The 57,671-nt window shown below is 65.8% G+C and carries 53 protein-coding genes, 1 tRNA gene and 3 pseudogenes (2 of these 57 cut by a window edge); 35 read left to right on the top strand and 22 right to left on the bottom strand.

What is annotated here, in order from left to right; genetic code table 11:
• From rnr to N792_RS02980, 8 genes are all read left to right on the top strand, one after another.
• Positions 1-1,379, top strand: partial view of a ribonuclease R gene (rnr, locus tag N792_RS03010; RefSeq protein ID WP_036192605.1) — the 3' portion only. The gene continues 1,075 nt to the left of window position 1, outside the view; the window shows 1,379 of its 2,454 coding nt (coding positions 1,076-2,454); its start codon lies beyond the left edge, outside the window; the stop codon is at positions 1,377-1,379.
• Between the two features lie 196 nt (positions 1,380-1,575).
• Complete coding sequence (locus N792_RS03005; RefSeq protein ID WP_052103364.1) at positions 1,576-5,388, top strand: class I SAM-dependent DNA methyltransferase; 3,813 nt, start codon at positions 1,576-1,578, stop codon at positions 5,386-5,388.
• Positions 5,389-5,440: 52 nt separating this feature from the next.
• Positions 5,441-6,184, top strand: a complete 744-nt coding sequence (locus N792_RS03000; protein WP_036192604.1) for an abortive infection family protein — start codon at positions 5,441-5,443, stop codon at positions 6,182-6,184.
• 92 nt (positions 6,185-6,276) lie between these two features.
• Positions 6,277-7,116 (top strand): hypothetical protein, encoded by an 840-nt coding sequence (locus N792_RS13940; RefSeq protein WP_156969277.1) that lies wholly within the window; start codon positions 6,277-6,279, stop codon positions 7,114-7,116.
• A gap of 332 nt (positions 7,117-7,448) precedes the next feature.
• Positions 7,449-8,195: an alpha/beta hydrolase gene (locus tag N792_RS13935; RefSeq protein WP_191150506.1), complete on the top strand. Its 747-nt coding sequence runs from the start codon at positions 7,449-7,451 to the stop codon at positions 8,193-8,195.
• A gap of 65 nt (positions 8,196-8,260) precedes the next feature.
• Positions 8,261-8,869, top strand: a complete 609-nt coding sequence (locus N792_RS02990) for an HAD family hydrolase (protein WP_036192602.1) — start codon at positions 8,261-8,263, stop codon at positions 8,867-8,869.
• Between the two features lie 57 nt (positions 8,870-8,926).
• Positions 8,927-9,229, top strand: coding sequence for a hypothetical protein (locus N792_RS02985; RefSeq protein WP_036192601.1), 303 nt, complete (start codon positions 8,927-8,929; stop codon positions 9,227-9,229).
• A 97-nt stretch (positions 9,230-9,326) separates the two neighbouring features.
• Positions 9,327-9,704, top strand: a complete 378-nt coding sequence (locus N792_RS02980) for a PH domain-containing protein (protein ID WP_036192600.1) — start codon at positions 9,327-9,329, stop codon at positions 9,702-9,704.
• Positions 9,705-9,757: 53 nt separating this feature from the next.
• Here N792_RS02980 and N792_RS14305 read toward each other — a convergent pair whose 3' ends face one another.
• Positions 9,758-10,144, bottom strand: coding sequence for a restriction endonuclease (locus N792_RS14305; RefSeq protein WP_332248767.1), 387 nt, complete (start codon positions 10,142-10,144; stop codon positions 9,758-9,760).
• Positions 10,145-10,188: 44 nt separating this feature from the next.
• A pseudogene (locus N792_RS14300) lies at positions 10,189-10,263 on the bottom strand (hypothetical protein); the annotation flags it as partial.
• 446 nt (positions 10,264-10,709) lie between these two features.
• On the opposite strand from N792_RS14300, the gene N792_RS02970 reads away from it, so the two are divergent.
• The 9 genes from N792_RS02970 to sugE all read left to right on the top strand — a co-directional run bounded on the left by N792_RS02970 (position 10,710) and on the right by sugE (position 17,419).
• Positions 10,710-11,186 (top strand): hypothetical protein, encoded by a 477-nt coding sequence (locus tag N792_RS02970; protein ID WP_036192908.1) that lies wholly within the window; start codon positions 10,710-10,712, stop codon positions 11,184-11,186.
• Positions 11,187-11,350: 164 nt separating this feature from the next.
• Complete coding sequence (locus N792_RS13930; RefSeq protein ID WP_156969275.1) at positions 11,351-11,770, top strand: hypothetical protein; 420 nt, start codon at positions 11,351-11,353, stop codon at positions 11,768-11,770.
• Positions 11,771-11,793: 23 nt separating this feature from the next.
• A complete protein-coding gene (locus tag N792_RS02960; protein ID WP_036192598.1) occupies positions 11,794-12,513 on the top strand; it encodes a phospholipase D family protein in 720 nt (239 codons plus the stop codon).
• A 6-nt stretch (positions 12,514-12,519) separates the two neighbouring features.
• Entirely contained in the window at positions 12,520-13,398 is an 879-nt protein-coding gene (locus tag N792_RS13360) for a restriction endonuclease (protein ID WP_052103362.1), read from the top strand.
• A gap of 152 nt (positions 13,399-13,550) precedes the next feature.
• Entirely contained in the window at positions 13,551-14,174 is a 624-nt protein-coding gene (locus tag N792_RS02950; RefSeq protein WP_036192597.1) for a phosphatase PAP2 family protein, read from the top strand.
• A complete protein-coding gene (locus tag N792_RS02945) occupies positions 14,164-14,721 on the top strand; it encodes a hypothetical protein (protein ID WP_036192596.1) in 558 nt (185 codons plus the stop codon). Before N792_RS02950 ends, N792_RS02945 begins: the two co-directional genes overlap by 11 nt.
• A gap of 247 nt (positions 14,722-14,968) precedes the next feature.
• Positions 14,969-15,628: an azurin gene (azu, locus tag N792_RS13675; RefSeq protein WP_036192906.1), complete on the top strand. Its 660-nt coding sequence runs from the start codon at positions 14,969-14,971 to the stop codon at positions 15,626-15,628.
• 219 nt (positions 15,629-15,847) lie between these two features.
• Entirely contained in the window at positions 15,848-16,606 is a 759-nt protein-coding gene (rlmB, locus tag N792_RS02935) for a 23S rRNA (guanosine(2251)-2'-O)-methyltransferase RlmB (protein ID WP_036192595.1), read from the top strand.
• Positions 16,607-17,101: 495 nt separating this feature from the next.
• Positions 17,102-17,419, top strand: coding sequence for a quaternary ammonium compound efflux SMR transporter SugE (gene sugE, locus N792_RS02930; RefSeq protein ID WP_036192594.1), 318 nt, complete (start codon positions 17,102-17,104; stop codon positions 17,417-17,419).
• A gap of 43 nt (positions 17,420-17,462) precedes the next feature.
• Here the strand turns inward: sugE and rnt are convergent, their stop codons facing one another.
• The 15 genes from rnt to N792_RS02855 all read right to left on the bottom strand — a co-directional run bounded on the left by rnt (position 17,463) and on the right by N792_RS02855 (position 31,937).
• Entirely contained in the window at positions 17,463-18,089 is a 627-nt protein-coding gene (gene rnt / locus N792_RS02925; protein WP_425478842.1) for a ribonuclease T, read from the bottom strand.
• Between the two features lie 237 nt (positions 18,090-18,326).
• A complete protein-coding gene (locus N792_RS02920) occupies positions 18,327-19,277 on the bottom strand; it encodes an HvfC family RiPP maturation protein (protein ID WP_191150507.1) in 951 nt (316 codons plus the stop codon).
• A complete protein-coding gene (locus tag N792_RS02915; RefSeq protein WP_084105342.1) occupies positions 19,252-20,166 on the bottom strand; it encodes an HvfB family MNIO-type RiPP peptide maturase in 915 nt (304 codons plus the stop codon). The genes N792_RS02920 and N792_RS02915 overlap by 26 nt, the downstream gene beginning before the upstream one ends.
• Before the next feature lie 25 nt (positions 20,167-20,191).
• A complete protein-coding gene (locus N792_RS02910) occupies positions 20,192-20,677 on the bottom strand; it encodes an EF-hand domain-containing protein (protein ID WP_052103359.1) in 486 nt (161 codons plus the stop codon).
• Between the two features lie 139 nt (positions 20,678-20,816).
• The gene (gene phoU, locus N792_RS02905) at positions 20,817-21,551 is read right to left on the bottom strand and encodes a phosphate signaling complex protein PhoU (protein ID WP_036192592.1); all 735 of its coding nucleotides are present in this window, start codon (positions 21,549-21,551) and stop codon (positions 20,817-20,819) included.
• A 184-nt stretch (positions 21,552-21,735) separates the two neighbouring features.
• Positions 21,736-22,527 carry a phosphate ABC transporter ATP-binding protein PstB gene (gene pstB, locus N792_RS02900; RefSeq protein ID WP_052103356.1) on the bottom strand — a complete coding sequence of 264 codons (792 nt, stop codon included), beginning with the start codon at positions 22,525-22,527 and terminating at the stop codon, positions 21,736-21,738.
• Between the two features lie 349 nt (positions 22,528-22,876).
• Positions 22,877-23,773, bottom strand: a complete 897-nt coding sequence (gene pstA, locus N792_RS02895) for a phosphate ABC transporter permease PstA (protein WP_052103354.1) — start codon at positions 23,771-23,773, stop codon at positions 22,877-22,879.
• Positions 23,773-24,732: a phosphate ABC transporter permease subunit PstC gene (gene pstC / locus N792_RS02890; RefSeq protein ID WP_036192591.1), complete on the bottom strand. Its 960-nt coding sequence runs from the start codon at positions 24,730-24,732 to the stop codon at positions 23,773-23,775. The genes pstA and pstC overlap by 1 nt, the downstream gene beginning before the upstream one ends.
• Before the next feature lie 68 nt (positions 24,733-24,800).
• Positions 24,801-25,895 (bottom strand): phosphate ABC transporter substrate-binding protein PstS, encoded by a 1,095-nt coding sequence (gene pstS, locus N792_RS02885; RefSeq protein ID WP_036192590.1) that lies wholly within the window; start codon positions 25,893-25,895, stop codon positions 24,801-24,803.
• 184 nt (positions 25,896-26,079) lie between these two features.
• Entirely contained in the window at positions 26,080-27,354 is a 1,275-nt protein-coding gene (locus tag N792_RS02880; RefSeq protein ID WP_036192589.1) for a Yip1 family protein, read from the bottom strand.
• Between the two features lie 210 nt (positions 27,355-27,564).
• A complete protein-coding gene (gene pstS / locus N792_RS02875; protein WP_425478841.1) occupies positions 27,565-28,545 on the bottom strand; it encodes a phosphate ABC transporter substrate-binding protein PstS in 981 nt (326 codons plus the stop codon).
• 107 nt (positions 28,546-28,652) lie between these two features.
• The gene (locus N792_RS02870; protein WP_036192588.1) at positions 28,653-29,804 is read right to left on the bottom strand and encodes an OprO/OprP family phosphate-selective porin; all 1,152 of its coding nucleotides are present in this window, start codon (positions 29,802-29,804) and stop codon (positions 28,653-28,655) included.
• Between the two features lie 201 nt (positions 29,805-30,005).
• On the bottom strand, positions 30,006-30,692 hold the full coding sequence (gene nth / locus N792_RS02865; protein WP_255516764.1) for an endonuclease III: 687 nt from the start codon (positions 30,690-30,692) through the stop codon (positions 30,006-30,008).
• Positions 30,689-31,138, bottom strand: a complete 450-nt coding sequence (locus N792_RS13670) for a hypothetical protein (protein WP_232219992.1) — start codon at positions 31,136-31,138, stop codon at positions 30,689-30,691. Before N792_RS13670 ends, nth begins: the two co-directional genes overlap by 4 nt.
• A gap of 4 nt (positions 31,139-31,142) precedes the next feature.
• Positions 31,143-31,937, bottom strand: a complete 795-nt coding sequence (locus N792_RS02855) for an enoyl-CoA hydratase/isomerase family protein (protein ID WP_036192587.1) — start codon at positions 31,935-31,937, stop codon at positions 31,143-31,145.
• Positions 31,938-32,131: 194 nt separating this feature from the next.
• On the opposite strand from N792_RS02855, the gene N792_RS02850 reads away from it, so the two are divergent.
• From N792_RS02850 to N792_RS02840, 3 genes and pseudogenes are all read left to right on the top strand, one after another.
• The gene (locus N792_RS02850) at positions 32,132-32,821 is read left to right on the top strand and encodes an FKBP-type peptidyl-prolyl cis-trans isomerase N-terminal domain-containing protein (RefSeq protein WP_036192586.1); all 690 of its coding nucleotides are present in this window, start codon (positions 32,132-32,134) and stop codon (positions 32,819-32,821) included.
• Positions 32,822-33,080: 259 nt separating this feature from the next.
• Positions 33,081-33,901, top strand: a pseudogene (locus N792_RS02845) (CoA pyrophosphatase).
• 95 nt (positions 33,902-33,996) lie between these two features.
• Positions 33,997-34,860 carry a sulfurtransferase gene (locus N792_RS02840; protein WP_036192894.1) on the top strand — a complete coding sequence of 288 codons (864 nt, stop codon included), beginning with the start codon at positions 33,997-33,999 and terminating at the stop codon, positions 34,858-34,860.
• Between the two features lie 373 nt (positions 34,861-35,233).
• Here the strand turns inward: N792_RS02840 and N792_RS02835 are convergent, their stop codons facing one another.
• Entirely contained in the window at positions 35,234-36,037 is an 804-nt protein-coding gene (locus tag N792_RS02835; protein ID WP_224743921.1) for an enoyl-CoA hydratase/isomerase family protein, read from the bottom strand.
• On the bottom strand, positions 36,034-37,590 hold the full coding sequence (locus N792_RS02830) for a DUF4139 domain-containing protein (protein WP_191150508.1): 1,557 nt from the start codon (positions 37,588-37,590) through the stop codon (positions 36,034-36,036). Before N792_RS02830 ends, N792_RS02835 begins: the two co-directional genes overlap by 4 nt.
• Before the next feature lie 38 nt (positions 37,591-37,628).
• On the opposite strand from N792_RS02830, the gene N792_RS02825 reads away from it, so the two are divergent.
• Positions 37,629-38,075: a copper chaperone PCu(A)C gene (locus N792_RS02825; protein ID WP_036192583.1), complete on the top strand. Its 447-nt coding sequence runs from the start codon at positions 37,629-37,631 to the stop codon at positions 38,073-38,075.
• A gap of 25 nt (positions 38,076-38,100) precedes the next feature.
• Here the strand turns inward: N792_RS02825 and N792_RS02820 are convergent, their stop codons facing one another.
• Together N792_RS02820 and uvrA are read right to left on the bottom strand one after the other, a co-directional pair.
• Positions 38,101-38,550, bottom strand: a complete 450-nt coding sequence (locus tag N792_RS02820) for an acyl-CoA thioesterase (RefSeq protein ID WP_052103353.1) — start codon at positions 38,548-38,550, stop codon at positions 38,101-38,103.
• 313 nt (positions 38,551-38,863) lie between these two features.
• Positions 38,864-41,780, bottom strand: a pseudogene (uvrA, locus tag N792_RS02815) (excinuclease ABC subunit UvrA); the annotation flags it as partial.
• Between the two features lie 390 nt (positions 41,781-42,170).
• On the opposite strand from uvrA, the gene rplU reads away from it, so the two are divergent.
• From rplU to cgtA, 3 genes are all read left to right on the top strand, one after another.
• Positions 42,171-42,494, top strand: coding sequence for a 50S ribosomal protein L21 (gene rplU, locus N792_RS02810; protein WP_036192582.1), 324 nt, complete (start codon positions 42,171-42,173; stop codon positions 42,492-42,494).
• A 12-nt stretch (positions 42,495-42,506) separates the two neighbouring features.
• On the top strand, positions 42,507-42,764 hold the full coding sequence (gene rpmA / locus N792_RS02805; RefSeq protein ID WP_036192581.1) for a 50S ribosomal protein L27: 258 nt from the start codon (positions 42,507-42,509) through the stop codon (positions 42,762-42,764).
• 127 nt (positions 42,765-42,891) lie between these two features.
• A complete protein-coding gene (cgtA, locus tag N792_RS02800) occupies positions 42,892-44,025 on the top strand; it encodes an Obg family GTPase CgtA (protein WP_052103351.1) in 1,134 nt (377 codons plus the stop codon).
• A gap of 375 nt (positions 44,026-44,400) precedes the next feature.
• On the opposite strand, the gene rpsT is transcribed toward cgtA, so the two are convergent.
• Positions 44,401-44,670, bottom strand: coding sequence for a 30S ribosomal protein S20 (rpsT, locus tag N792_RS02795; RefSeq protein WP_036192580.1), 270 nt, complete (start codon positions 44,668-44,670; stop codon positions 44,401-44,403).
• A gap of 173 nt (positions 44,671-44,843) precedes the next feature.
• Between rpsT and murJ the strand changes: the two genes are divergently transcribed.
• From murJ to radA, 11 genes are all read left to right on the top strand, one after another.
• On the top strand, positions 44,844-46,430 hold the full coding sequence (murJ, locus tag N792_RS02790; RefSeq protein WP_224743922.1) for a murein biosynthesis integral membrane protein MurJ: 1,587 nt from the start codon (positions 44,844-44,846) through the stop codon (positions 46,428-46,430).
• A 231-nt stretch (positions 46,431-46,661) separates the two neighbouring features.
• Positions 46,662-47,627: a bifunctional riboflavin kinase/FAD synthetase gene (locus N792_RS02785; RefSeq protein ID WP_036192578.1), complete on the top strand. Its 966-nt coding sequence runs from the start codon at positions 46,662-46,664 to the stop codon at positions 47,625-47,627.
• 62 nt (positions 47,628-47,689) lie between these two features.
• Positions 47,690-50,503, top strand: coding sequence for an isoleucine--tRNA ligase (gene ileS / locus N792_RS02780; protein ID WP_052103446.1), 2,814 nt, complete (start codon positions 47,690-47,692; stop codon positions 50,501-50,503).
• Positions 50,503-51,000 carry a signal peptidase II gene (lspA, locus tag N792_RS02775; RefSeq protein WP_036192576.1) on the top strand — a complete coding sequence of 166 codons (498 nt, stop codon included), beginning with the start codon at positions 50,503-50,505 and terminating at the stop codon, positions 50,998-51,000. Before ileS ends, lspA begins: the two co-directional genes overlap by 1 nt.
• Before the next feature lie 27 nt (positions 51,001-51,027).
• Positions 51,028-51,978 carry a 4-hydroxy-3-methylbut-2-enyl diphosphate reductase gene (gene ispH, locus N792_RS02770; protein ID WP_036192575.1) on the top strand — a complete coding sequence of 317 codons (951 nt, stop codon included), beginning with the start codon at positions 51,028-51,030 and terminating at the stop codon, positions 51,976-51,978.
• Between the two features lie 36 nt (positions 51,979-52,014).
• A tRNA-Thr gene (locus N792_RS02765) sits at positions 52,015-52,090 on the top strand.
• 316 nt (positions 52,091-52,406) lie between these two features.
• Positions 52,407-53,693, top strand: coding sequence for a Vi polysaccharide biosynthesis UDP-N-acetylglucosamine C-6 dehydrogenase TviB (gene tviB, locus N792_RS02760; protein ID WP_036192574.1), 1,287 nt, complete (start codon positions 52,407-52,409; stop codon positions 53,691-53,693).
• A gap of 58 nt (positions 53,694-53,751) precedes the next feature.
• Positions 53,752-54,114 carry a helix-turn-helix transcriptional regulator gene (locus N792_RS02755; protein WP_052103349.1) on the top strand — a complete coding sequence of 121 codons (363 nt, stop codon included), beginning with the start codon at positions 53,752-53,754 and terminating at the stop codon, positions 54,112-54,114.
• Between the two features lie 50 nt (positions 54,115-54,164).
• Entirely contained in the window at positions 54,165-55,367 is a 1,203-nt protein-coding gene (locus tag N792_RS02750) for a type II toxin-antitoxin system HipA family toxin (protein WP_425478840.1), read from the top strand.
• A 249-nt stretch (positions 55,368-55,616) separates the two neighbouring features.
• On the top strand, positions 55,617-56,624 hold the full coding sequence (locus N792_RS02745; protein ID WP_036192572.1) for an NAD-dependent epimerase: 1,008 nt from the start codon (positions 55,617-55,619) through the stop codon (positions 56,622-56,624).
• A gap of 225 nt (positions 56,625-56,849) precedes the next feature.
• Positions 56,850-57,671: the 5' portion of a DNA repair protein RadA gene (radA, locus tag N792_RS02740; protein ID WP_036192571.1), read on the top strand. 597 nt of this gene lie beyond the right edge of the window; 822 of the gene's 1,419 nt are visible here — the first part of the coding sequence; its start codon is at positions 56,850-56,852; the stop codon falls past the right edge of the window.

Below are 57,671 nucleotides of genomic sequence, written 5' to 3'. Positions count from 1 at the left end.
CCAACCGCGACGGCTTCCGCCTGGTGGTTGCGATCGCCGACGTGTCGCACTACGTGCGCCCGGGCCAGTCGCTGGACGAGGAGGCGCAGAAGCGCGCGACCTCGGTGTATTTCCCCGGCTTTGTGGTGCCGATGCTGCCCGAGGTGCTGTCCAACGGCATCTGCTCGCTGAAGCCCAAGGTCGACCGCCTGTGCTTCGTCTGTGACATGCAGGTCGACCGCAGCGGCCAGGTCACCGGCTCGAAGTTCTACGAAGCGGTGATGAACTCGCACGCGCGCCTGACCTACAACCAGGTCTGGAACGCGATCGGCGACGGCATCGAGGACCACGCGCGCGAGGAGGCACTGGAGCAGGTCGGCTCCCTGCTGCCGAACCTGCAGCGCATGCACCAGCTGTACCAGGTGCTGGCCAAGGCACGCGCCAAGCGCGGCGCGATCGAGTTCGAGACCAGCGAAGTGCGCTTCGTGCTCGGCGAGCGCGGCGAGGTGGTGCAGGCCGGCATGCTGGTGCGCAACGATGCGCACAAGCTGATCGAGGAATGCATGATCGCCGCCAACGTGGAGGCGGCCAGGTTCCTGATCGAAGCTGAAGTGTCTGCGCCGTACCGCACCCACGACCGCCCGCCGGAACAGAAATACGAAGACCTGCTGGAGTTCCTGAAGGAGTTCCAGTTGCGCATGCCGCCGTGGTCGAAAGTGCAGCCGCGCGATTTCACCCAGCTGCTGCGCAACATCCGCGAACGCCCCGATGCCCCGCTGATCGAGTCGGTGTTGCTGCGCAGCCAGAGCCTGGCCGTGTACCAGCCCGAGAACATCGGCCACTTCGGCCTCGCGCTGGAGGCCTACGCGCACTTCACCTCACCGATCCGCCGCTATCCCGACCTGCTGGTGCACCGCGCGATCAAGCACGCGCTCAGCGGTGCCAAGCCGGAGAAGTTCCGCTATTCACCCAGCGACATGGCCCAGCTGTCGCTGCAGAGCTCGGAGCGCGGACGCCGCGCCGATGAGGCCTCGCGCGAGGTCGACGAACGCTACCGCGCCGCCTGGATGGAGCAGCACGTCGGCAGCCAGTTCGACGGCGTGGTCAGCGGCGTGACCAGTTTTGGCCTGTTCGTGGAACTCGACGACTCCAAGGTCAACGGTCTGATCCACGTCACCCAGCTGCCCAACGACTACTACCGCTTCGACCCGATCCGCAAGGCCCTCACCGGCGAACGCACCGGCCGTGAATTCCGCCTCGGCGACCGCGCCAGCATCATCGTGATGAAGGCCAGCCTGGAGGAGCGCAAGATTGACTTCCGCCTCGCGGGCGAGAACGGCGGCGTGAAACCGCCACCCCCGCGCGGCGAACCGGCCAAGCGCAAGAAGCAGAAATACTGATCGGACTGCCTCGTCTGCCCCATCGCGTATCCTGCCAACGGCATCACGAAACCGCAGGGTAGGGGACCCATACGTGGCAGACGACGCAGATAACCGCTCCACCCCTCCGCCGCCCGCGCGCGGCAATGCTCCCCTTCTCCCGCCCGCGGACGGGAACGCCTCCCTTCTCCCGCTCGCGGGAGAAGGTGCCCCGGCCTTGAACAAGAACGGGGCGGATGAGGGCGCTGTTGGCGACACCCTCGCCACCGACGCCTTCATCACCAAATGGCAAGGCATCACCGCCTCTGAGCTGTCCACCTCGCAATCCTTCCTGATCGACCTGTGCGCCCTGCTCGGCGTCGACATGCCGCACGCCACCGCCGAGCAGGACTACATGTTCGAGCGGCCGATCACCTTCGCCCACGGCGATGGCAGCACCAGCGCCGGGCGCATCGACCTGTACCGGCGCGGCGCGTTCGTGCTGGAGTCCAAGAAGCTCCGCCAGGGCGCGCACACCAGGGGCTTCGACGACGCCATGCTGCGCGCCCGCAGCCAGGCCGAGAACTACGCCCGCGCCTTGCCAGCCGCCGAGGGCCGGCCGCCGTTCGTGGTGGTGGTCGATGTTGGCCACCGCATCGAGCTGTACTCCGAGTTCAGCCGCTCCGGCGCCACCTACACCCCGTTCCCGGACCCGCGCAGCCACCGCATCGCGCTGGCCGACCTGCGCAAGCCCGAGGTCCGCGACCGCCTGCGCCGCCTCTGGACCGACCCGCTCGGCCTCGACCCCAGCCGCGAGTCCGCCCGCGTCACCCGCGAAATCGCCACCCGCCTGGCCCGGCTCGCCCGCAGCCTGGAGCAGGCCGGTCACGACGCCGAAGCCGTCGCCCAGTTCCTGATGCGCTGTCTGTTCACCATGTTTGCCGAGGACGTCAAGCTGCTGCCGCGCGACAGCTTCCGCGAGCTGCTGACCAAACACGCCGAGCAGCCCGACATCGCCATGCGCATGCTCGCCCAGCTCTGGCGCGACATGGACGAAGGGGGCTTCTCGGCGGTGCTGGCCGGCAACGTGCTGCGCTTCAACGGCAAGCTGTTCAAGCAGCCCGACACCCTGCCGCTGGACACCGCCCAGCTCACCCTGCTGATCGAGGCCGCCCGCGCCGACTGGAAACACGTCGAACCGGCCATCTTCGGCACCCTGCTGGAGCGCGCCCTCAGCCCCGGCGAGCGCCACAAGCTCGGCGCCCACTACACCCCGCGCGCCTACGTCGAGCGCCTCGTGCTGCCGACCGTGATCGAACCGCTGCGCAAGGAGTGGGGCGAAGCCCAGGCCGCCGCGATGACCCTCGCCGCCGAGGACAAGCCCGACGACGCAGTGAAGGAACTGCGCCGCTTCCACCACCGCCTGTGCACCGTGCGCGTGCTCGACCCCGCCTGCGGCAGCGGTAACTTCCTGTACGTCACCCTGGAGCACCTCAAGCGGCTGGAAGGCGAAGTGCTGCTGGCCCTGGACGAACTCGGCTACCGCCAGACCGGCCTCGCCCTGGGTGGCGAGCGCGCCGACGCCGCCGCCGGTGAAACCGTCGACCCGCACAACCTGCTCGGCATCGAGCTCAACCCCCGCGCCGCCGCCATCGCCGAAGTCGTGCTGTGGATCGGCTACCTGCAATGGCACTTCCGCACCCGCGGCGACGTCCACCCCCCGCAACCGGTGATCCGCGACTTCCGCAACATCGAGAACCGCGACGCCGTGCTCGCCTACGACCGCGTCGAGTTCGAGCTGGACGAACGCGGCATCCCCGTCACCCGCTGGGACGGCGAGACGATGAAGGTCTCCCCGGTGACCGGCGAGAAGGTGCCCGACGACACCGCCCGCAAGCCGGTGGAGCGCTACGTGAATCCGAGAAAGGCCGCGTGGCCGGACGCGGATTTCGTGGTGGGGAATCCGCCTTTCATCGGCAACAAACGCATGCGCACCGCGCTCGGCGACGGCTACGTCGAAGCACTGCGCGGCGTGTGGCCGGAGATGCCCGAGTCGGCCGATTTCGTCATGTACTGGTGGCACCACGCCGCCCAGCTCACCCGCCGCGGCGCGCTGGAACGGTTCGGCTTCATCACCACCAACTCGATCCGGCAGTCGTTCAACCGCCGCGTCATCGAAGCCGCGATGGCCGCACCCCGTGCCGCAGCCAAACCGTTATCCGTCCCCACACCGTCATCCGTTCCCACATCGTCATCCTTCCCCACACCGTCATCCGCCCCCGCTTCGTCATCCGCCCCCGCTTCGTCATCCCCGCGAAAGCGGGGATCCATGGACGTTGCTGTTGATCCGCCAAGCGCCGGCTCGCGCGGCACCAACGAACAGAAGGAACAACCCCTGTCGTTGGTGTTCGCGATCCCGGATCACCCGTGGGTGGACTCAACGGAAGGTGCAGCAGTTCGTATCGCAATGACGGTGGGGGCTACAGAAGAAATTTCCGGGAAGTTGCATGAGTCGGTGGATGAGGAGCCGATTACCGATGGCGAGATGGCGGTTCGCCTGAATGCAAGAAGAGGCACGGTAAATGCAGACCTCACGGTCGGAGTGAACGTGAACTCCGCTTCAAAGCTACTGGCGAACCGGGAGCTTGCATTCCGAGGCATCACCCTTGTCGGCGCTGGCTTTTTAATCGACCGTGCACATGCAGCGGAGCTCGGTGCCTTCGAACAGGGGTTAGCACACAGCTATATCCGCCCATTCTTTAACGGGCGTGACTTGATGCAGGGCTCTCGCGACGTGTTCGCACTGGACTTGTTTGGTCTCGAAGAGTGCGAAGCTCGTGATCAAGTCCCCGCCATCTATCAGCGACTGCTGGATCGCGTGAAACCTGAGAGAGAGCAGAACGCGCGTGGAGCATATCGAAAGCGTTGGTGGATTTTTGCTGAGCCCCGTTCTGAGTTTCGCATGGCGATGCGAGGTCTAAATAGATATATCGCGACACCAATGACGGCGAGGCATCGAATCTTTGCGTTTCTGGATGGTGCCGCACTGCCAGATCAAGGGCTTGTGCCAGTCGCCCATGATCACGCCAGCGTATTAGGGGTGCTCTCAAGTGCTTGTCACCTCGCGTGGGCGTTAGCGAGTGGCAGCCGTCTGGGCGTTGGAAATGATGCGCGGTACAACCAAAGCAGTTGCTTCGAGACTTTTCCCTTTCCCAACCTCCACACCGCCGACAAATTCGCCAGCCCCATCGGCGTCGCCCTCGTCGACGAAACCGGCCGGGCAGGGGAGACGCAGACCTACGGCGAATATCCCTCCGACCGCATCCGCCACCTCGCCGAACAACTCGACGCCCACCGCAAGCGCCAGCAGGCCGCCCATCCCGGCCTGACCCTGACCGGCATGTACAACGTCCTCGAAAAACTGCGCAGCGGCGACGTTCTGACCACCAAGGAACGCACCATCCACGAACAAGGCCTCGTCTCCGTCCTGCGCCAACTCCACGACGAACTCGACGAAGCCGTCCTGTACGCCTACGGCTGGGGCGACCTCCTGCCCCTGCTGCGCATCGGCCACGGCAACGACACCCCGAGCGAAGGCCAGACCCGCGACGACGCCAAGCGCGCCTTCGACGAAGCCATCCTCGAACGCCTCGTCGCCCTCAACGCCCAACGCGCCGCCGCCGAAGCCCGCGGCGAAATCCTCTGGCTCCGCCCCGAGTACCAGAACCCCGACCTCGCCCGCGAACGCGAACCCGAACAAACCAGCCTCGCCGCCGACACCACCAAACCCGGCGAACCCGACGACGACACCACCCCCACCGCCCCGCAGCCCCCCGCCACCAAACCCCAGCCCTGGCCCAAAGACACCGTCGACCAGGTCCGCGCCGTCGCCGACGTCCTCGCCACCAGCCCCGTCCCCCTCTCACTCGATGAGATCGCCGCAAGGTTTACTGCACGTGGCGCGTGGAAAAAGCGCCTGCCGATGTTGGTGGAAATGTTGGTGGCGTTGGGAAGGGCGCAGGAGAAGGAAGGGAAACTCAGTGCAGTTTGAGTTGTGCAATCAAACGGGGTTTTTTGATAACTAAAGTTAGGCGATTACGACAGTGAACGAGCTACTCGACCAAACAGAAGCGTTACAAAATCTGCTGATCTCGCAGGCAACCGGCGGGAGCGAGGATGATGCGGAGTATGTCCGTCTTCGCCAGATGATGCTTTCCAATGCGGCGTTAGAACCGTTGTTGCCGCGGTTCTTGCGTGCCTGCCGGAACCTTTCTCAGTTCTGGCAATTCATCAAGTTCAAGTACGGGACATATGCGGAGCGCCGTGACTACATCTGGGGCGAGTTTAACCCCATGTTGGAAGCAGTAGAGAGGGGTGCACTTGCGCCGTCCGACACAATCATTTCCCAGAAGCTCGAGAGATTCGATGCTGCCCACGTCCAAGCAGCTTGGTCAAAAGCTCTTGATAGGCGGTCGTCTGATCCCGAGGGAGCAATCACCTCGGCCCGCACTCTCATTGAGTCAGTCTGTAAGCACATATTGGATGGCGCCGAAGTTTCATACGACGACAGTGCGGATCTTCCAAAGCTATATAGACTAACGGCGGAAAGCCTCAACATAGCGCCGTCTCAACATACCGAGCAGGTGTTTAAGCAAATTCTTGGTGGCTGCACTGCGGTCGTCGAGGGGCTAGGGTCTCTGCGGAATCGGCTTAGTGACGCTCACGGTAAAGGAAAAATCGGCAAGAGGCCGGCCCCACGCCACGCCGAGCTTTCGGTCAATTTGTCGGGCGCTCTAGCAACATATTTGTTGGCGACCTGGGAGGCCCGCAGTGAGGCAGATGCCTGAGTTATCTCAAGTCGTGTTTTTGCCGGCTCCGCTAGGACGATCGGCTAAACTCTGACGTCATCCCGTGAAAAGTCGCTGACGAGGAATGCTGAATGAGTAAGAAGCCCAGCAGCCAAAAATCAAGACGAAAAAGGAAAACATCCACGCGTCCCCGAACTGAGGCTGCGTACTTTAGGACAGCTCCTGACACATCGCGGATCGAGCTTGCGATTGATGCCAAAACCGGGCGAGTCTCGCCCGGTATGGCTTGCGAAGCCGCATACACTTCAGTCACCTATGAACGTGAGAATGCCGCTAAAGGAGAGAAGACAGTGAACCGAGTTTTCTCGCGCGACGGCAATGTGGCGCTTGACGCGGATGCTGCTCTACGGGATTTCGAGGTATGTGTCGCCATTGACACAAACACTACAGTCGTCGATGGCAGGCGCCGGTCGGTTATCGGAGTGGTTGTCACAGATTGGCAGGTCTACGGAGTGCCTTATTGCATCGAAGTCGCAGATATCCCAGTGGGATGGGAGGAGCGTGTGGGTTGGACGCTGGCTTTGAACCACCTCTGTGCGGATAGTTTTCTAATGCGAGGGCAATCCACCGCTATTTTAGTAGATGCCCACTTGGGCCAGCTTGAAGCCATTAATCGAGGCAAGCAAGCGATAATCGAGGGGTGCATGTTGCCCGAAGGTTGGGTGATGAGTTATGCGAGCGCTGACGCAGGCGCGGACTTCGTAGCTAATCGGCTCCTTCGAATGGCAGATAAAACAGCGACTCAGACAATGGAATTTCTCCGCGCCGGTTCCGTATCGTTGCCCGACGGCCCAACCCTTGGCGCGCTTCACGGGACGAAGCGGGTCATTCATTCTCGGAACTCGTTCCAATCCTGGGAAGAACTTCACACGCTGTTTAATCGATCAGTCCACGCTGAGTCTGCGCGTTGAGTATTGGAGGTCGGCTTCTGCCACAATCTCCCTCGCTCCCGCCGCCCCATCGGCCAAACCTCACGCCACACGGAAGCAGCGGAGTATCCCTGCATCCGGCACCTGGCCGGCTGCATTCATGACATGGAGAAAGTCGAAATGAGCCAGAACCTGCTGTCCATTGCCCTGTCCGCCGAGGATATCGCCGGCACAACACGGTGACGCCTGAAACAGCTCGTCGCGCAGCGATCACCAGCTGACGCGGCCACCTATAGGTCTATTAATTCGTTCAAGCCGATCATGGTTCGGTTTAACTCAAGCGTCAGGATCCACATGGAGCATCAATGAGACTCGTGGCAATTGCAGCGTTGGCTATCCTGGCTGGTTGCACGACCGTCGCTGCGCACAATTCCATGTCCACAAAGTCGGCTGCGCTTTTTGATGCAAACCGCGATCGACAGATCCCACTTGAACTCTACTTTCCGGCACAGCAGCATCGCTGCACACGCGAAAGTCCGTGTTCTGTGGCTTTTCTAAGCCAAGGTTACGGGCTTCGCCACACCGACTATTCGTTTATCGCCAATGCACTGGCGGCATCCGGTTATCTGGTCGTGGCTATCCAGCATGATCTGCCGTCGGATCCTGCCATAAGCAAAACCGGCGACCTGGTCGCGAATCGCACCCCTATGTGGCGGCGCGGGATCGAAAATCTTCGTTTCGTGCGTGACAGCCTATCCCGCACCTACATCGGATTTGATTGGCCAGGCCTCGTACTCATCGGCCATTCCAATGGAGGAGACCTTTCGGCGCTTGCGGTGCAGGAATCGCCCGCCTTGGCGGCAACGTTGGTCACATTGGATAATCGCAGGTATCCGCTTCCGCGCACCCCTGCCGTCAAGGTTCTCTCTATTCGCGGCAGTGACTTCCCGGCAGATGCGGGCGTCCTGCCCACTGTCGAAGAAGCGGTTGCAGGCACGTGTATTGCCACAATCGCCGGCTCCCGTCACAACGATATGAACGACCATGGCCCCACTGATCTACAGTCCGAGATCAACACTCTTCTCTTGTCGTTTCTCGAAGATGGTCGGTGTGGGGCGTAATAGATCACTCACACCGACGCCGTTTCGCGAAACGAGCCAATTCTGGTGTTGTGACCCCAAAAACAATGTCTCTCGCACTCTTTGACTTCGATGGAACGATAACCACGCACGAGACGATGCCGGAGTTCCTGTGCCGGTCGATTTCGCGTCGCCGATTATTCATGGGGTGGCTGCTGTTGGCGCCACTGATGCTCGGATACAAGTGGCAGCTCATCGCCGGAACCCTTGTTCGCCGCGCCATTGTTCGCGTGGGATACAGCGGCGTCGCGGCTTCGGCAGTGGTGACTTCTGGCCGCGACTTCGCCGAGAGCTACCTGCCGAACGTTTTGCGGCCTGAGGCGATGCAGCGCATCGCCTGGCATGTGGTTCAGGGCCATAAGGTTGTCGTGGTTTCCGGTGGCCTCGACGTGTACTTGGCGCCCTGGTGCGAAGCACACGGCCTCGAGCTGCTCTGCTCATCTTTGCAGCGACGCAATGGCGTTCTTACCGGCTACTACGAGGGGCAGCAATGCGTTCTGGCGGAGAAGGCCCGCCGGGTGCGCGAGCGCTATGACTTGCAGGCGTTCACCGAGGTCTACGCTTACGGGGACACCTTTGAGGATCGGGACCTGCTTGGCATCGCCACCAGGAAGTACTATCAGTGGCAAGAAGTTGGTGCCGCAGGCGGCCGCTGACAAGTTATTCAATCCGACACCGCTTTGCGGCGCGGCTTAGCTCAGGTGTTAGACCGCATGGCTCCATTGCTTGCAATCGTCCAATTGCTATTGGTGCCCATACTTCTCGGAGTAGGGTTGGCCGTTCGTTTTGCCGGGAGCTCACGGCCGCTCAACGTCGTTAACTACGCGAATGTCAAAGATGCCGCAGCCTTGCATCGCTGGGCGGGGAACAGATTGCTTCTGCTTCCGGTCGGCTTCCTGATATCCGGCCTTGTCTCCCTGCGGGAACCAGGGCTATCCGCATTGCTCTTTGGAATCATGGTGGCTGCGATCCTGATCGTTGGTATATGGCTTACCTTGGGCGCAGAAAAGTTCTAAGCCTGCAAAGGCCGGGTGGGGCGCTCGGCCACCGGCGCAAAGTTCGCTGGCGTATAAACCACAGTTCGCGTTTGGCGACTGCACAACAGGGGAAATCATGGGGATTCTCGATGGCCTGCTCGGCAACGCATCCAAGATCGACAGTGCCGCGATCCAGCAGGAGTTCGCGCAGGTGCTCGCGCCAGGCGAGGTGGTGGAGCACGTCTACAAGCTCATCCGCGACTATTTTGTCTTCACCAACAAGCGGCTGGTCCTGGTGGACAAGCAGGGGCTGACCGGCAGCAAGGTCGAGTACCACTCGATCCCGTACAAAAGCATCACCCACTTCAGCGTCGAGACCGCAGGCAGCTTCGATCTGGATGCGGAGCTGAAGATCTGGATTTCCGGGATGGCAACGCCGGTGCAGAAAACCTTCAACAAGAAGCTGAGCATCTACGAGGTCCAGTCGGTGCTCGCGGGGTATGTGCTCGGTTGACGATGGGACGCGGTCACCAGGCACCACAGGCGGGACAGCTGCTTAAGTAGCAATTACGCCGGTCGCGTGCCTTTGCAGCGTGGATAGGCCGGACAGCCCCAGAACGCCATGCCGGTCTGGCGGTTGTGCCGCTGGAGCATCGACTCGCCACAGTTCGGGCAGGCGGGGATGGTGGGCGCTGCGGGTTGCAGGGCTGGTTCGACGCGCTGATTCCGTGCAGTTGTTGGCGCCGCAGGCACGGACTGCACCTCACGCACCAATTCCAGCAGCCGTTCGCCGGTAACCAGTTCAATCGGCTTGCCACGCGCGAAGTCGGCGGCGTCCGGCGTGAAGTCGCCGATGCAGACGATATGCACCGCATCGGCGCGGTGGTGGTCGACCAGTCCCCACATCTCGCGCACGGTGGAAGCGCGCACCGCCGCGATCGCCACTGCTTGCATTGCACCAGTTCCTTGCGCCCGGCCTTGCTGACGACCAGGTCAATGCCGCCGTCCTTGCCGCCCAGTCCGGTTTCCTCGACGAAGTAGCCACGGCGGCGGAATGACTCGCCCACCAGCATCTCGAACTCGCGCCAACTCATCCGCGCGAGGCTGTCGAGGCCGGTCTGCGTTTCCAGCAGTCGCTTGCGCTTGTGGCTGTTGAGGAAGGACACCGCGGCTGCGAGCCAGCACCCTCCCAGGAACACCCACGCCAGCGGTGCCAACAACCCGCCTCCAACGCTGCGGACGAACACAAACGCGATGATCCCCAGCGTCACGCCGACATACCACGGCAGTGATGCGATCTCATCGAGCGGACTGGACTTTCGGCGCGCCATTCGACTTCCCCATGATGCAGCTACAGACGATACCTGCGTTGGCGCCGGCAAGCGCCTGACGATTCCTTCTGCCACAATCCCCCTCGCTCCGGCCGCCCCATCGGCCAACCTCACGCCACACGGAAGCGGCGGAGCAGCGCAGCGTCCGGCACCACGCCGGTCGCATTCATGACATGGAGAAAGTCGAAATGAGCCAAAACCTGCTGTCCATTGCCCTGTCCGACGAGGACATCGCCGCCATCAACATGGCGCTGGGCGACATCGAATCCCGCTTGGTCCAGCTCGTCGCGCTGGACAACGACGCGCGCCGGGGACTGACCAAGATGGGTGACAAGTCCGAGGCGTTCGTGCGGCAGACGTTGATGGTGCTGGAGCAAAACCCCGACATCGTGCCCGCTGCGATCAATCTGTCCGAGGCGCAGGCGGACCTGCGGGCGATGGATCAGCTGCGTCCGGTCGCCGCGCGCCTGCAACGGTTGTCCGAGCGGGTGTCCGATTCGCGCATGGCGCTGGGCAGCGACGCGATGAACACCGCGCTGCAGGGTTACGGGCTGCTCAAGCTGGCCGGCCGCAACAAGGGTCTGCAGGCCCTGAGCCAGGCCTTGTCCGCGCGTTTCAGCCGCAACTCACGAAGCCCCGAGCCGGAACCCGCGCTCGCCGAGTAAATGGCTCCACGCTCGGTCCGAAAAGCCCCGGTCTCCGGGGCTTTTTGCTTGAAGCGCCGGGCAAAATTCCCGGGCGCTGGTGAAATTATCAGCACCAGCGGAGCGTGGGAGTGCCCCGGCGCGCACAAGCAACTGCAGCCGCCGAGCGCCGAGCCCCGCCGTCGATGCAGGACGCTCGACACCTGAAGCAACGCAGGTCTGTCTTCGAGAACCGCGCCCGTACTGCCGTGATCCGAAGTGGAGAGCATCGATGCGGCGCGGTCGCGTGGCTCCGCAAAGACATCCGTGGTCTACTCGCCCTGGGGATTTTTGGACTTTTAAAGGGGATTGAGATGGGCGGAATGATGACCGGAGGCCTGGGCCTCGTTATTGCGCTGTTCGTGCTGGTTCTTGCGGTGTTGTGGTTCCTGCTGCCGTTCGCGATTTTCGGCACCAAGGACAAGCTGGCCGAGATCATCGCGGAATCGAAGAAGACCAACGCCGAGCTTGCCCGCATCGCGGCGGAACTGGCTGCGAACCGGACAGCAATGGCGACGCGGCTGCCGGGCTCCGGTATTTCCTCCGACCGCGCGGGCGAGGTGTGATCTGTCTCTGACAGGCAAACGTCATGGCAAAGTTTCTAAACACCAGCGCAACCAACTACTTCCTCGAAGAGCTCATCAAGGACGCCAAGGACCGGCTGATCCTCATCAGTCCGTATCTCAAGCTCAATGACCGCATCAAGGAGCTGCTGGCCGACAAGAACCGGCTGAAGATCGACGTGCGCATGGTCTACGGCAAAAGCGAGCTGCAGCCGCTGGAGATCAGCTGGCTGCGCGAGCAGACCTACATCCGCACCAGCTTCTGCAAGAACCTCCACGCCAAGTGCTACCTCAATGAGGAGCTGTGCATCATCACCAGCCTCAACCTCTACGAGTTCAGCCAGGTCAACAACAACGAGATGGGCATCCTGATCCGCCGCTCGGAGGATGCTGAGCTTTATCGCGAGGCGTATGAGGAAGCGCAGCGCATCATCCGCATCAGCGATGAGGTGCGTATCTCGATGGAGCGGGTGGCCACGCCGCCCGAGGAAAAGCCGGCGGACACCGAACAGGTTTCCGAGCAGGACGACAGCGACGAGGTTGGCAAGCTGACCAGTTCAAAGCTGGCCCGGAAGCTGGGTCTGAAGACGGCCGACTTCCTCGACCGAATGGTCGCCAGTGGTTATCTGGAGCTGAAGGACGGCAAGCAGGTTCTGACCGACGCCGGCAAGACAGCCGGAGGCGAGCTCCGGATGAGCCCGCGGTTCGGGGCGTATTTCCTCTGGCCGGAAGCGATGGACGCCTGATAGGCCATGGGTCGCACGTGGGGAAGGGGCGGGGGACGCCCCAGGGTCCGCAACCGTCGCGATGACCGGCTGGCCAAGCTGGATCCGCTGGAATTCGAGCGGGTCGTCGCTGAGTACTACCGCCGGCAGGGCTACACGGTCGAGCACTGCGGTACCGGAGGCGGCGGGCGCCGCTTTGACGGCGGCATCGACTTGAAGATGTATCGCGATGGCGAGTACACCATCGTCCAGTGCAAGCGCGAGAACGCCCTGCAGGTGACCCACAACGTGGGCCACGAGCTTCTTGGTGTCCTGATGACCGAGAGGGCGAATCGCGCCATCGTCGTCAACGCCGGCGAGTTCACGCCTTACGCCTGGGCGACCGCCGCGAAGAACCCACAGCTGGAGCTCATCGACGGTGACCGGCTGCGCGGCATGCTGGGATCGCTGCTTGATGAGCTGCCGGAACCGGAGCCCGAATGGATTCCGGTTTCAGTCGAAGTTGCCAGACGCACACCGGACCGTGGGTGGCCCGCGCCAGCGGAGTGGCATCCCCGCGGAAGCATCCGATACGGGAGGCGGGCGAAGAAGGACGACGAATTGGATGGCGTTGCAAAGTTCGTCACCGCGGCCGTGGTGCTGCTCGGGCTGCTGGCGTGGCGATGCTCCGGGCCTTCAACCACTCCCAGGACTGCGCCGACCAAACCCCCAACGGCGCACGTGCACCGGCAGAGCGAGCCGGTCTTGTCGCCCCCCGCGAGCGAGCGGCCCGCGGCAATGCCACCGGCGCCCGTACAACAAACGCATCGCGCGCCGCGACGTCCCACCGAGGCCGAGATCCGGGAATCGCAGCGCAAGGCGGACGAAGCCATGCGGGTGCTGGCGCCCAACACGCCGGAAATTTGATCCGGGCCGGCATCGAGCGTTCCAACAGCGACCTCAAGGCAGTTCGTCGCCCGGTATAAGGCAGGGTGCGCGCCTGCCGGGCACACATCCCCGGTCTCCTGGCGCCTACAGTAGGGAGCTGGCGTTATCCCCACCAGAGAATCATCAGACCCATGACCAGAAGCGAAAAACTGATAACAGTACACATCGCCGTTGGGGCCGCGCTGCTGATTGCCGGTCTACTCGGTGTAGACAGGACTATCGCGGAATACCTGCGCAGTTACGGGTATGAGGATTTATGGGTTTTCAGCGCCGGCACCACGTTGCTTGACACGGTCACCGGCAAGGAGATATCCAAATTCCTGATCGGGCTGGCCTTGTCTGGCTGCGCACTTGCCTTGATGGTGTCCTCAAAAACACGCGCGTTGGGCTGGGTCACCTTGTTCGTCGGACTGGTACAGCTACTTGGGACATTGCTGACAGGCGTCAGCAAGAACGTCTTTGAGCGGCTCCGTCCGTTCCAGCTGCTCGAGAGCGGCGATTGGAGCCATGCGTGGTTTGCGGATGGCAGCGCATTTCCTTCCGGACATGCGGGTTTCTACTTTGGCTTGTTTATGCCATTGGCGTATCTGTTTCCGCGATGGCACTGGCCAATCATGTTGACGCCTTGGTTCATTGCGGCCGCCCGCGTCAACGCCAACGATCATTTCGTCAGCGATGTCGCTGCTTCCATCGTCGTTGCAGGGGCGCTCACGCTGGTTCTGGCCCGGATGACGAGGAGCAAACATGGATATTGAACGCTTTGTCGCCGACTGCATCGAAGCAAATGACGGCGACCATCCCCAGGCTGCAGTACTGGAGGTGTTGTCCCCGGCGATCGGCAATCCAGATGCAATGCTTGCCGCAGTCGGTGCGCCCACCGAGGCAGGGATCAAAGTGCTGCACAGTTCCAGGTCGCTGACGATATTCAGCGCGACATGGGCCCCGCAAATGAACCTCATGCCCCACAACCACCTGATGTGGGCAAACATCGGTATCTATACCGGACGCGAAGACAATATTCTCTGGCGCGAAACCCCCGGTCGTATCGAGGCCTTTGGGGCCAAAGCATTGTTCGCTGGGGATGTGGTCGCGCTTCCCGTCGATGTTATCCACTCGGTTACCAATCCACTTCCGCGGTTCACCGGCGGTATTCACATATACGGTGGCGATTTCTTCAACACGACGCGGAGCCAGTGGAATCCGGAAACCCTGGCTCGAGAGCCGTCCGATGGCGCCAGCATCCGGCGCATGTTCGAACTCGAGAATCGACGCATGCGCTCACGTGACGACGCGCGCTACTAGGCCTATCCAGCCCTGTCTCGCCGCTGACAGACTCGCCGGGCTGAACCGTGCCGTGAGTGTCCGGCCCGGCGGGCAGCAACACCTACCTGCGGCAGGTCCTGCCCGGGCCGTCCTGGTGCCAACCCCGCCGGCCGGCGGGATGGGCCGCGTGGACACGCGCCCGGGTGGCCATCGCCGCCCGTATTCATCACACCATTACGGCGTGGGCCGAAGAATGGCGGGCGAATTCCCCAACGGAGCGTCCACCATGAATACCAAGATCACCTTCCTTGCCGCCGCTTGTGCGCTGGCCCTTGCGGCCTGCGGCGACAAGTCGCCCGGCACCACCGACACCACGCCTGCCAGCACGGCCAATACCCCGGCGGCGACGGACACGATGCCGGCCGGCACGCCGGCTGACACCGGCGATGTGTCGGGGACGGCGGAAGGCACCACCGTACCGGGCACCGCGCCGGGCGCGGCCCCGGCGGACGCCGCCACGCCGGCTGCGTCGGGCAGTGACAAGCCGGCCGCGGTGGTCACCGACTGCGCGACCGAGATCGAGGGCACCGACGCGATGCAGTACAACGTCGGCTCCATCACCATTCCCGCCTCGTGCACCGAGTTCAAGATCACCCTGAAGCACCCCGGCACGCTGCCGGTCGCCGCGATGGGCCACAACGTGGTGATCACCGCCATGTCCGACATGAAGGCGGTTGCCGCCGACGGCGTGTCCGCCGGTCTGGCTGCGGATTACGTGAAGCCCGGCGACACGCGCGTGATTGCGCACACCAAGATGATCGGCGGCGGTGAGTCCACCTCGGTCAGCTTCCCGGTGAGCAAGCTGAAGAGCGGCGGCCCGTACGAGTTCTTCTGCAGCTTCCCCGGCCACTCGGCGGTGATGAAGGGCGTGATCGCGGTCGAGTAAGTCGCGTAGGGCGCATTAGGCAAAGCCGTAATGCGCCGACCCGAAGCCGTAATGCGCCGGATCAAGGCGGTCCGGCGCATGGCGCATTGTTAATGCGCCCTACGGCTTGGTCGTCCGGTCCGGGTTCCTCGGCGAGGTGACCGCGGCGACGGGAATGCCTCGCCGCCTCCGGTCCCGCCGCAGCCTACAATGGCCGCCCCCAGACTCCGCCCAATCCCAATGAGCCAGAAACAATGGATCGCCGGCATCAATGCCGTCACCGCCGCGATCGAGCACGACGCCGACAATGTGCGCGAGGTGTTGATCGAGGCCGGGGCGAAGAACCCGCGCCTGACCGAGATCGAAGGCTCCGCGCGGCGGTTCGGGATCGACGTGCGGCGGGTCAACCAGCAGGCACTGGCGGGGGTGGTCGGCAACCTGCGTCATCAGGGCGTGGTGGCGCGTTACGCGGCGGCGAAGACCTGGAGCGAGGACGAGCTGGAAGAGCTGGTGGCCGCGGCCGAGGGGCGCGCGTTGATCCTGCTGCTGGACGGCGTGCAGGACCCGCACAACCTGGGCGCCTGCCTGCGCAGCGCGGCGGCGGCCGGGGCGACGGCGGTGATCATCCCGAAGGACAAGTCGGTGCAGGTCAACGCGACCGTGCGCAAGACCTCCGCCGGTGCGGCCGACAGCGTGCCGGTGGTGCCGGTGACCAACCTGGCGCGGACCATGCGCGATCTGCAGCAGCTTGGTGTCTGGCTGTACGGACTGGCGGGCGAGGCGGAGGCGTCGCTGTATGCGATCGACCTGCGCGGCAACGTCGGCCTGGTGCTGGGCGGCGAGGGCGACGGGCTGCGCCGGCTGACCCGCGAGAACTGCGACCAGCTGGTCAACATCCCGATGCCGGGTGGCGATGGCGGTGGGGTCGAAAGCCTCAACGTCTCGGTGGCGACCGGCGTGACCCTGTTCGAGGCGGTGCGTCAGCGGATTGCCGGCTGACCGCACTGCGGTAGCGACTGGTCGGGATACCCGGCAGACGCTCAGGCGTGATTGCTGCGGAGGAGTTCTTCGACTTCGGCAGGAGCGCCACCTTGTGGGGTGGGGCGCGACCTGCAGACCTTCCGGACGAATGTCCCCCGGCCTCCTCCTGCGGCGGATGCTTCCTCCTTTACTTCGCCCCGAAGGCCTGCAGGTCGCACCTCGGTGCTGTCGGATCGCAGCAGCCGGGTTTGCGCTTCCGGAACCACCGCCATGCTGGAACGACGGGCGTGAATGCCCTTGGGTGTGAAATAAAGGAGGAGGCACCGGCTTCATCGGTGCCGGAGGACATTCACACCCAAGGGCATTCACACCCGGTGCCCGCCTGCCCCGGCAGACGCTGCCCGCGCGGCCGCGCTGCGATAATGCCGCGCGCGCACCACCAGCAACAGGACGCGGGGACGACCCCGCCGCTCCATCTCATCCGGGGACGGCCCCATTGATACGGAGAACGTCATGTCCTGGATCATCCTGCTGCTCGCCGGCCTGTTCGAGATCGCCTGGGCGATCGGCCTGAAATACACCGAAGGCTTCACCCGTCTGTGGCCCACGGTCGGCACCCTGACCGCGATGGCGATCAGCGTCGGCATGCTCGGCATCGCCATGAAAACCCTGCCGGTCGGCACCGCCTACGCGATCTGGGTGGGCGTCGGCGCGGTCGGCACCGTCATCCTCGGCGTGGTGCTGTTCGACGAGCCGGTGAATGCGCTGCGGGTCGGCAGCATCGTGCTGATCATCGCGGGACTGGTCGGGCTGAAACTGGCGACGCCGTAGCCGCATGCCGCCGTCGTGGCTGCACGAGGGTTGCGGCGGCGGCTTACGCCAGCGGCAGCTTCGCGAGCGGCGCGACGCCGGCCATCGGGCCGGGCCAGGCGTTGACGATCTTGCAGAACAGCTCCGCGGTGCGCTCGGTGTCGTAGACCGCGGAGTGGGCCTCGTTGGCGTCCCACTCGAAGCCGGCCGCCTGCACCGCGCGGGCGAGCACGGTCTGGCCGTATGCCACCCCGGCAAGCGTCACGGTGTCGAACACACTGAAGGGGTGGAACGGGTTGCGCTTGTGGCCGACCCGGGCGACGGCGGCGTTGAGGAAGTTGAGGTCGAAGTGGGCGTTGTGGCCGACCAGGATCGCGCGCTGGCAGCCGTGCTTCTTGCACGCCGCGCGCACCGGGGCGAACACGTGGTCCAGTGCCGTGCGTTCGTCCTTTGCGAAGCGGAACGGGTGGCCCAGCACGATGCCGGTGATCTCCAGCGATTTGGGGTCGATGTCCAGCCCGGGCGCCGGCTCCACGTGGGCGTTGGTGGTCTCGCCGGGGATCAGCAGGCCGTTTTCATCGACATCCAGCGGCAGCACCGCGATTTCGAGCAGGGCGTGGCGATTCCAGTCGAAGCCGCCGGTTTCCACATCGACCACGACCGGCAGGAAGCCGCGGAAACGGGTTGCCAGTGGAGAGGCCGCGGGTACGAGGGGGGAGCCTGGAGTGGACGCAGGAGGTGCGGCGTTGGTCATGGCGGAAAGCGTAGCAGAGGACCGCGATGGCTCCGTGGCTTTGCGGGTGGGAGCAAACGGAGTTGCGTGGGACAAGAGCAGCCTTTTGTAGGAGTGGCGGAGGCATGCCTCCGCCGGTGAGTCGCGACAGCACGGCGAAGCCGGACGTCAGTGCATTCGCGACTCACCTCGCTCCTACGGCCGGTTCCCGGGTGATTCGTCGCGGCTGGCGGGCATCGCGATCACGACCCCCGCATCGCACAGCTGTTGCAGCATGGCAGTGCCCTGATCGATGAAGGCGGCGACCGATGAGGCGCGTGCTTCTTCGGCCAGCTCGTGCAGCAGGGTGTGCGCGAGCAGGCCGGGCGCCTGTTCGATGCGGTCCAGCAAACGGAAGGTCAGTGCGTTGAGTTGCTGGAAGTGCACTGTGCCGGCGGCGTCGCGTTGCAGCAGCAGGAACGTGGGCTCTGCGGGTGGGAATTCGGGCAGGTGGTCGGGGGCCAGACGGTGCACCGGCCAGTGGTAGGCGAACGGCCACGCCAGCGCGGAAAGCCGCAGTGCGACGCGGGTCAGGGGTTCGCCCGCCACGATGCCGGCGCGCGTGGGTCCGGGCGTCTGCCCGGGCGCGTCGGCGACGTTCTCGCTGATCTGCAGCGCCAGTTCCACCCACTCGTAATGGGCCAGTTCCGGCAGCCAGGGCGGGTCGCCGCGGGCGGTGTCGGCGCGGTGCTGAAGGTAGCGCAGGAACTCGCGCGCCAGCTCGGTGAACAGCGGCGTGCGCGAGGGATGTTCGCGGTAGAAATCGCGGATCAGGGGCGTCCAGCGGTCATCGTCGGATGGCGTGGTGAGGATGCGGTGGATCACCGGGAAGTTGCCGGCCAGCATCGACTGCAGGTTGTTGAAGAACAGCTCGCGGTAGACCTTCAGCCGGCGCGCTTCGATGCCGGCCGGCGCAGGCGCGTGGTCGGGATCGCGGATGTAGTCGCTGAGCGCGCGCTGGGCGTCGGTGCCGGGTTCTGCCCCGGGGTTGCCGGGCCCGCCGCGGTCGGCACCAACCACAACGCCGGCACGATTGCCGCCCTCCCCGGCGCGGTCGCCTGCGGTGTCGGTACTGGCGTTGTCAGGCGACACGGGAGGCCTGGCCATGCCGCTCTGCGAGATGCGGGTCGAGATGCCGGCGCACGACATCCAGTTCGTCCAGCAACTCGTCCAGCGGCGGCAGGTTGAAGTCGCGTTCCAGCAGCGTCGGGCGCGGGCCGAATGCGCGGTAGGTCTGTGCCAGCAGTGCCCACACCGGGTCGCTGACCGGCGCGCCGTGGGTGTCGATCTTGAGGTCGGCCGCCTCGTCGAAGTGGCCGGCGACATGCAGGTAGGCGATGCGTTCGCCGGGCAGTGCGTGCAGGAAGTCGAGGGCGTCGTAGCCGTGGTTGGTCGCGTTGACCACGAGATTGTTGACGTCCAGCAGCAGGTCGCAGTCGGCGCGCTCGAGCACGGCGTTGATGAAGTCGATCTCGCGCATGGCGGCGGGCGCGGACAGGGTGGCGTAGTAGGAGATGTTCTCTACTGCGATGCGCCGGCCCAGCGCGTCCTGGACGCGGCGGATGCGCGCGGCGACGTGCTCGACGGCGGCCTCGGTGAACGGCAGCGGCATCAGGTCGTAGAGTTGGCCCTGCTCGTCGCTGCAGGCGCTGAGGTGTTCGCTGTAGATCGGGCAGTGGTGGGCGTCGAGGAAGCGGCGCAGCTTGCCCAGGAAGGTGTCGTCCAGCGGGCCGGGGCCGCCGAGCGAGAGCGACAGGCCGTGGCAGACGATCGGGTGGCGTGCGGCGAGCTCGGCGAAGGCCTCGCCCAGTGCGCCGCCGACGCCGATCCAGTTCTCCGGCGCGGCTTCGAGGAAATCGAAGCCGGCCGTGGATGCCCGCAACTCCGGCAACAACCCGCGCCGCAGGCCCAGGCCGACGGCGTGGGGTGCGAGGGCACGCCGTCCGACGGCATGGGGTCCGACGGCATGGGGCCCGAGCGCGGTCGAGGAAATCATTGGAACGAAACGACGGTTGCGACGCTTACATCGAGCCGCATTTGCCCTCGCCGCACTTGCCTTCCATGTCGGTCTTGGCGGGCATCATGGCAGCGTGGTGGGCGTCCATTTCATCCGCGTCGATGAAGCCGTCGCCGTTGCCGTCGTGCGCGGCGAACTGGCTGCTGTCGCCACCGTGGGCGGCGGCGAATTCGGCCGGCGACAGCTTGCCGTCCTGGTCGGTGTCCATCATGGCCATGCCGCATTTGCCTTCACCGCACTTGCCCTCGTGCGCGGCCTTGCCGGCACCGGCGTTGGCGCTGCCGCAGCGGCCTTCGGCGGCGTGCTTCGCCCCGCAGCTGGCTTCGGCGGTCTTCTCGGCGGTGGCCTCGGCACTCGCTGCGGCGTCCTGCGCGCCGAGCATGTAGCCCTGCGCCAGCGGCGTGGCGGCAAACGCGGAGCCGGCGAGGATCAGACTGCCGGCGAGGGCGGCGCTGGCGGCGAAAACGGGCTTGTTCGACTTGTGCGACATGGTGTGTTCCCGACGGACGCGGCAAGGCCGCAGTGCCGGCAATCCTAGCGCGGTTGGGGTGCGGCTGGATCAATCCGAATGGACCAGTCCGAATGGAACAGCCTGAATGGATCAGCCCGAATGGACCAGCCCGAAGGGATCAGTCCGGGTGCGCTCCGGTATCGGCGTCCGGCGCGAGCGTGCTGCTGTTGTCGCGCTTCTCGCGCGGCGGCAGGTCGTCCTCGCCGTGCACCAGGAACCAGACGTTCTCGGCGATGTTGGTGGCGTGGTCGCCGATGCGTTCGATGTTCTTGGCCATGAACAGCAGGTGCGTGCAGGGCGTGATCGCGCGCGGGTCTTCCATCATGTGGGTCAGCAGTTCGCGGAACAGCGCGGTGTAGGCGGTGTCGATCGCGACATCGCTGTCGCGCACGCGGCGTGCGGCGTCGATGTCGCTGTCGCGATAGGCCGTCAGCACGTCGCGAAGCTGGGCGACCGCCAACCGCCCGATCGCCTGCAGGCCGCCGATCTGCGGCAGCGGCGGGGCGAGGTTCAACGCGGTGGAGCGCTTGGCGACGTTGGCGGCGTAATCGCCGATGCGTTCGATGTCGGAGGTGATGCGGATCGCGACGAGGATCTCGCGCAGGTCGCGCGCCATCGGCCCGCGCAGGGCGAGCTTCATGACGTCCTGGCTGATGTCCTGCTCCAGCCGGTCGATCGCCTTGTCCGCGGCCACGATCCGCGCGGCGGCCACGTTGTCGCGATCGGCGACCACGGCCAGCGCGGCTTCCAGCTGGGTGGCGGCCAGCTCGCCCATGCGCAGGGTTTCATCGAGCAGGCGGTGCCGTTCTTCGTCGTAGCTCTTGACGATGTGGTCGCTGGGAATCGGTGTCATGTCGGTGTTCCTGGGAGTGTGTCGCCAGCGATGGCGCGGTGCTGGGCATTCATTGGGGAAGGCCTGGACCATTGCCGTCATTCCCGCGAAGGCGGGAATCCATGGACGTTGCTCAGTAATTTGAAGTCACTGGATCCCCGCCTTCGCGGGGATGACGGGCAAAAACCGGGGTGTTCGGATGTCCTCAACCAAAGCGCCCGGTGATGTAGTCCTCGGTCTGGCGTCGGGACGGGTTGGAGAAGATCGTCGTGGTCGCGTCGTGCTCGACCAGGTCGCCCAGGTACATGAAGGCGGTGTAGTCGGACACGCGCGCGGCCTGCTGCATGTTGTGGGTGACGATGACGATGGTGAAGTCGTTTTTCAGCTCGGCGACCAGCTGCTCGATGCGGCTGGTGGAGATCGGGTCGAGCGCCGAGGTCGGCTCGTCCAGCAGCAGCACGTCGGGCCGCAACGCGACCGCGCGGGCGATGCACAGGCGCTGCTGCTGGCCGCCGGACAGGCCCAGCGCGCTCTGGTTGAGCTTGTCCTTGACCTCGTCCCACAGCGCGGCCTGGCGCAGTGCGTGCTCGACCCGGTCGGCCATGTCCGGCTTCGACAGTTTCTCGTGATGGCGGATCGCGTAGGCGACGTTCTCGAAGATCGTCATCGGAAACGGCACCGGCTTCTGGAACACCATGCCGACCTTGCTGCGCAGGCGGTTCATCGGGTAGCCGGCGTCGAGGATGTTCTCGCCGTCCAGCAGCACCTCACCGCTGGCGACCTGCTTGGGATACAGCGCGTAGATCCGGTTGAACACCCGCAGCAGGGTCGATTTGCCGCAGCCCGACGGCCCGATCAGCGCGGTGACCTGCTTCTCCGGGATCGCCAGGTCGATGCCCTTGAGCGCGCGGTACTTGTCGTAGTGGAAGTCCAGCCCGCGCGCGGCGAGCTTGACCGGCGCATCCACGGCGACGGCGGGGAGTGTTGCATGGGTCATGACCGGAGCCTTGTGGGTAAGCGATGGAGTGTTTTGTCTGTGATCCTCGTGCAGGCGTGGCTCGTCGCTCCCGCGCCCTCCGACGTCACTCCCGCGCTTTCCGCCGTCATCCCCGCGCAGGCGGGGATCCATGGACGTGGGTTCTTGAGAAGCAACGTCCATGGGCTCCCGCCTTCGCGGGAGTGACGGTGTGATGGCGGCAACGTCGCTGGGCGACTCGCTGCGCTCGCCCTTCGGGTCGTCCTTTCCGGACGATCTGCGCGCTGCGCGCTTGTCACGCTTTCGCGGGAATGACGGTGATGGGACGGACTCCCGCGTATGCGGAAGTGGCGCAGGTCGTTGCAGTAACTCAGTCATTGGACACCCGATGGCGGGAAATGATGGCGCGGGCAACCAGGCTGATCAGCAGCACGAATGCGGTCAGCACCAGTGCGCCGCCCCAGGCCAGGTCCTGCCAGGACTGGTACGGGCTGCCGGCGTACTGGTACATCACCACCGGCACGCTGGCGATCGGTCCGGTGATGTCGCTGCTCCAGTACTGGTTGCCGAAGGCGGTGAACAGCAGCGGCGCGGTCTCGCCGGAAATGCGGGCCAGCGCCAGCAGGATGCCGGTGACGATGCCGGGCATCGCCGAGCGGTACATCACCTGCACGACCACCTTCCACTGCGGCACGCCCAGCGACAGCGCGGCTTCGCGCATCTGTGCGGGCACCAGCCGCAGCATCTCGTCGGTGGTGCGCACCACCACCGGCAGCACGATGAAGGCCAGCGAGACCGCGCCGGCAATGGCCGAGAAATTGCCGCCGGCCTGCATCACGATCAGCGTGTAGACGAACAGGCCGAGCACGATCGACGGCGCCGACAGCAGGATGTCGTTGACAAAGCGGACCACGGTGCCGATCCGCGTGCTGCGGCCGTACTCGGCCAGCCAGGTGCCCGCGGCGATGCCCAGCGGGGTGCCGATGCCGATCGCCATCAGGCACATCACCGCACTGCCGAAGAAGGCGTTGCGCAGCCCGCCTTCGGCCATCGGCGGCGGCGTGTCCTGGGTGAACAGCGCGACATCGATGCTGCCGATGCCCTTGGCGACCAGCGTCCACAGGATCCAGCCCAGGAACAGCAGCCCGATGGCGGTGGCCACGCAGGACAGTCCGAGCGCGACCGCATTGCCGATCCGCCGGCGGCGGTACAGCGACTCGGTGACACGCGCGTTGGGTGCACGGACGGCGGCAGCGGTGGCGGTCATCAGTTGCCCTCCTTGCGTGACAGCTGGGCCAGCATCAGGCGCGCGATCGCGAGCACGATGAAGGTCACGATGAACAGCACGAAGCCGAGCAGCAGCAGGGCGGAGCGGTAGGTCTCGGTGGCCTCGCCGAAATCATTGGCGATCAGCGCGGCGATGGTGGTTCCCGGCTCCAGCAGCGAGGCGGTGAAACGGGTCGAGTTGCCGATCACGAACGCGACCGCCATCGTCTCGCCGAGCGCCCGGCCCAGGCCGAGGAAGATGCCGCCGATCACCGCCGAGCGGGTGTACGGCAGCACGATGTCCCAGCTGACTTCCCACCTGGTCGAACCCAGCGCGTAGGCGGATTCCTTCAGCCGCGTCGGCACGGTCAGGAACACCTCGCGCATCACCGAGCAGATGAACGGCACCACCATGATCGCCAGCACGATGCCGGCGGTGAGCATGCCGATGCCGATCGGCGGGCCCTGGAACAGCGGGCCGATGACCGGCAGCGTGCCGAGGTGGTCGTTGGCCCAGGGCGTGACGTACTTGGTCATCACCGGCACCAGCACGAACAGGCCCCACATGCCGTAGATGATCGAGGGGATACCGGCCAGCAACTCGATCGCCGTGCCGACCGGCCCACGCAGCCAGCGCGGCGCGACTTCGGTCAGATAGAACGCGATGCCGAAGCTGACCGGGATCGCCAGTAGCATCGCGATCGCCGCGGTGACGATGGTGCCGAAGATCGGCACCAGTGCGCCGTAGCGGTTTTCCACCGGGTTCCAGTCGGCGCTGAAAAAGAAGTCCAGCCCGGTGACCTGCAGGGCCTGGCGACCGCCCCACAGCATCGACAGCGCCGCCCCCGCCAGGGCCAGCAGCACGAAAGTCACGGTCGCGATCAGCAGATAGCGGAACCAGCGGTCGTTGCGCGCATCCGTGAAGTCACGCGTATTGGCGGGCAAGGCAACGGTGTTCATCGGTTGAAAATTCTCCAGATGGCGTAGGGCGCATTAGGCGAAGCCGTAATGCGCCGAACCCCAACCCATCACGGGGTTTTGAACTCCGCCGCCCAGTACGCCTCGACCTGGCCCACCAGCGCCGGCGGCAGTGGCACGTAATGCAGCTCCGACGCCTGCGCCTGGCCGTTTTCCAGCGCCCACTTGAAGAACGCCAGGGCGTCCGCGCTGCGCTTGGCGTCCTTCGGCTGCTTGTGCATCAGGATGAAGTTGGTCGCAGTGATCGGCCACGCCTGCTCACCCGGCGCATTGGTGATGACCAGGTTGAAGTCGCGCGCATTGGCCCAGTCGGCGGTCGCGGCGGCGGCCTGGAACGAGGCCGCATCCGGCGCGACGAACTGGCCGGCGGCGTTCTGCAGCAGCGTGTGCGCCATCTTGTTCTGGATCGCGTAGGCCAGCTCGACGTAACCGATTGAACCGTCGATCTGCTGCACGTACGAGGCCACGCCTTCGTTGCCCTTGCCGCCGACGCCGGCCGGCCACTGCACCGACTTGCCTTCGCCGACCGCGTCCTTCCACGCCGGGCTGACCTTGGTGAGGTAGTTGGTGAAGTTGAACGTGGTGCCCGAACCGTCGGAGCGCTGCACCAGGCTGATCCGGGTCGCCGGCAACGCGACGCCGGGGTTGAGCGAGGCGATCGCCGGGTCATTCCAGGTCGTGACCGTGCCCAGGTAGATGTCGGCCAGCAGCGCGCCGGTCAGGCGCAGCTGGCCGGGGGCGATGCCTTTCACGTTGACCACCGGCACCACGCCGCCAATGGCCGAGGGGAACTGGCCCAGCCCGGCTTCAGCAAGCTCCTCGCTGCTCAGCGGCGCATCGGACGAACCGAAATCCACCGTGCCGGCCTTGATCTGGGCGATGCCGCCGCCCGAACCGATCGACTGGTAATTGACCATGTTGCCGGTGGCGCCGTGGTAGTCGGCCGACCATTTGGAGATCAGCGGGAAGATGAAGGTCGCGCCGGCGCCGGTGATCTGCGCGGCGATCTTGTCGCCATGGTCGGCCGCGCCGGTGGCCCCGTTGGCGGCGGTGTCCGTGGTCGCCGCGTTGTCGCCGGACGGCGCGCAGGCGGTCATTGCCACGGCGAGGGAGAGGGACAGGGCAGCGAGACGGATCGACTTCATGGGTTGCTCGAAAAGGCTGGCGTGACCAGCGGACACCGCCATGAAAGGACATTTCTGTTACCGGCGTATGACAGGGGCGCGTTTTGCGGCACGCACGAAAAAAGCGCGCCCCTTCCGGAGCGCGCCTGATGTCGATGTTGCTGCCAGTGCGGGCGATACCCGCCCGGATTGGTGTTGGCCCCGGTCAGCGTTTCGCGGTGTCCTGCTTGGCCAGCTTCTCGAACGCGGCCAGGTCGATGCTCTCGGCGGCCTGCCGGATCTGTTCGAAGCTGTCGGCACGGCCCTCGGCCCGCACCGAGAACCGGCTGCCGATCATCACCGCGTAGCTGCCACGGCCGCTTCGGCGATCCCACTTCTCCTCGATCTGGCGACCATTGCGGGAGTAGCTTTTCTCGTAGCCATCGGCGCTCTCGCTGGACGACTCCGACCGCATCAACTGGGTCAGCGCACCCGCCCGCGCCATCATCGGCGTGTCGATCAGTTTGATGCGGATCTGGCGGCTGCCGTCATCGTTGGCGTAGTCGGCCGATGCGTTGGTGATCTGCATGCCCATGCCGCTCTCGCGACCGGCGCTGATGGCCGTGCGCGGCAGGCCGGCCAGCGAGCCGGGCAGGAAACCCTTCATGGTTTCCGGCTCCAGCGACTCCAGCGGCTTGCCGTCCTTGCCACCAAACAGGGTGGCAAGAGCCTTTTCCGCGGACTCGGGCGTGGCCTCGCCATCCCCGCGTGCCCGGGCCCTGGTCTGCTCGGCCTCCATCTGCTCGCCGGCCGCCGCCATCTGCTCGCCGAACGCCACCAGCTGGCCCAGCCTGCTGTCCTTGTCGAAGCGGACGTCGCTGCTGCTGACGCGGTTGCCGGCAGCACTGCCCGCGAACGCACCGAAACCCGTGATGCCGGCCACGACCGCGCCGATGACCAGGCCCAGGACGATGGTGATGATGACGATCACGGCGGTGTAAGCCAGCGATTTCTCGGCCGGGTTCTTCATCGTGTGCGGCAGGCCCAGGTACAGCAGGTAGATCGAGTAGATCGCGGCCAGCAGGCCGATCAGTCCGCCGATCCACGGCAGGATCGTGGCGATGCCCGCCATCCATGCCGCCGTGTACGCATAGGCCATCACCTTCAGCGCCTGCACCTGGTTCTTCTGGCCGCCGAAGCTGGGCGCCAGCGCATTGACGATCCATGCGACCACATAGATCAGCACCAGGCTCAGCACGTAGGTGAGGACCATCCCGGAAAGACCGGCAAAGAACCCGGTCCGGATCGTCGCCCCGAACAGGCTGTAGCCGATCACGCTGCTCTTGATGAAGCCGAACACGGCCGGCAGCGCGGCCAGGATCATGATGTAGCCGGTGTACAGGCCCGGGATGGTGGCCGGCTCGGCGCCGATTTCCGGCCAGGCGGTGCGCGGGCTCAACAGGATCGATTTGACGCGGGCGATCGGTTTTTCGACATTCATTCGTACGGCTCCGGGTTGCACGGGTTTGGCGGCATGCGGTTCGTCGGCGTAGCGCTCCGACGGCATGCAGTTCGACCGGTATCCCCGGTCATCAACAGTCAAACTACGGCGCATGGCGGGCGATCCGGACATCGGGCCAGTCCGCTGCGCAGACAGCAGAACGGGCCCGAAGGCCCGCTCTGTGTTGGCTGTGATGGCGTGCGGCTGGCCTCAATAGGCCATTTCCTTCGACCAGTAGGTCTCGATCTGCTCCACCAGCGTATCCGGCAGCGGCACGTAATCGAGCTTGCTGGCAGCGGCGTCGCCGTTGGCGTAGACCCAGCGGAAGAACGCCTTGGCCGAGCTGGCGCCGGCCGCATCCTTGGGCTGCTTGTACATCAGGATGAAATTGGTCGCGGTGATCGGCCAGGCCTGCTCGCCGGGGGCGTTGGTCATCACCAGATGGAAGTCCCTGGACGAACCCCAGTCGGCACTCGCGGCGGCGGCCGAGAAGGTCTTGTCGCTGGGGATGATGTAGTTGCCGGCCGCGTTCTTGAGGCGCGAGTACGTCATCTGGTTCTGCAGCGCGTAGGACATCTCGACGTAGCCGATGCCGCCCTTGATCTGCTTGACGTAGGCCGCGACGCCTTCATTGCCCTTGCCACCGATGCCGCCGGGCCATTTCACCGAGGTACCTTCGCCGACGCTGTCCTTCCAGGCCGGGCTGACCTTGGACAGGTAGTTGACGAAGTTGAACGTGGTGCCCGAGCCGTCGGAGCGGTGGACGATGGTGATCTTCAGGTCCGGCAGGGCCAGGCCGGCGTTGCTGGCGACGATGCGCGGATCGTTCCACCTGGAGATCCTGCCCAGGAAGATGTCCGCCAGCACGTCGCCGTCGAGCTTCATCGCGCCGGCGGCGATGCCGGGCACGTTCAGCACCGGCACCACACCGCCGATCACCGACGGGAACTGCGCGAGGCCGTGCTTGGACAATTCCTCGGGCGTCAGCGGCGCATCGGAGGAGCCGAAGTCGACCGTCGCCGCCTTGATCTGGGCGATACCGCCGCCCGAGCCGATCGACTGGTAGTTGACCTTGTGGCCGGTGCTCTTGGCGTAGTCGGCCGACCACTGGGTCATGACCGGGTAGATGAACGAGGCACCGGCGCCGGTGACGTCGGCGGCCGCCGCACTGGCGGAAAACGCGGTCGCCAGGGCGAGCGCGGTGAAGCGGAACGAAAGGGACTTGAACACGGAGTGCTCCAGGAAAGGCGAAGGGAGAGGGGAGGAAGGCAGGGGATGGCTGCGGAAAAGCAGCGCGCTCACCAGAAGAACTGCACGCGCGCTTCGGTGATGTCGGGGTTGTCGTCGATGCCGGCGCGCTGGCTGTCGACCTTCACGTAGTTCAGGGCGAACTTGAAGTTGGAGCGCCAGTAGTAGTTGACGCCCGCGGTGATCGCGTCCATCCGGCCGCCCTGCACGGCGCCGTCGTCCAGATCGATCGTGTCGTAGCGCAGGCCGAGCTGCCACATGCCGGCGGCCGGGTCGCTGGGGCCCTTGGTGCCGGGCACGCCGTCCTTGTACTGCCAGCCCTCGCCGGTGACGTTCCACAGCGCGCTGAGATAACCGCCGCTGCCGCTGAAGTCCTTCGAGGCGGTGCCGTAGCGGTCGACGTCGACCTGCATGTATTCGCCTTGCAGCTTGACCGGCCCGCGGGTCCAGAAGCTTTCCAGGCCGATGGTCGCCATCCGGTCCGCGTCGGCGAAGGTGCCGGTGCTGACCAGGCTGGTCGGGGTCAGGTCGGCATTGGGTTTGGCCGACAGTTTGATCTTGTCGCCGTCGGTGTCCCGGTTCACGTACGACAGGCCGAAGTGCAGGATGTTGCCGTCCTGGTTGATCGGCGCGAAGGTGCCGCGCAGGCCGTACCCGGAGCCGGCGGCCTTGTTGCGGGTCAGCTCGCTGCCGAAGGTGCTCGCGGTCAGGCTGTAGGGACCGCTGCCGTAGGACCAGGCCGCACCCACACGGCGGCCGGTGGCAAAGCTGTTGGTGATGGTGGCCTTGGAGATGAAGTCGTTGTTCTTGGTCGACGACAGTTCTTCCAGGCTGTTGGGCTGCTTGAACTGGCCCAGCTGGACGTAATGCTGCTTGTTGCCGCCGAGCTTGTACTTGGCGTTGACGTCGAGCCACTTGTCGGCCTTGGCGTCGTAACCGGCCACCCAGTCGACGTTGCCCGGTCCCTTGCCCTTGAGCACCAGTTCGGCGCGACGCAGTTCCTGGTCGGCGTTGCTGCCATCCAGCGCATCGCCATTGAGGTTGGCGACGTCGCTGCCGAAACGGTTGTAGTCGGCCTGTATCAGGCCTTCGAAACTGATCTCCGATCCGCCGATCACATCGATGGCGATTTCGGCGTGGGCGAGCGGTGCGGCGCCTGCCAGCAGCAGGGCGATGGTGAGGCGGTTGACGGCAATTTGCATGGGCCTGGAATGTCACATCGGGGAAGTGCGCGCAGTGTGGGTGCGCAACATTGCAGCGATGTGACAGGAGGATGGTCAGGTCGCGGCTGAAGCCGCTCCTACGCAAGGCTGAAAGCCACGTCCACCGCGTTGGGGGGAATGGCGGAGGCATGCCTCCGCCGATCAGCCACGAACCTGCAGGACCACGCCTGCATCGTCGCTTCAGCCGGGCTCGCCGGGCGTCTTGTCCTTGTAACGGCAGATGTCGCGGATCACGCAGTGCGGGCAGTCCGGCGTGCGCGCCTTGCAGACGTAGCGGCCGTGCAGGATCAGCCAGTGGTGGGCGTCGTGCAGGAAGTGGTCGGGAATCACCCGCACCAGCAGGTCCTCCACCTCGCGCACGTTCTTGCCCGGCGCCAGGCCGGTGCGGTTGGCCACCCGGAAGATGTGGGTGTCGACCGCCATCGTCGGCTCGCCGAAGGCTGTGTTCAGCACCACATTGGCGGTCTTGCGGCCCACGCCCGGCAGTGCTTCCAGCGCAGCGCGGTCGTGTGGCACGTCGCCGCCATGGCGTTCCAGCAGCAGCTGTGCCATCGCCACCACGTTGGCGGCCTTGGTGTTGTACAGGCCGATGGTGGCGATGTACGGCTTCAGTCCCTCGACCCCGAGCGCGGCGATCTGCGCCGGCGTGTTGGCGACCGGAAACAGCTTGCGGGTCGCCTTGTTGACGCCGACATCGGTGGCCTGCGCCGACAGCGTCACCGCCACCAGCAGTTCATACGGCGAGCTGAATTCCAGCTCGGTGGTCGGGTGCGGGTTGAGCTGGTGCAGGCGCGCGAACATCTCCTCGATCTCGGCCTTGCTCAAGTGCGAACGCGGGCTGCGCTTGCGGACGGGACGGGTACTCAAGATTCCGGTCCTGCAGGGGGTGGTGTCGCGGCGGCTTTCGCCTTGGCCCGCGCCAGCGCCGCCGCGACCGCGGCGGGCAAGGCCGGGCGTGGTGTCCGGTTGGTCGGGTCGGGAGCCGGCGGGTTCGTGGGCGGGCCCGCCGTCGGGTCTTCCGGCCGGCTCGTCGTAACCCCGCGTCGCGTCGCACGTTCGTCGTGCCGCCGTTGCAGGCGTGCATTGCGGGCCCGGTAGCGCTCGCGTGCAGCCAACGCGTGCTTGCGCTCGACCCGGGCCTGCACCAGCGCGACCTGGCACTCGACGCTGCAGGCGGGGCAGGGCATCGCTTTCAGCAGGCCGAGTGCGAGCGCGCGGTCCACATCGCCATTGGCCAGCGCGATGCACAAGGCATGCACGCCCGCGCCATGCGGGTCGATGCAGCCGCAGCTGCAAGAATCGGCAGCCGCCAAGGCCTCAGCGGCCGTTGAATGCCGGCTTGCGGCGTTCCAGGAAGGCATCGGTGCCCTCGCGCATGTCGTCGGTGGAAAACATCAGCCCGAACTGGGCGGTCTCGTACTCCAGTCCTTCCTCGATGCCGCATTCGCCGCCGACATTGACGCAGTCGATCACCCCGCGCAGCGCCAGCGGGGCCGAGGCGGCCAGTTGCGCGGCCAGCTTCATCGTCTCGGCCTGCAGTTCACCGGCGGCGACCACCCGGTTGACGATGCCCAGTTCGCGCGCCCGCGCCGCGTCGATCGGCGCGCCGAGCAGGCACAACTCCAGCGTCGCCGCCCGGCCGGCCAGCCGCAGCAGCCGCTGGGTGCCGCCGAAGCCCGGAATGAGGCCGAGGTTGACCTCGGGCTGGCCGACCCTGGCGCTGTCGGCGGCGACGCGCAGGTGGCAGCACATCGCCAGTTCCAACCCGCCACCCAGGGCGAAGCCATTGATCATCGCGATCACCGGCTTGGGCATCTTCTCCACGCGCCGCATCAGGCGCTGTCCGCGCAGCGAGAAATCGCGGCCCTGCACCGGCGTCAGGGTGTTCATCTCGCTGATGTCCGCGCCGGCGACGAATGCCTTGCTGCCGGCACCGGTCAGCACCACGCAGCGCACTCCGGCATCCGCGGCCGCCGCATCGAACGCCGCCTGCAGTGCATCCAGAGTCGCAGCATTGAGCGCATTCAACTTGTCGGGGCGGTTGACGGTGATGACGCGCACGGCGCCGTGGTCGGTGGTGGTGACGGCGGCGGAGTGGGGCGTTTCTGGCATGGAGGGGGCATCCGTTGGGGCGTTGGAAGGTGCGCAGGGAACTTGCAAACCCCCGTGCTGTCTCAGTCTGGTCGTCAGTGGCGGTTAAGCCCTGCCGCCGTTATCCTAGCGCGTCCATTCGGGGCTGTTGCCCGATACGGACATCCCAACGGGGCGGTGTCGCCGCTTCGCGCCATCACCGGAGGTTTTACCGAATGAAGTTGCGTTTGATTGCGGTCGCCGTTGCCGCCCTGACCCTGACCGCGGGCCAAGCCTTCGCCCAGGACACCTCGTCCGAAAAAGGCAAGCTGAGCTACGCGCTGGGGTATGACCTTGGTCGCAACGCCGCTGAAAGCGGCGAGGCGCTTGACGTCGCCACCATCACCAAGGGTCTGCAGGACGGTTACGCGAAGAAGGATCCTTCGGTTCCCGTCGACCAGCTGCGCACTGCCGTGGAGAACATGCAGAAGCGCCAGCAGGCCAAGGCCAAGGCCGCTTGGGATTCCGCAGCGGCAGAGAACAAGACCCGCAGCGATGCCTTCATCGCCCAGAACAAGGCCAAGCCTGGCGTGCAGTCGCTGCCCAGCGGCGTGCAGTACCGCGTGATCGAAGTCGGCAAGGGTGCCAAGCCGACGGCCGCCAGCAGCGTGAGCCTGCAGGTTGCCGGTCCGTTCCCATGGGGTCAGCGTCCGCAGGGCGAAGCCGCGCAGGCGCGTGACATGCCTGAGATCAAGCTCAGCGAGGTCGAGATGCCCGCGATGCGCGAAGCGTTGCAGCAGATGCCGGCCGGCTCGAAGTGGGAAATCACCCTGCCGTCGGACAAGGCCTACGGCGCCGATCCGCGTACCGGCGTCCCGCCGAACATGGCCGTGCAGTTCGAGATCAAGCTGGTCAGCGTCAAGTAAGCGGATTTGTGAATCGCGGTATCCGTTGCGCCGGCTTGCCCGGCGCAACTTGTTTGTGCGCCGGCTAGTCCGGCGCAACTTTTTTGTGGCCGGCTGGCGCGGCGTAATTTTTTTGTGGAGCAGCTACTACGTGCCGGCCGCTTCGATGGTCGAAAGCCGCCTTGGGTGCCCATACTTCAGGATCATCCCGATCCTCTTTGTGCCCGTGACCGTTCTGCCGGAAAGCTGCCGGGCAATCCCAGACATGTGAGTTGCCGACATGAACACGCCCTTCCTCGCCCCCATCCTCACTCCCTGCACCGGGGTGTGCTGCCTGGATGAGCGCGGTCTATGCGAAGGCTGTTACCGCACCGGCGATGAGATCGCCCGCTGGTCGCAGATGGGCGACGGCGAGCGCCTGCGCCTGATGGAGGACGTGCTGCCGCTGCGGGAAGAGGCGCAGGGATGAACGGTCCAGCCCTGATCGAACGCTTGCATGAGGCGGCCCGTCTGGGCCGTGCGCTGCATCCGTTGGACGCGCCGCCCGCGGGGCAGGGCTGGAACCGGAGAGAGCTTGCCGACCTGGTGCCGCCCTTGGCCAGACAGGATGACGCGGCGGTGCTGGTCGGCCTGGTGCCAAGGCCGCAGGCGACCCAGGTCATCCTGACCCGTCGCACCGATACGCTGCGCCAGCACGGGGGCCAGGTCGCTTTCCCCGGTGGGCGGGTGGACCCGCAGGACGAAAACGCGATTGCCGCCGCGATCCGCGAGACCGGCGAGGAGATCGGCGTGTTCGCCGACCAGATCACGCCGCTGGGCCTGCTGGATCCGCTGCTGACCATCACCGGCTTCCGGGTGCTGCCGGTGGTGGCGGTGATCGATCCCGCACACGTGATCCACCCCGATCCGCGCGAGGTGGCCGAGGTGTTCGAGGTGCCGCTCGACTACCTGCTGGATCCGGCCAATCTGCTTGAACTGCAGGTCGCCTATCGCGGGCGCATGCGCCCGATCCACGAATACCGCTATCCCGTGCAACGGATCTGGGGGGCCACGGCGTCTATCCTGTTGAACCTGCGGCAGCGGCTGGAGAGCGTGAAATGAGCAAGCACCCAGTGCAACACGTGATGCATGGCGAATCGCCGTCGGATACTGCGGTGCCGGGTGTGGATCAAGCCGATCCATCGCCAGCCGGCCATATGACGGCTTCGACGGAGAGATGGCAGACGCTGGTGTCGGCCGACGCGTTGTCGGCGGCGCTGGGTCGGGAAGATCTCGTCGTGCTCGATGCGCGCTCCTCGCTGGCCGATCCGGCCGGCTGCGAAGCGGCGTACCGGCAGGCGCACGTGCCGGGCGCGCGCTTTGCGGACCTGGATCGTGACCTGTCCGACCATCACCAAACCGGTGGTCGCCATCCGTGGCCCGACGCCGCGGATTTCACTGCACGGCTGGGCGCGTGGGGCATCCGCCCGACCGACCAGATCGTGGTGTACGACGCCGGCGAAGGCGCGTTGTCGGCGGCGCGCGTCTGGTTCCTGCTGCGCGCACTCGGCCATGGTGACGTGGCCGTGCTCGACGGCGGCTGGTCGGCCTGGACTGCGCAGGGATTGCCGGCCGAGTCCGGCCTGCCCGAGGTAGGGCCGACGCGCTACGTCGCCCAGTTCGACCGCGGCCGTCTGCTGGATGCCTCGCAGGTGCAGGCGCATCTGGCCAAGGGCGGCATGCTGATCGACGCGCGCGCGCCGGAGCGCTTTCGTGGCGACGTGGAGCCGATCGACAAGGTCGCCGGCCATGTGCCGGGAGCAGTCAATCGTCCCTACAGCGCGAACCTGCGCGATGGGCATTTCAAGCCGGCCGCGGAGTTGGCCGCCGAGTTCACCGGCTTGCTCGGCGACCGCATGCCGCAGGACGTGGTGGTGATGTGCGGCTCCGGCGTCACCGCCTGCCACCACCTGCTCGCGATGGAGCACGCCGGACTTCCCGGCGCAAAGCTGTTCACCGGATCGTGGAGCGGCTGGATCGAGCATCCTGAGCGTCCGGTTGCCAAGGGTGAAAGCCGGTAGGATTTGCCGCCAACCTGATCGCCGCGACCCCGATTTTTGTCCAACTGGGGACCCTCCGGTCGTAGGAGCGACGTCAGTCGCGAACGCGCAGAGCCACGCCTGCGTTGAGGCTCCCATGCCTGCGTATTCCCCGCCGGAACCGGCCAGTACGCGCCGTGGCTTCCCCGGCCTTGCCTCCTGCATCGGCCAGTCACGATAGCGGTGACCACCCATCAGCCCGGCATTGATGAACCGGTCGCGACTGACCTCGCTCCTACGGCTGGAGGAAGTCCAGTCGGGTGACCGAAGGAGACATCGTGCGATCGTTGTAGCAGGCCCGACATCATGGATACTTCGTCGGACAGCGGTGATCGTTGGCCGCCGTGCCTGCGCGTTACTTCTTCAACCTGGCAACCAGTGCGTGCAATGCCGCCTGCGTGCCGGGCTCCATCCATGCGTTGACGAACCGCTCCAGGTCGATGTGCTCGGGCTGCAGTGCTTCGATCACCGCGGCCCGCGCGATCTGGCGGGTGTGGCGCATGGCTTCGGGCGGCAGCACCAGCAGGGTCTGCAGCCATTCGCGCGCACGCCGGCTGACCGCATCGGGATCGTGGGTCGGGCCGTCGACCGCGCCGGCGTCGACCAGTTCGTCCACCAGGCCGATCTGCAGGGCGCGGGCGGCGTCGACCATCTCGCCTGCCACCAGCATCCGTTCGGCGCGGTGCGGGCCGACCACGCGCCGCATCAGGCGCTGGATGCCTTCGGGAGCGACCAGGCCGACCTGGGTTTCGTTGAGGCCGATGCGGAAATCGCCGGCGGCCATGATCCGGTAGTCGCAGCACAGCGCGTACACGCAGCCGCCGGCGGGGGCATGGCCGGTCAGGGCCGCCACGACCGGCACCGGGCACGCGGCCAGTGCACGGGCGACGCCGAAGAAGGCCTGCCATGCGGCGGTCAGTGCTTCTCGGTCGTCGCCCAGTCCGAGCAGGTAGGGCACATCCAGACCGGCGGAAAAGATCTTCGGCGCGCCGGACAGGACAATGCCGCGGGCGTCGCCGACCAGCGCGGCCTCCAGTGCGTGGCGCAGGTCGCGGCACAGCGCCGGATCGAGGGCGTTGACCGGTGGGCGGGCAAGCTTCAGTTCGACGATGTCGCCGTGCCGGATGGTCTCGACATGACTCATGGGAGCCGGGCTCATGGACTCACGCCCTCGGTCCAGCGGTAACGCACGGTATAGGTCAGCTTGACCTCGCTGTTGGCGGCCACCGGGACGTCGAATTCGACGTGGCTGGCATCCTTCTTTTCCGGCTCGACACTGCTGCCGGTGATGTCCCAGTCACTCCAGCGCGGCATCGCTTCCACCACCCGGATCGTGGTGTCGGTGTCCTTCGCGTTGCCGAGGGTGATGGCGAACGATTCGGTGATCGTGCGGCCCGTGCGGTCGACGCGGAAGGCGGTGGTTTCGCGGTCCGCCCGCAGGTCGAACGCCTTGCCGACGGCGAGCCGGATATCCGCGCCGGCCGGCGTATGCGGCAGGGTGGACTCGCCGAGGAAGTCGTTGCCGTCGAACACCCTCACGCGCCCTGCCGGCAAGGGCTGGCCGAGTCCGGCATCGGCCACATTGCTGATCGAGACCGTCGCCGTGACCGGCAGCGGGCCGGTCTGGCCGCGATAACCCGGGTCGATGTTCGGTTGCGGCGTCGGCCATTGCGGCGCGCCGGCGTCCACCACGTAGGTGCGCTGGCAGTCGATCGCCTCGCGCCGGGCGAACAGGGGCACGCGCTCGGTGGCGCCATTGCTGATCGCGATCGTGCCGGGCAGTTCGTAGGCGTGGTATTCGCCGGACTGGCGCGTGGCCGACATCGGTGGCGCGGCAGCCGCGACGGAGTCGGCCGCGAACTGGTTGCGGAGCTGGTAGCCCTTCTGCAGCGGCGCGCGCCTCGGCTCTCCCGCCACCAGGGTCAGCCGTGCATCGCCAAAGCCCACGCCGGCGCGATTGACCACCAGCGCGGCGCCATCCAGTGCCAGCTTGCACTCCTCGCCGGCACCTTTGGCCAGGGTCGCCAGGTACTCGGCGCGCCACGCCATGCCGCCCATCGGGTAGCTGAGCAGGAAGTTGGCATCGCCTGCGTCGTTGGCGTTCACCGTCCAGCGCAGTTCGGCCTGTTGCGGCACCAGCTTGCTGCCGTCGACCATGCTGAAATTGTCGTAGTCGCGGATGACCTTGATCCGTCCGTCGCCCAGGGCGAGCGTAAGACCGTCACTGGCGGCAAGCAGGATCCCGGCGTCGGTCTGTTTGGCGTTGCCTGCCGTGTGCTCCACGACGATGCGCTGGCCGAGCACCCGCGCGATCACGTCCGCGGTACCCGACAGCGGGGCGACGTAGCGCTGGGACTCCAGGGTGACGCCGGGCGACAGGGCGCGCAGGGTGGCCGCTTCCACGTCCATTGCCGGCGGCACGCTGGTGGCGGCGACCGCATTCGGGCCTGCCTTGAGCGTGTAGTGCAGGGGACGTTCGACCAGCGCATAACCGGGCATGCCGGCACGGGCACTTTCTTCGCGGGCCAGCGCGTCGTAATCGCCGCTGTAGATGGTCAGCCGGGTGACGCCAGCGTCATCCGTTGCCTTGCTGGTGTCCGGCGCGGCGGCCGGCTTGGCGACCGGAGGGGGCTGGGTGGCATCGGGTCCGGGTCCGTTCGAGCACGCGGCAAGTACGCAGGCGACGGCAAGCAATGACAGGCTGTGGCGCATCTCGAACTCCAATTTCGACCTGCCGGTATCATAAGCGCATGAACACATTGCGCGTTTTGCTCGCCGTCGTTTTGCTCGCCGCAACTTTCGTTGCAACGCCGGCCTCCGCCGCCGACTGCAAGCCGGTCGTGACCGGCGGCTGGTTGCGCCTGCCGCCGGTGTCGATGCCGATGCTGGCCGGGTTCGGCACGATCCGGAACGATTGTGCAGAGGCCGTCACGATCGTCGCGGCGAGCAGCCCCGCGTTTGCCGACGTGTCGATCCACGAGACCCGCATCGTCGATGGTGTCAGCCGGATGCGCGCGATGCCGGAACTGGTGATCGCCCCGGGGACCAGCGCCACCCTGGCGCCAGGCGGCCTGCATCTGATGCTGATGCAGCCCCGTGCGGAGCTGCAGGCGGGCGACAAGGTCGGGATCGACTTCGAGCTGAAGGGCGGCGGCGTGCTGCAGGGCCAGTTCGAGGTACGCAAGCCCGGCGGGTAAGCCGCCCGGCCGGATCCGGGCCGGGTTACGCGGATTCCCGGCAGGCCTCGCGCACGGTCGCAGGCAGCGGCGCGGATGCGCCGCTGTCGCGGTCGATCCACACCAGCACCACGTGGCCGTCGCAAAACAGCACGTCGGCGTCCTGTGCATCGACGATGCGGTGGCCGACGGTCAGGCTGCTGTTGCCCAGCCGCTCGACAAACAACTCGATCATCACCTCCGCGGGCCAGGTGATCGGGCGGCGGTAGTTGAGCTGCGCGGCCGCGACCACCGGCGCGACGTGGTCGTCCATGCCCTGGCCGGGCACGCCGAGCATCCACTGCAGGCGCGCCTCTTCCAGATAGCTCAGGTACTTGGAGTTGTTGACGTGGTTGAACGCGTCCAGGTCACGCCAGCGCACGGGCATGGGTACACGGATCAGATCCCGTTGCGCCGGATCGGTCGCAGGCGTTGCCTGGGGCTTCGTCGAGGTCATTGCCGGGGCGGTGGCGGACTTGCCGGAGGCGTTGGTTACCGCCGGCTTGCGTTTGCCGCGTTTGGCCGAGTGACGGGTTTCTGACGCGTGGGGCGCGACTTCCGGCGCGCCCCCTGGGGATGAGGTCTCGTTCGGCTCGGAGGAAGCCTGCACCTTCTTCGACGGTGCAGGCTTGCCCGGTTCGTGCGGGTCGGGTGTGTCGTTCGCGGAGCTGTTCAGCAATCCGTTCCCATCGACCGGCTTCGTGACTCGCTTGCGTGGCTTGCGTGGTGTGGCCGTTTTCGGCTTGTCGGTGTCGCTCATGCGGCGGTCTTCTTCTTGGCTGTCTTGCGGGCGGTCGCTGCGGTACCGGGAGTGGTCCGGGCTGCCTGGTCGTGCGCCCGCGAGCGTTCCAGCATCGGCGCAAGAAAGCGTCCGGTGTAGGAATGCTCCAGCGAGGCGATGTGTTCGGGCGTGCCGCTGGCGAGGATGGTGCCGCCGCGATGGCCGCCCTCGGGGCCGAGGTCGACGATCCAGTCGGCGGTCTTGATCACGTCCAGGTTGTGCTCGATCACCACCACCGTGTTGCCGTCGTCGCGCAGGCGGTGCAGTACTGCCAGCAACGCCTCGATGTCGTGGAAGTGCAGGCCGGTGGTCGGCTCGTCGAGGATGTACAGCGTCTGGCCGGTGTCGCGACGCGACAGTTCCTTGGACAGTTTCACCCGCTGGGCCTCGCCGCCCGACAGGGTGGTCGCGGACTGTCCCAGCTTGATGTAGCTCAGGCCGACGTCGATCAGGGTCTCGAGTTTGCGCGCGATCGACGGGATCGCGTCGAACAGCTCCAGTGCGTCCTCCACGGTCATGTCCAGCACGTCGCTGATGCTGTAGCCCTTGTAGAGGATCTCCAGCGTCTCGCGGTTGTAGCGCTTGCCGCCGCAGACATCGCAGGGCACGTACACGTCCGGCAGGAAGTGCATCTCGACCTTGATCAGCCCATCGCCCTGGCAGGCCTCGCAGCGCCCGCCACGCACGTTGAAGCTGAAGCGTCCAGGCGCATAACCGCGTGCGCGGGCCTCGGGCACCTGTGCGTACAGCTCGCGCAACGGCGTGAACAGGCCGGTGTAGGTGGCCGGGTTGGAGCGCGGTGTGCGTCCGATCGGCGACTGGTTGATCTCGACCACCTTGTCGAACAGGTCCATGTTCTCGATCGAGCGGTACGGCGCGACCGTGCGCGAGGCGCCGTTGAGTTCGTTGGCAGCCAGTTCGTACAGGGTGGCGTTGATCAGGGTCGATTTGCCCGAGCCGGACACGCCGGTGATGCAGGTCAGCAGGCCGGCGGGAATCGACAGGTCGACGTCTTTCAGGTTGTTCCCGGTCGCGCCGCGCAGGTGCAGGGTCATGTCGAGGTTGGGCGCGTGCCGCTTGGCGGGCACCTCGATGCGTTTCTTGCCGCTGAGGTACTGGCCGGTCAGCGAGCGCGGTGCGGCCAGGATGTCCTCGAACCTGCCCTGTGCCACCACTTCGCCGCCATGCACGCCGGCGCCGGGGCCGATGTCGACGATGTGGTCGGCGAGGCGGATCGCGTCCTCGTCGTGCTCGACCACGATCACCGTATTGCCCAGGTCGCGCAGGCGGGTGAGGGTGCCGAGCAGGCGCTCGTTGTCGCGCTGGTGCAGGCCGATGGACGGCTCGTCGAGCACGTACATCACCCCGACCAGGCCGGCGCCGATCTGCGAGGCCAGGCGGATGCGCTGGGCCTCGCCGCCGGACAGCGAGTCGGCCTTGCGCTCCAAGGTCAGGTAGTCGAGGCCGACATCGACCAGGAACTTCAGCCGGTCGCCGATTTCCTTGACGATCTTGCCCGCGATCTCGCCGCGCCAGCCCGCCAGGTGGAGTTTCTTGAAGAACGCCAGCGCCTCGTCGATCGGCAGCACCACGATGTCCGGCAGCGGGTGGCCGTCGACGAACACGTTGCGCGCGGCGCGGTTCAGGCGCTGGCCGCCGCAATCGATGCAGGCGCGCTCGCTGATGTACTTCGCCAGTTCGTCGCGCACCGCGGCCGATTCGGTTTCCTTGTAGCGCCGCTCCAGGTTCGGGACGATGCCCTCGAAGCGGTGCTTGCGTTGGTGTCGGGTGCCGCCTTCGCTGAGGTAGGAGAACGCGATGACCTCGTCGCCGCTGCCGAACAGCACCGCCTGGCGCACTTCTTCCGGCAACTGGTTCCACGGCGTGTTGACGTCGAAACCGTAGTGCTTGCCCAGCGACTGGATCAGCTGGAAGTAATACGCGTTGCGGCGGTCCCAGCCGCGCACCGCTCCGGCTGCCAGAGCGAGTTCGGGGTGCACCACGACCCGCGCCGGATCGAAGTACTCCGCCATGCCCAGGCCGTCGCAGGTGGGGCAGGCGCCGGTCGGCGAGTTGAACGAGAACAGCCGCGGCTCCAGCTCCTGCAACGAGTAGTCGCAGACCGGGCAGCTGTACTTGGAAGAGAATAGCTGCGGTGCGGCTTTCGGATCATCCAGCGACATCACCTGCGCCATGCCGTCGCCGAGTTTGAGCGCGGTTTCGAAGGATTCGGCGAGGCGCTGCTTGAGGTCCTCGCGCGGGCGGAAGCGGTCGATCACCGCCTCGATGGTGTGCTTGGCCCGCAGCGCCAGCGGTGGCACCGCGTCGATCTCGTACAGCTCGCCGTCGACGCGCACGCGCACATAGCCCTGCGCGCGCAGCTGCTCGAACACCTGCGCATGCTCGCCCTTGCGCTCGCGGATCACCGGCGCCAGCAGCATGTAGCGCTGCTCGGCGGTGGCCGGGTCGCTGGCCAGCGCAATCACCTGGTCGACCATCTGGCTGACCGTCTGCGCTTCCAGCGGATACCCGTGGTCGGGGCAGCGCGGCGTGCCGACGCGCGCATACAGCAGGCGCAGGTAGTCGTAGATTTCGGTGATCGTGCCGACGGTGGAGCGCGGGTTGTGCGAGGTCGATTTCTGCTCGATCGAGATCGCCGGACTCAGCCCCTCGATATGGTCGACGTCGGGCTTTTCCATCACCGACAGGAACTGTCGCGCGTAGGCCGACAGCGACTCGACATAGCGGCGCTGTCCTTCCGCGTAGATGGTGTCGAACGCGAGCGAGGACTTGCCCGAACCCGACAGGCCGGTGATCACGATCAGCTTGTCGCGCGGCAGGTCGAGATCGATGTTCTTGAGGTTGTGCGTCCGCGCACCGCGGATGCTGATGAATTCCATCGCCATCGAAGAGCCTGTGAATAGGGGGAGGGCCGTCGAGCTGCGGCGGCAAACAGACGAGCGTATCGAGTGCAGGAAATGGGGGCAAATCGCGAGAATGGAAGCGTACGCGTTCCGTCGTCGGTACCCCGTTCAGCCGTAGCTGTCGTGCGGCCACCCATCATCTCCACGCCGCGCGGCGATCGCCAACCACAGGGGCACGGCGAAACCGGATGTCAGTGCATACGCGAAGCGGTTCGATCCCGGGAGAGATGTGCGGGTCGCGGCTGAAGCCGCTCTACATCCGCGGACATCCTGGGAAGAGTTGCCGCAAGCCACTGAAGCCATTACAATTCCGCTTCTGTCTGCCCTCGATGGCACGGCAGCGACCAAAAATAACTACAGAGGAAGACGGTCATGTACGCAGTAGTAGTCACTGGCGGCAAGCAATACCGCGTCATGCAGGGCGAGACCCTGCGCGTGGAGCTGCTCGAAGCCGAAGCCGGCAGCGAGATCAAGTTCGACAACATCCTGATGCTGGGCAATGGCGAGGGCGAGACCACGCTCGGCGACGCGCTCAAGGGTGCCACCGTCAGCGCGAAGGTGATTGGCCACGGCCGTGCGGACAAGATCCGCATCATCAAGTTCCGTCGCCGCAAGCACCACCGCAAGCAGATGGGCCACCGTCAGCATTACACCGAAATCGAGATCACCGGCATTGCCGGTGGCGACAGCAAGTAAGGAGCAGCAGCCATGGCACATAAAAAGTCCGGAGGCTCGACCCGTAACGGCCGCGACTCCAACCCGAAATACCTCGGCGTCAAGATGTATGGCGGCCAGGCGATCGACGCCGGCAACATCATCATCCGCCAGCGCGGCACCCAGTTCCATCCGGGTCCGGGCGTCGGTCTGGGCCGTGACCACACCCTGTTTGCGCTGATTGACGGCAAGGTCGAGTTCTCGACCAAGGGCCTGAAGAAGCGCCGCACCGTCAGCGTCGTCAGCGAGTGATCGCTGCGGGTCGGGCCTCGAGCCTGATCCGGTACGCACGTTGCAAAGGCCCCGCCCCGGCGGGGCTTTTCATTTCCCGGGCACAATGCCCGGGGCAGAACATGCCACTTATCCATCGAGGTTTTCCATGAAGCTGGTCGACGAAGCCGAAATCCAGGTCTCCGCAGGCGACGGCGGCAACGGCTGCGTCGGTTTCCGCCGTGAGAAGTTCATCCCGCTCGGCGGCCCCGACGGCGGCGATGGCGGCAACGGCGGCAGCGTCTGGCTGGTGGCCGACGAGAACCTCAACACGCTGGTCGACTTCCGTCACCAGCGCCATTTCCGCGCCCGCCGCGGCGAGAACGGCATGGGCCGGCAGATGTACGGCAAGGCCGGCGAGGACACGATCATCACCGTGCCGGTCGGCACCGTGGTGGTCAACGTCGAGACCGATGAGGTGATCGGCGACATGGTCAACCACGGCGACCGCCTGCTGGTCGCCAAGGGCGGGCAGGGTGGGCTGGGCAACATGCATTTCAAGAGCTCGGTCAACCGTGCCCCGCGCAAGGCACTGCCGGGTCTGCCGGGCGAGGAGCGGGTGCTCAAGCTGGAGCTCAAGCTGCTCGCGGACGTGGGCCTGCTGGGCTTCCCGAATGCAGGCAAGAGCACCCTGATCCGCGCGGTCTCGGCAGCGACGCCGAAGGTCGCCGACTACCCGTTCACCACGCTGTATCCGAACCTGGGCGTGGTCAAGGTCGAGCAGTACCGCAGCTTCGTGATCGCCGACATCCCGGGCCTGATCGAGGGCGCGGCCGATGGCGCGGGCCTCGGTGCGCAGTTCCTGCGTCACCTGCAGCGCACCCGCCTGTTGCTGCATCTGGTGGATGTCGCGCCGATGGAGGGCGGGGTGGAGGTCGGTCCGGCCGAGCAGGTGCGGGCAATCGAGCGCGAGCTTGAAAAGCACGATCCGGAGTTGCTGGAAAAGCCCCGCTGGCTGGTGTTCAACAAGGCCGACCTGCTGCTGGAGGAAGAGCGCGAGGCGACCGTCAAGGCGATCGTCGAAGAGCTGGGCTGGAAGGATCGCTGGTACCTGGTTTCGGCCATCGGCCGCGAGGGCACCTGGCCGATCATGCTCGACATCATGGCGTTCTTCGACCGCCAGAAAGCCGAAGCGCTCGAGGCCGAGAACGAAGCGGCGGCCGAGGCGGAAGCGGCATCAGCTCGTGCCTTGCGTGCCGCCGAGCAGGACCGGACGGACGATGCCGGCCACGATGCTGGCTGAAGCCCGACGCTCCCGGGTGTTGGCTGAAATTCGTGGCCTCATGTCCACGGGATCCGGGGGCATTTTCGCTGCGGCGATGACCGCTCGCCGCCGGAGCGAGGCAAGTCGCGATCGGAAGTCGGTCCGATCAGGCCGTCGCTCCCGATCGCGACTTACGTCGCTCCTACAATTACAGCCACAGCCACAGCCACAATCGAAGTCGCGGTCACGGTTACGGCCGCACCACGTCCACGCGCCCGGGGTCGTGGCACTCGCATCGCTGTCGCTCATTCATCGCCCACGAAAAAACCCGGCCGGAGCCGGGTTTTTTCTGCTGTCGCACCTGCCGTCCCGGGAGCCATCGCCGAAGCGACGGCGGCCGGTGTCGCAGGATTGTCAGGCAGCCTTGAGCGCCTTGATGCGGGCGGTCAGGCGGCTCTTGTGGCGGGCAGCCTTGTTCTTGTGGATCAGGCCACGCGAGCTGAACCGGTCGAGGATGGGCTGGGCAACCTTGAAGGCGGCCTCGGCGCTGGCGGCGTCGTTCTCGCCGAGTGCCTTGAGCACCTTCTTCACGGAGGTGCGCAGCATCGAGCGCTGGCTCGCGTTGCGGGCGTTGCGCACGACGGTCTGCTTGGCGCGCTTCTTGGCGGACTTGATGTTTGCCACGGCGTATTCCTGGAAAATTGATTGGAGCTGGAAGAAGAAAATATGATACGGCGGAAAATCAGACAGGAAAGTATGGGCGATTCAGTGGCTTGCGTCAACAATGAAGCTGTCAAGGCCCCGGGTTCGGGGCCAGTCGCCGCGCACGGGTGCCGCGGTCATTCCGGGAGCCGTCCTTGAGCGTTCGCGAGCCGGGCCGCGCCCGTCGCCAGGGAGGCATGCTGCGCTCCACTGCCGTTTTCAGCGTGATGACCTTCATCTCGCGCATTGCCGGCTACCTGCGCGACTGGCTGCAGGCCACCCTGTTCGGCGCGGGCCCGGCGGTCAGCGCGTTCGTGGTCGCCTACCGCATCCCCAACTACCTGCGCCGGATCTTCGCCGAAGGCTCGTTCTCCTCGGCGTTCGTGCCACTGCTGTCGGAGCTGAAGCAGAAGGGCGACGAGAAGGCGTTGCAGGACTTTCTCGACCATGTCGCCGGCGCCTTGCTGGCGGTGGTCGTGGTGGTCAGCGGGCTGGGCATCCTGGCCGCGCCGTGGGTCGCGCGGTTGTTCCTCGCGTTCGCCGACCAGTCCGAATCCGAGCTGGTGCCGCTGACCGCGCAGATGCTGCGGGTCACCTTTCCGTATCTGGTGTTCATCTCGATGACCGCCCTGGCCGGCTCGGTGCTCAACAGCTTCAAGCAGTTCGGCCTGCCGGCGCTGACACCGGTGCTGCACAACCTGGCGATGATCGGCGCGATGCTGTTCCTGGCCGGTTATCTGGACGTGCCGGAGAAGGCGCTGGCCTGGGGCGTGTTGCTGGCCGGCATCCTGCAGATGCTGGTGCTGTGGCCGGCGATGTCCCGGCTGGGCCTGCGCACGCGGTTCAAGTTCAACCTGCGCCACGAGGGCGTGCGGCGGGTGATGAAGCTGATGCTGCCGACGATCTTCTCCTCGTCGGTATCGCAGGTGAACCTGCTGGTCGGCACCGTGTTCGCGTCGCTGCTGGTGCCTGCCGCGCAGTCGTGGCTGTACTACTCGGACCGGCTGACCGAGCTGCCGCTGGGCCTCTTCGGGGTGGCGATCGGCACAGTGATCCTGCCGCAGCTGTCGCGCCTGCATGCCGACAAGGACGCGGGTGGCTACTCGCGATCGCTCGACTGGGGCTTGCGGATGGTGCTGCTGGTCGGTCTGCCGGCGGCGCTGGGTCTGGCCTTGTTGGCCGAGCCTCTGACGGCGTCGCTGTTCCGCTACGGCAAGTTCACCCCGGACGACACCCGGATGGTGGGCTACGCGCTGACCGCGATGAGCGTCGGCATTCCGGCATTCATGCTGAGCAAGGTGTTGCTGCCGGCGTTCTATTCACGCCAGGACACCCGCACGCCGATGCGCGCGGCGATCATCACCGTGGTCGCCAATGTGCTGCTGACGGTCGTCATCGTGACCCCGTTGTGGTGGCTGGACGTGCCGTTCGCGCATGCCGGGATTGCCGGCGCCACCGCGATCGCCGGCATCCTCAATGCAGCGTTGCTGTGGCGCTACCTGAGGCGCGACGGCATCTACCAGGCGCAGCCGGGCTGGGGGCGCTGGCTGTTGCGGATCGCGCTGGGTCTGGTCGCGATGGCGGTGGTGGTGATCGTCCTGCGCGGGTGGATCGGCGACTGGTCGGTGATGACCGGCTTGTGGCGCTGGGCATGGTTGTTGGGCGTGATCGCCGCCGGCGCGGTCGCCTACGGCGTCGTCCTGATCGCCGCCGGGTTGAGGCCGCGGCATTTGAGGCAGTAAGCGCCGGCGTCGACCCGGCGGCGCAATGCGCTTTGCTTATTGCGCCCTTGTATCTTCAACCCACCAGCAATGGGCTGGTGATCCGGGGGCACTCGGATCGGTGCAGGGAGAGACTGCTTGCGCCCTGAGACTGCGAGTCTGAAGCGTAGATCAGCTCCCTGCACCGCCACGACTTTCGAGGCCGAACGGTATCTACGGGCTGAACCGGCGGCCCGGCTATACTTCGCGACGATGAGCAGGCTGTTCAGGGATATCGATGGCGAGGCCCGATGTCCACACGGGAGTGTGGTCTGTATCGGTGCGTTCGATGGCCTGCATCTGGGGCATCGGGCGCTGGTGAAGCGGGCTGTCGCCCGGGCGCACGCGCTTGACCTTCCGGCGGTGGCATTGAGCTTCGAGCCGCTCCCGCGCGAGTTGTTCGCCCGTGGCGCGCCGCCGCCCCGGCTGTTGTCGCCGCGCGCCAAGGCGGAAGGCCTGTTCTGCCTTGGCATCGACCAGGTCGGGCTGCTGCGGTTCAAGGCGAAGATGGCATCGATGAGCGCGGAGGACTTCGTCCGCCAGGTGCTGGTCCGGCTGCTGGACGCGCGTGAAGTCTGGGTCGGGCCCGGATTCCAGTTCGGCAAGGGTCGTGGCGGCGATCTGGCGTTGCTGCAGCAGATGGGCGCTGACGGAACCGCGCGCCCTCACGATTTTGTCGCCACCGCCATCGAGCCGGTACTGCTGGACGGCGAGCGCGTCTCCAGTACCCGCATCCGTGCCGCGTTGCAGGCGGGCGATTTCGCAACGGCCACGCGCTTGTTGGGGCGGCCGTATGCCATCGGCGGGCGGGTGGTGCGTGGAGCCCAGCTGGGCCGCACGCTCGGTTTTCCGACCGCGAACCTGCGCTTCGCCGGCAAGACGCCGCCGCTGTCGGGCATCTACGCCACGCGCGTTCACGGTATCGGCGAAACGCCCTGGGCCTCGGTCTCCAGCCTCGGTACCCGGCCGACCGTGGACGGCACCGAGCCGCTGCTGGAAGCCCACCTGTTCGATTTCGACGGCGACCTGTACGGTCGGCGGATCGAGATCGAGTTCGTCGCCAAGTTGCGCGACGAGGAAATGTTCGATGACCTGCCGGCCCTCACCGCGCAGATGCACTGCGATGCCGCCCAGGCACGCGCACTCCTGATGCAACCCCAACCGCGAGTCACTGCGTGAGCGATTCCAAAGCCCCCAATCCCTACAAGTCCACCCTGAACCTGCCATCGACGGATTTCCCGATGCGCGGTGATCTGCCCAGGCGCGAACCGGTCACGCTCGCGCGCTGGGAGAAGGACGGCCTCTACGCCCGTATCCGCGACAAGGTGAAGGACCGTGAGCGCAGCTTCGTGCTGCACGATGGACCGCCGTACGCCAACGGCGTGATCCACATCGGCCACGCGGTCAACAAGGTGCTCAAGGACATGGCGGTGAAGTCGAAGCTGCTGTCCGGCTTCGACGCGCCCTACGTGCCGGGCTGGGATTGCCACGGCCTGCCGATCGAGATCGCGATCGAGAAGAAGTACGGCAAGGTCGGCGTCAAGCTGGATGCCGCCGGATTCCGCCAGAAGTGCCGCGAATACGCCGCCGAGCAGGTCGACCTGCAGCGCGCGGACTTCAAGCGACTGGGCGTGATCGGCGACTGGGAAAATCCCTACCTGACGATGAATCCTCGCTACGAGGCGGACATGCTGCGCGCGCTGGCGAAGATCATCGACCGCGGCCACCTGCTGCGCGGCGCCAAGCCGGTGCACTGGTGCTTCGATTGCGGCTCGGCGCTGGCCGAGGCGGAGATCGAATACGCCGACAAGGTCTCGCCGGCGGTCGACGTGGCCTATCCGGTGACCTCGGCAAGCGAGCTCGCCAGTGCGTTCGGCGTTGCGCTGGACGACGGCGTCGAGATCGCGGTGCCGATCTGGACCACCACCCCGTGGACGCTGCCCGCCAGCGTCGCGATCAGCCTGGGCGCGGACCTCGACTATGTGCTGGTCGAAGGCCCGAAGACGAAGGACGGCGGTCGCCGCTGGCTGGTGCTGGCTGAAGTGCTGGCCGCCCGCTCGCTGGCCCGCTACGGCATCGAGGAGGTCGTGATCCACGGCCATGCCAAGGGTGCGGCGTTGGAGAACCTGCTCACCCGCCACCCGTTCTACAGCGACCGCGAGATTCCGCTGCTGCTCGGCGAACACGTCTCCGACGAGGACGGCACCGGCGCCGTCCACACCGCGCCCGGCCACGGCCAGGAGGACTTCGCGGTCGCGCGCCACTACGGCCTGCTGGATCGCTACGAAGACGGCCAGCTCACGCCGGTCGATGGTCGTGGCGTGTACCTGCCGGGAACTCCGCCGGTCGAAGGTGTGGCGCTGGAAGGCGTGCACATCTGGAAGGCGAACGACCTGATCGTCGAGGCGCTGCAGGGCAACGGCTCGCTGCTCGCGCTGGCCCGCCTCAACCACAGCTACCCGCATTGCTGGCGGCACAAGACCCCGGTTGCGTTCCGGGCCACGCCGCAATGGTTCATCTCGATGGATCAGGCCCACCTGCGCCGCGATGCGCTGGCCGCGATCGATGAAGTGAAGTGGTTCCCGGAGTGGGGCCAGGCACGCATCGGCGGCATGGTCGAGGGCCGGCCGGACTGGGGCATCAGCCGCCAGCGCACCTGGGGCGTGCCGATCGCGCTGTTCACCCACCGCATCACCGGCGAGCTGCACCCGCGCTCGGTCGCGCTGATGAACGAGGTGGCGGCGCTGGTCGAGGTCGACGGCATCGATGCCTGGTACGCGCTGGATTCCGCCACGCTGCTGGGCGACGAGGCCGGTGACTACGAGAAGGTCACCGACATCCTGGATGTCTGGTTCGACTCCGGCGTCAGCCACGACTGCGTGCTGGCAAAGCGTCCGCAGGACGGTCTGCGCAAGCCGGCCGACCTGTACCTGGAAGGCTCCGACCAGCATCGCGGCTGGTTCCAGTCGTCGCTGCTGACCGCGGTGGCGATGGACGGTGTCGCGCCATTCAAGCAGGTGCTGACGCACGGGTTCACGGTCGATTCGGCCGGTCGCAAGATGTCCAAGTCGGTCGGCAACGTGGTCTCGCCGCAGAAGGTCATCGACGCGATGGGCGCCGACGTGCTGCGGCTGTGGATCGCCTCCGCCGACTACAGCAACGAGATGGCGGTGTCCGACGAGATCCTGAAACGCAGCGGCGACGGCTACCGCCGCATCCGCAACACCGCGCGGTTCCTGCTTGCCAACCTGCACGGTTTCGACCCGGCCACGGACCTGCTGCCGATCGACGGAATGGTCGAGCTGGACCGCTGGATCGTGCACCGCGCGCACGAGTTGCAGGGCCGCATCATCGAGGCCTGCGAGGACTATGACTTTCCCGAGATTGTGCAGATCCTCGCCAATTTCTGCAGCGTCGACTTGGGTTCGCTGTATCTGGATGTCACCAAGGACCGCCTGTACACGATGCGCGAGGACTCGCCCGGCCGGCGCTCGGCGCAGAGCGCGATGTACCGCATCGCCGAGGCCTTCGTGCGCTGGATCGCGCCGATCCTGAGCTTCACCGCCGAGGAAATGTGGGAGCACCTGCCGCCGGTCACCGCGGACGGCCCGCGCGCCGGCAACGTGCTGTTCACGACCTGGTACGACGGCCTGGCGCCGTTGCCCGATGACGCGCCGCTGTCGGCGGCGGACTTCAAGCGCCTGCTGGCCCTGCGCGAGCAGGTCAGCAAGGTGCTCGAACCGATGCGCGCCGAAGGCAGGATCGGCGCTGCGCTGGACGCCGAGATCGGCCTGCGCTGCGGCGTCGCCGACCAGAACTGGCTGGCGCCGTTCATCGACGAGTTGCGCTTCCTGTTCATCAGCGGCGACGTGCGCATGGTGGCCGACGACAAGCTGGCCGAGATGGAGGTTATCGCCGAGCCTTCGACCAAGCCCAAGTGCGGCCGCTGCTGGCACCACCGCGCCGATGTCGGTACCCACGCCGCCCATCCGACCCTGTGCGGGCGATGTGTCGATAACGTCGACGGCAACGGCGAACACCGGAAGTGGTTCTGATGCGTCCGGTCAAACCCAATGCGCTTGTCTGGCTGGCCTTGTCGGCGCTCGTCATCGTCCTCGACCAGTGGAGCAAATACTGGGTGCTGACCGCATTGCCCGAATACACCGCCATCCCGGTCATCGAGGGCGTCTGGAACTGGTACCGCACCTACAACACCGGTGCGGCCTTCAGCTTCCTCAGCGACGCCGGCGGCTGGCAGAAGTACTTCTTCGTGGTACTCGCGGCGGGCATCTGCGGTCTGCTCGCTTACTGGTTGACCCGGACGGCGCGCGGCGACTGGAAAACCGCGCTGCCGTATGCGCTGGTGATCGGCGGTGCGGTCGGCAATGTCATTGACCGCCTCATCCACGGCCATGTCGTCGACTTCATCCAGTGGCACTGGCAGGACTGGTACTGGCCCGCGTTCAACATTGCCGACGCGGCCATCGTCGGCGGCGCGATCGGCATCGCCCTGTTCGGGCTGCTGGGCGGTCACGCGGACAAGAAGGCCTGAGGCGCGGTTACAGCGTAAAATCGCCGGATGGACCTGATTCTTGCCAATCCCCGTGGTTTCTGTGCCGGCGTCGACCGCGCGATCGAAATCGTCAACCGCTCGCTGGAACTGTTCGGCGCGCCGATCTATGTGCGCCATGAAGTCGTGCACAACAAGTTCGTGGTGGACGACCTCAAGCAGCGCGGCGCGGTATTCGTCGAGGAACTCGATGAGGTGCCCGACGGCGCCACCGTGATCTTCAGCGCCCACGGCGTCTCCCGCGCGGTGCGCGAGGAGGCCGATCGCCGTGGCCTGAAAGTGTTCGACGCGACCTGTCCGCTGGTGACCAAGGTGCACCTGGAAGTCTCGCGTGAGTGCCGCGCCGGTCGCGACATGGTGCTGATCGGCCACGCCGGCCACCCCGAAGTCGAGGGCACGATGGGCCAGTGGCGGACGGGCGAGGCCAAGGGCCGCATCTACCTGGTCGAGAACCTGGAAGACGCCGCAACGCTGGTGGTCGACCAGCCGGATCATGTGTCCTACACCACCCAGACCACGCTGTCGGTGGACGACACCCGCGCGATCATCGCCGCGCTGCGCGAGCGCTTCCCGGCCATCGAAGGGCCGAAGAAGGACGACATCTGCTACGCCACCCAGAATCGCCAGGACGCCGTGCGCGAGCTCGCCGGCCGTTGCGACCTGGTGCTGGTGGTCGGTTCGGTCAACAGTTCCAACTCCAATCGCCTGCGCGAGCTGGCCGAGCGCGAAGGCGTCCAGGCCCACCTGATCGACGGCGCCGACGAGATCGACCCCGCCTGGCTCGTGGGCCGCAAGCAGATCGGCATCACCGCCGGCGCGTCCGCCCCGGAAATCCTCGTGCGCGGCGTGATCGACCGCCTGCGCGAGCTGGGTGCCGGCAACCTGGTCGACCTCAAGGGTGAGCCGGAGAACATGGTGTTCGCGTTGCCGAAGGAGCTGCGCGAGCGCGCCGTCGATTGACCGGCAGCCCTTGCCAACACTACAATTCAGCCCCTCGCCGGAATAGCTCAGTTGGTAGAGCGGCGCATTCGTAATGCGTAGGTCGTAGGTTCGATTCCTATTTCCGGCACCACGTGATTTCCGCGGCATCCCGACCGTCTGGAAAATGATCTGCAGGCTCTCGCCTTGCCGGATCCACAAAGCCCGCCTCGGCGGGTTTTTTTGTTGCCCGGGTTTTACACGCCGGTTCGACCGACCGTCCATAGCCAATGACTCGCTGGCCTTCGTCGCTCTCGGGTAACCGGATGATGGCCGGGCCGAGGTCGGATACGTCGTTTTCGGATTGAGGCTCGCAGAACGGCAAGGTGCCGTCGGCGCAGCGGCTTGATCGCGCATAATCGATCGCGGCGCAATGTGCGCCACGGCATGCGGCCAACGGGGACCACACCATGCAGCACCGCTTCGCGCTGGACACAGCGAACATCGCCATCGTGGGCCTGGGCTATGTCGGCCTGCCGCTGGCGGTGGAGTTCGGCAAGCAGTACGACACGGTCGGTTTCGACTTGAACGCGGAGCGGGTGGCTGCCTTGGCGGGCGGTGTCGACAGCACGCTGGAAGTCGAACCGGAGCTGCTGGCCTCGGCCACGCGCCTGCGGTTCACGACGCAGCTGGACGATATCGCCGCCTGCAACGTCTACATCGTGACCGTGCCCACGCCGATCGATTCAGCCAAGCGGCCGGACCTGGGCCCGCTGATCAAGGCCAGCGAGGCGATCGGCAGCGTGCTGCGCGATGGCGACGTCGTCATCTACGAGTCCACGGTCTACCCCGGCTGCACCGAGGAAGTCTGCGTGCCGATCCTGGAGCGGGTGTCGGGGCTGAAGTTCAACCAGAGTTTCTACTGCGGCTACTCCCCCGAGCGCATCAACCCCGGCGACAAGGCCCACCGCGTCACCACGATCCTCAAGGTGACGTCCGGCTCCACGCCCGAAACCGCGACCTTCGTCGACCGCCTGTACGCCAGCATCATCACCGCCGGTACCCACAAGGCCAGCAGCATCAAGGTCGCCGAGGCCGCCAAGGTGATCGAGAACACCCAGCGCGACCTCAACATCGCGCTGGTCAACGACCTGGCGATCCTGTTCAACAAGCTCGGCATCGACACCCTGGAAGTGCTGGAAGCCGCCGGTACCAAGTGGAACTTCCTGCCGTTCCGCCCGGGTCTGGTCGGCGGCCACTGCATCAGCGTCGACCCCTATTACCTGACCCACAAGGCGCAGGAGGTCGGCCACCATCCGCAGGTGATCCTGGCCGGCCGCCGCACCAACGACGGCATGGGCGGCTACGTGGCCGACCAGGTGATCAAGCTGATGGTCCGCAAGGGCATCAACCCGGTGCATGCGCGGGTGCTGCTGCTGGGGCTGGCGTTCAAGGAGAACTGCCCGGACCTGCGCAATACCCGCGTGGTCGACATCGTCGCAGCGCTGCAGGACTACAGCGCACAGGTGGACGTGTTCGATCCGTGGGTGGACGCGGCCCAGGCGCAGCACGAATACGGGTTGATGCCCATTTCCGGACCGGGACAGGGTGTCTACGACGCGGTGGTCGTCGCGGTGGGCCATGACGAGTTCCGCGCCCTCGGCGCCGCCGGCATCCGCGCGTTCGGCAAACCGGAAACCGTCATCTACGACGTCAAATATGTGCTGCCGCGCGAAAGCGTGGACGGTCGGCTTTGAAGCGTAGGAAGGGCAATTAACTTGCATTGGGACTCGTGTCAATGTAATTTAATTTGATATGGTCAAGCGGGTTCCTCCAACTCATCCGCACGCTCGGCGCCAGGTCGTGGCGTTGGGTAAGCGCTTGCGCGCGGCGCGCTTACGGCGCGCGATGACCCAGGGACAGCTCGCGGAACGCGTGGGCGTAAGCACCCCCACGATTGGGAAACTTGAAGGTGGCGATCCGTCGACCAGCTTGGCGACCGTGTTGCGGGTGTTGACCGTGCTGGGTCTGAACGAGGACGTGGATTTGCTGGCAGCGGAAGATTCGCTGGGCCGCAGCCTGCAGGACAGCCAACTCAAGCCGCCGAGGCCGAAGTCGACGCAGACACAGGCACAGGCAGAGAAACAGACGCTCACTCCCCGGGTTGCCAAACGGTGAGCCGGTTGGAGGTGTGGATGGAGGATGACTCGTTGGGCGGCCGTGCATTGGTGGGCCACTTGACCAGATCGTCCAGCAAGACCGGGGAAGCGGTGAGCTTCGAGTATTCGCCGCAGTGGCTTGATGGGCAGGATCCCATCGCGGGTTTCCAGCTGGATCCACAGCTCTATCTCGCCGGCGGGCAGATCTATTCCCGTGCCGGCGCCGATCGCCTGAGTGGGAGTTTTGTCGACTGTTCTCCGGACCGTTGGGGCAAGTTGTTGATGGATCGGAGGGAGGCCATCGAGGCGCGGGAGCAGGACCGCCGGGTGCGCAACCTGCGCGAATGGGATTACCTGGTCGGTGTGAACGACGAGTCCCGCATGGGGGCGTTGCGATTGTGGGACAACGAGGAACAGGTCTACCGCGATGCGCGCGGCTTGAGCTCTCCGCCCATCACGGACCTGCGCGAGCTCGAAGCAGCAGCCGAGGCGGTGGAACGCGGCGATCCGGCCGACACCGCGCTGATGCGCAAGTGGCTCATGCAACTGATAGCGCCGGGCGCTTCCTTGGGCGGTGCACGCCCCAAGGCGAGCTTTCGCGACGTGGACGGCTCGCTCTGGTTGGCCAAGTTCCCGTCCACGGAGGACCGGCGCAATGTGGGCCTTTGGGAGCTGCTGGCATACCAGTTGTCCCTGGATGCCGGGATCGTGATGCCGCCGGCGAAGGTGCTTCGACTGTCCGGCCGTGGACATACCTACGCGGTGACGCGCTTCGATCGCATGGCGGGATCGCGCCGCGCGTACGCCTCGGCAATGACACTGCTGGATGCTACCGAAAGCGAAGGGTTCTCCTACCTCGACCTGGTGCTTGTGATCGAGCGCGAAGGCGCGTCAACGACGATTGCCGCAGATCTGGAACAGCTGTTTCGGCGCGTGATGTTCAACATCCTCATTGGCAACCGCGACGATCACCTGCGCAACCATGGGTTTCTTCGCCAGGGCAATGGCTGGCGACTGTCCCCGGCCTTTGATGTCAATCCCAATCCCGACAAGCACGACCATGTGCTGGCGATCGATGAGTCCGATACGAGCCCGGACACGGCGCTGCTGTTGTCGAGTGCCGACTATTATCGTCTGGGAAAACGCGTCGCCGATGAAATTGCCGAACAGATCCGCGCGGTGGTGCGTGGTTGGGAAAAGCGCGCCGAGACGCTTGGGCTGAGGGGGCATGAGGTAGATGTCATGCGTGGTGTGATTGATCCGGAAAGATGATGTCATCGATCATTTTCGACGCCAAATACAGATGCGGCCGCGTGAGTGTGTCGATGGGCGTTCGGGAGCTTGATGTGGTCTACAGATAGTGTCATTACCTGACATCTTCTGTTGACTCGCGATAGTCCAGTCGCAGGGCCGGGAGAAAAATCCTGGCCGACAAGCTGGTGGCGTTAGCGTTGTAAAAGAAGAGCCTCGCCGCACCAGGACCGGTTGACGGTACGGCAAACAACTAATGAGTGGATTAACTTGAAAATTCTGGTCACCGGCACCGCCGGCTTCATCGGCTCGCACGTCGCCCTCAAGCTGCTTGAACGCGGCGACGAGGTCATCGGCTTCGACAACCTCAGCGATTACTACGACGTGACGCTGAAGCAGGCGCGGCTGGCGCGCTTTGCCGACCACCCGCGCTATACCCACATCCAGGCCGACCTGGCCGATCGCGAGGCGGTCGAGGCGGCGTTCGCGACCCACAAGCCGCAGCGCGTGATCAACCTGGCCGCGCAGGCGGGTGTGCGCTACGCGGCGCAGAACCCGCATGTGTATGTGAGCAGCAACGTCACCGGCTTTCTGCACATTCTGGAAGGCTGTCGGCATCACGATGTGGAGCATCTGGTGTTCGCCTCGACGAGTTCGGTGTACGGCGCGAACACCACGATGCCGTTCTCCGAGCACCAGTCCACCGAGCACCCGCTGACGCTGTACGCGGCGACCAAGAAAGCCAACGAGATGATGGCGCACAGCTACGCGCACCTCTACGGCATCCCGAGCACGGGGCTGCGGTTTTTCACCGTCTACGGCCCGTGGGGCCGGCCGGACATGGCGCTGTTCCTGTTCACCAAGGCGATCCTGGCGGGCGAGCCGATCAAGGTGTTCAACCATGGCCACCACAAGCGCAGCTTCACCTACATCGACGACATCGTGGAGGGCGTGATCCGCTCGCTGGACCACCCGCCGGCGGTCAACCCCGGCTGGAACGCCGCCGCGCCCGATCCGGCGACCAGCAACGCGCCGTACCGCCTGTTCAACATCGGCAACGAAAGCACGGTGGAACTGCTGCGCTACATCGAAGTGCTGGAACAGTGCCTCGGCCGCAAGGCGCAGATGGAGTTGTTGCCGCTGCAGGCCGGCGACGTGCCCGATACCGAGGCCGACGTGTCCGAGCTGGTCCATGCCGTCGACTACCGACCGCAGGTATCGGTGGAAGAAGGCGTGGCGAACTTCGTGCGGTGGTATCGGGAGTATTACGGCGCGTAGGGTGTATTAGCCGAAGGCGTAATACACCACCGGGATGGCGGGGCGGTCGATGGCGCAATGCGCGTTGTTCGTTGCTTCTCCGGCGCAATGCGCTTCGCTTATCGCGCCCTACGTGCCGGGTCGTCGTAGGGCGTGAGCCGAAGGCGTAATACACCATCGGGGTGTCTCGCGCGGTGCGACGGGGGGCGGCTAAAGTGGCGATCGGTTCAGATTCGAGCTCCGCGCATGTCCACGTTTTCCGCCAAGTCCTCTGTCAAGCCAGCCGCGAAGGCGAAGGTTGCCTACGTCTGTTCCGAGTGCGGGTCCGACCACAACAAGTGGCAGGGGCAGTGCGCCGACTGCGGGGAGTGGAACACGCTGAGCGAGTTCGTGATCGAGTCGGCGGCGTCGATGAAGGCGGCGGCACCGGCGCGTCGCAGCGGCTGGGCCGGCAAGGTCGATCCGCCGAAGGTCACCGCGCTGAAAGACGTCAGCCATTCGGGCGAGTCGCGGGTGTCGACCGGTATCGGCGAGCTGGACCGGGTGCTCGGCGGCGGCATGGTGGCCGGCTCGGTGGTCCTGGTCGGCGGGGATCCGGGTATCGGCAAGTCGACCCTGCTGTTGCAGGCGGTATCGAAAATGGCGGCGTCGCTGCCGGCGCTGTACGTCACCGGCGAGGAGTCGCTGGCGCAGGTCGCCGCGCGTGGTGCGCGGCTGGGTTTGTCGCTGGAGGGCGTGAACGCGCTGGCCGAGACCGGGGTCGAGCGGATCCTGGAACAGGCCGTCAAGACGCAGCCGCGGCTGGTCGTCGCCGACTCGATCCAGACCCTGTGGACCGAATCGCTGACCGCCGCGCCGGGTTCGGTCAGCCAGGTCCGCGAGAGCGCCGCACGCCTGGTGCGCTACGCCAAGGAGACCGGCACCGCGGTGTTCCTGGTCGGCCACGTGACCAAGGAGGGCGGCATCGCCGGCCCGCGCGTGCTGGAGCACATGGTCGATGCGGTGCTGTATTTCGAGGGCGAATCGGGCAGCCGGTTCCGGGTGCTGCGGGCGTTCAAGAACCGCTTC

This window comes from Lysobacter concretionis Ko07 = DSM 16239 (assembly GCF_000768345.1).
GTDB lineage: Bacteria > Pseudomonadota > Gammaproteobacteria > Xanthomonadales > Xanthomonadaceae > Novilysobacter > Novilysobacter concretionis.
Note: the sequence above shows the minus strand (reverse complement) of the source record. Positions and strands in the feature narration are given on the sequence as shown.

Bases quoted from the DNA above. Each gene is read 5' to 3' on its own strand.
- N792_RS02855 (WP_036192587.1), bottom strand. From the start codon at position 31,937: ATGCCAGAAACGCCCCACTCCGCCGCCGTCACCACCACCGACCACGGC.
- phoU (WP_036192592.1), bottom strand. From the start codon at position 21,551: ATGACACCGATTCCCAGCGACCACATCGTCAAGAGCTACGACGAAGAA.
- N792_RS14305 (WP_332248767.1), bottom strand. From the start codon at position 10,144: ATGCAAGCAGTGGCGATCGCGGCGGTGCGCGCTTCCACCGTGCGCGAG.
- ispH (WP_036192575.1), top strand. From the start codon at position 51,028: ATGGACCTGATTCTTGCCAATCCCCGTGGTTTCTGTGCCGGCGTCGAC.
- N792_RS02830 (WP_191150508.1), bottom strand. From the start codon at position 37,590: ATGCGCCACAGCCTGTCATTGCTTGCCGTCGCCTGCGTACTTGCCGCG.
- N792_RS02820 (WP_052103353.1), bottom strand. From the start codon at position 38,550: ATGACCTCGACGAAGCCCCAGGCAACGCCTGCGACCGATCCGGCGCAA.
- N792_RS02950 (WP_036192597.1), top strand. From the start codon at position 13,551: ATGACCAGAAGCGAAAAACTGATAACAGTACACATCGCCGTTGGGGCC.
- N792_RS02880 (WP_036192589.1), bottom strand. From the start codon at position 27,354: ATGAATGTCGAAAAACCGATCGCCCGCGTCAAATCGATCCTGTTGAGC.
- N792_RS02910 (WP_052103359.1), bottom strand. From the start codon at position 20,677: ATGTCGCACAAGTCGAACAAGCCCGTTTTCGCCGCCAGCGCCGCCCTC.
- N792_RS02835 (WP_224743921.1), bottom strand. From the start codon at position 36,037: ATGAGCCCGGCTCCCATGAGTCATGTCGAGACCATCCGGCACGGCGAC.
- N792_RS02970 (WP_036192908.1), top strand. From the start codon at position 10,710: ATGAGCCAAAACCTGCTGTCCATTGCCCTGTCCGACGAGGACATCGCC.
- N792_RS13940 (WP_156969277.1), top strand. From the start codon at position 6,277: ATGAGTAAGAAGCCCAGCAGCCAAAAATCAAGACGAAAAAGGAAAACA.
- ileS (WP_052103446.1), top strand. From the start codon at position 47,690: ATGCGCGGTGATCTGCCCAGGCGCGAACCGGTCACGCTCGCGCGCTGG.
- rlmB (WP_036192595.1), top strand. From the start codon at position 15,848: ATGAGCCAGAAACAATGGATCGCCGGCATCAATGCCGTCACCGCCGCG.
- N792_RS02985 (WP_036192601.1), top strand. From the start codon at position 8,927: ATGGCTCCATTGCTTGCAATCGTCCAATTGCTATTGGTGCCCATACTT.
- pstS (WP_036192590.1), bottom strand. From the start codon at position 25,895: ATGAAGTCGATCCGTCTCGCTGCCCTGTCCCTCTCCCTCGCCGTGGCA.
- N792_RS02825 (WP_036192583.1), top strand. From the start codon at position 37,629: ATGAACACATTGCGCGTTTTGCTCGCCGTCGTTTTGCTCGCCGCAACT.
- pstA (WP_052103354.1), bottom strand. From the start codon at position 23,773: ATGACCGCCACCGCTGCCGCCGTCCGTGCACCCAACGCGCGTGTCACC.
- N792_RS02990 (WP_036192602.1), top strand. From the start codon at position 8,261: ATGTCTCTCGCACTCTTTGACTTCGATGGAACGATAACCACGCACGAG.
- N792_RS02920 (WP_191150507.1), bottom strand. From the start codon at position 19,277: ATGGCCAGGCCTCCCGTGTCGCCTGACAACGCCAGTACCGACACCGCA.
- N792_RS02785 (WP_036192578.1), top strand. From the start codon at position 46,662: ATGAGCAGGCTGTTCAGGGATATCGATGGCGAGGCCCGATGTCCACAC.
- lspA (WP_036192576.1), top strand. From the start codon at position 50,503: ATGCGTCCGGTCAAACCCAATGCGCTTGTCTGGCTGGCCTTGTCGGCG.
- rpmA (WP_036192581.1), top strand. From the start codon at position 42,507: ATGGCACATAAAAAGTCCGGAGGCTCGACCCGTAACGGCCGCGACTCC.
- sugE (WP_036192594.1), top strand. From the start codon at position 17,102: ATGTCCTGGATCATCCTGCTGCTCGCCGGCCTGTTCGAGATCGCCTGG.
- N792_RS13930 (WP_156969275.1), top strand. From the start codon at position 11,351: ATGCAGGACGCTCGACACCTGAAGCAACGCAGGTCTGTCTTCGAGAAC.
- N792_RS02945 (WP_036192596.1), top strand. From the start codon at position 14,164: ATGGATATTGAACGCTTTGTCGCCGACTGCATCGAAGCAAATGACGGC.
- N792_RS02960 (WP_036192598.1), top strand. From the start codon at position 11,794: ATGGCAAAGTTTCTAAACACCAGCGCAACCAACTACTTCCTCGAAGAG.
- N792_RS13360 (WP_052103362.1), top strand. From the start codon at position 12,520: ATGGGTCGCACGTGGGGAAGGGGCGGGGGACGCCCCAGGGTCCGCAAC.
- tviB (WP_036192574.1), top strand. From the start codon at position 52,407: ATGCAGCACCGCTTCGCGCTGGACACAGCGAACATCGCCATCGTGGGC.
- azu (WP_036192906.1), top strand. From the start codon at position 14,969: ATGAATACCAAGATCACCTTCCTTGCCGCCGCTTGTGCGCTGGCCCTT.
- N792_RS02755 (WP_052103349.1), top strand. From the start codon at position 53,752: ATGGTCAAGCGGGTTCCTCCAACTCATCCGCACGCTCGGCGCCAGGTC.
- rplU (WP_036192582.1), top strand. From the start codon at position 42,171: ATGTACGCAGTAGTAGTCACTGGCGGCAAGCAATACCGCGTCATGCAG.
- N792_RS02870 (WP_036192588.1), bottom strand. From the start codon at position 29,804: ATGCAAATTGCCGTCAACCGCCTCACCATCGCCCTGCTGCTGGCAGGC.
- N792_RS02980 (WP_036192600.1), top strand. From the start codon at position 9,327: ATGGGGATTCTCGATGGCCTGCTCGGCAACGCATCCAAGATCGACAGT.
- cgtA (WP_052103351.1), top strand. From the start codon at position 42,892: ATGAAGCTGGTCGACGAAGCCGAAATCCAGGTCTCCGCAGGCGACGGC.
- pstB (WP_052103356.1), bottom strand. From the start codon at position 22,527: ATGACCCATGCAACACTCCCCGCCGTCGCCGTGGATGCGCCGGTCAAG.
- N792_RS02915 (WP_084105342.1), bottom strand. From the start codon at position 20,166: ATGATTTCCTCGACCGCGCTCGGGCCCCATGCCGTCGGACCCCATGCC.
- pstC (WP_036192591.1), bottom strand. From the start codon at position 24,732: ATGAACACCGTTGCCTTGCCCGCCAATACGCGTGACTTCACGGATGCG.
- N792_RS02840 (WP_036192894.1), top strand. From the start codon at position 33,997: ATGACGGCTTCGACGGAGAGATGGCAGACGCTGGTGTCGGCCGACGCG.
- N792_RS02850 (WP_036192586.1), top strand. From the start codon at position 32,132: ATGAAGTTGCGTTTGATTGCGGTCGCCGTTGCCGCCCTGACCCTGACC.